We start from the raw sequence: 57028 nt of genomic DNA, 5'->3' as shown, positions 1-57028 counted from the left end.
TAAATGCAGAGAGAAAGGAAACAGATGACATGATTTTAACGAGGATCAATGACAGGGATTTCGTTTTTCCCAACAGGTGTACCACCCAGCGGTACAACACACCGCTCTTATGAACGGCAGATCCGATAATGAATAAAAGTGCAACCGTTATGACGCCTGGATTGGAGAACCCTATAAAAGCCTCTTCAGGTGTCAGGATACCCAATAACACAAGCAATGCCAGGGAAATAAAAACCGTCAAATACGGAGCCAGCCATTCTTTCATTAACGTGACGCACATAAACACAATGATGATAGTTACTAAAACAATCTCTATATTCACAACGTCACCCCGTTGTTTTCTGTCCACATCTTGTTGTCGGTCGTTTATCGAAACTGACCTAAATGATGTTGATCATGATGAAAATCGGATCCCCCGGTCATCACCAGCTTGAATTCATGTGCCATGTTCTGATACCGCCTTTGATCTTCTGTACGATGCTCACGATGCCATACTTCAATCCCATCGAAGTTAAAGAGATGCAGCAGTTCCCGAACCAATTCATCGTTTCCGATGAAAACAGGATGAGCCAAAACAGCCTTTCCTCCTGCACGATGAATCAAGTCGATGCCTTGCTGGGGAGACAGCGTCACTTTATTGACCGCACAGGGCTTCCCGTCTGCCAAGTAATGATCGAATACCTCTTGATAATCGGACACATATCCTTTGTGGACAACCGCTCTGGCAATATGGGGCCGGCCAATGACACCGTCCTGACTGAACTTCTTTACATCATCCAGCGTGAGAGGCATCCCTAATTCATTGAACTGAGCAATGATTCGCAACGCTCTCTCATAGCGTCCTTCACGGAGCTTAGTTAAAGTTTCAGTCAATTCACCACAAGTTGATACATTGTAACCCAAAATATCAATGCTTTTTCCCTTATACTTCGTGCTCAGTTCTACCCCGGGAATCACTCGCACACCATAGCGTTTACCCGCTTTTTTTGCTTCTTCAATACCTGCCAGTGTATCATGATCTGTAATGGAGATGGTTTTCAAACCTGATTTCGCCGCTTTTTTAACCAGCTCTTCCGGTGTATACACGCCATCTGAAGCCGTTGAATGTATGTGCAAATCAAAATGTCCTTGCTTTATGATGTTATCCAGATCCATTCTGAATTTCCCTTTCATTGAGCACATGTTTATAATTTGAGCGAAAACCGTTCAATTGTTTCTGAACTCAAGTGTTTTTGTACTGTTTTTAGCGGAAGTAATCCCCTGGCCGTTTTATATTCCGACAACCCATGTTTTTTTAAAAACAGAGGCTTATAAATTTCCTTCGCACGTTTCCTGTATTTTTTATAACGATCATCCGTTCGATCTCTAAAATGATAGATGAATACTTCTGGATGAAGGGCGACTTTTATCTTTCCTTTGTAACTGAGGAAAAAGTCAATATGCTGCCCTCCTGTTTTAAATTGTTCATCCCACTTGTATTTGCGTAATGTTTCGGTCCTCGCCAGAAAAAAATTATTAATATAGTCATATAACCTACAGCCATACTGTTTTCCATTTGACTTACGAACTTTTCGAAGTTTAGTCCCTCTACGGATAAGCTTCCCATGAAAACTTCTTACATGATTTTTCTCCAAAAGCCGGCCACCCACGATATCGATATCAGAGTTCTCGAGTACATCAAGAAGCTTTTCAATCTTTGTTTCTTCAATAAAACAATAATCATCATCAAGGACCAACACGTAAGGGGTCTTCACTTGTTGGATTAGAAAATTGCGCCCTTTTGGTAATCCGCTATCAAACGGGAGAATATGGTACTCGACATCGCTACGTGGAACTGGCTTCAAACTATCGTCTGCTACGATAATAGGCAAATCAGGATAATATTTCTTAATGCTGTCAACTAGCCGATTCAGACAATGAGGTCGTTCAAATGTTTTAATAATGGCCGTTACTTTAGTGGCTAACTGAGATGTCAACCTCCTCACTCCTTTCAAAATACCTATCATACACAATTAAACCTATTATTAATCATCTAAAGAATACAACTCTAACGTATGAGGAGCATGCTGATACAGGCTTTCTTTAATGTTGTCGACAAGAGAATAATCATAATGGGGACTCCTTTTTTTGGTATTTATCTTGACCTTTTCTTCAAATTTCCGCTGAAACAGCTTTTCAAAGATTGATGGGCCTTTTATGATGTCTTCATATTTGATTATTCGAATGTGATGGCGATTGTTTAGATACATTTGGCAAAACAAATCATATATTTTGGCATTTTTAATTAATTGATCATCTTTTGTGGCGATGATCTTATTTAATTCTGGCCAATGAGCTGCAACCGCCTGCGGTTTATTTCTTCGATACCTGCCTACCGAATGCCAGGATAAAAGCGTTTGTACGGGATGCCTTGTGATGGCAATCATAGAGAATTCATTCGATTTGATCAATTGGGGTAAAAGGCCGGTATAGAGTGTACAATGTTTAATACCTAACAGGAAATCTTTACTATCAATGTTAAACACTGTTGGTTGTTGCTTAATACTCTTATCTTTTTTTCGTTTTTTGCTTTTATTTTGGTGAGCGTTACTGTAATAATTGGTTGGTGGAGAACCATCTTTTTTACGATGATCAAGGACAGGTTCCCCATTTATTATTTTTTTTCTGATCATGGCAAAATCGTTGATTAATCGTTCAACAAGTTGATCATGTTTTATGGTTTCACGTAACCATTTTTCCTGCCATTTAGGCTCATTTAAACATATGCTATTCGTTAAACTATCTATAAGGGCGGCCGTTAATGTTGTCCCCCCTCTTGGAATCCCAGTGACAATGACATTTTGTTTGAATGAATCCATCTTTACATCCTCCTTCAAAATCCGATAATATCAATTGCTTCACATCCCTAAAAATGTTTTTACATGCTGGACGAATTCATTGACCCGGATCTCCGTCGTGTGACGAGCCCTGACCATTTCATATCCTCTTCTTGAGATGTCGTTTCTTTCGTCCTCATGTTTAAGGTAATATTTCGCTTTCTTTAAAAAGTTATGCTTATCGATTTGTACAAACGTCTCCCCATCTATAAACCCCAGATCTTTTAACTCTTGTGATCCTGTTGCTAACAACAACGTGTTGCAGGCAGGCACTTCAAAATACTTACTAACCGGGTATTTGTATAAAGAGCCGTCCGTTAAAAATATTTTGGCCCGATTAATTTCTTGGGCATATTTCTTGCCAATAAAGACTTCGCCTTTTTCTCTGTTACTAAAATAGCGATAACCGGGATGTTCATGGTAAACAAACCCTTTTATGGATTTCATTTTGCGAACCATTTTGTGACGAAATGGATAAACATCTTTGTTGACCCGCCCCATCAGTAAATAATCAATATCTTTTTTTAAACCGTAATCTTTAAATATTCGCGGATTGACATGGCGCGGTAACCATATAAACCGATTAACATACTCAGGGAAATAACGTGCAAAAGCATCACGGTAAAACCCAAAAATGACGTCAATACATTTGTCATTCATTAAAGTCCGGAACCGTCTTGTTTTATGATGAAGAACATCCACCAATACGCCTTTCGGAACAGGAATGTTATTTAAGCCTGTAATGGGTTTCATTCTTGGAAGATTGTGATCAATGTATATAAAGTCAGGAGTTAAGTCTAATCTAGCTAGTAATTCCTTAATATCTCCCCCATCTTCAACAAAATGAACATCAACATCAGGATGCTTTACTAGTAAGGATTTAAAATATTCACTTTGTTCATGTAACCAATTCCTCCGGTTGACGGTGAAATATAATATTTTTACCTTTCGGGGCATAAGATTTTCCCCCTTGATCAGCCCTCCATTAACGTAATCTTTTTCTTTTGATTGTTTTATGTGGATTGATAGGTATTTGTAAGACATCCGGCCACATATGTTTGATCATTTGAATGTATAATGTATCATTGATCCGATCGGCTAATGGAACACTGAGTAATTTTTTTAATATGGATCGATTATTGTATAATATATAGGTGTTGTGTATAATATCCGTTTCAAGTAACACAAGACTTTGCCAATTTCCGATCCGATACTCCCAATAGACGATATCATATGGATCGTAGTTGAATATCTTTTGACTATTTAGTTCAGTTTGTTGAATATATTGTTTAAAAGCATTGCATATAAATGTGCGATCACCTTTAATGGGGTATAAACTGGCATATATATCGGCAGAGATCTTGTTGGGAAGATCATATTTTCTTCTATAAAACGCCCGGCCAATTTCAGATACATTCGATTTCACATGCAATAATCCTTTAGGATAGACGGAGTATAATCCCTTCCCAATCAATACCCGTTTCCACGAAGCCAAGTAAGCACTGTTCTTTACGTATAAGTTGAAAAATTCTTTGTCAGGTTGTTGATTACACTCGATTGCCTGGTGGTGAAGATTGAGAAGATGACACAATTTTTGAGCTGCCTGTGCGTCTTTTTCCAATGACTTTTTTATATCCGTTGTATAGGTGAAATAATGGATGCTGTTTTTGTGTTTTTTTGCTGCAGCTAAGCTTAGGCGGCTATCAACCCCTGCTGTTAATGAAAGAGACAACTTGTATTTTTTCCTTAATAAGTCCATTTGATTGGTAAACAAAGCCCCTAGTTCTTCTGCCAATTGATCGGTTACTTTCTGACCCAATAAAGGTTCTCGCGGAAAAAATCTTTTGACCTTATATTTGTTTAAATCTAACAACGTATTGGGAGTGAGCAAATCAATATTTTGATAAGGCGTTAAAACCCCTGGCAAATGACTGTCAAGATGATTTTTAAAATCAACACTTTCCATGAATTTCCTTATATCAGCATCTATTTTGTAGTGTTTGAGGTCTGCAATCAGTTGGGCATGGGATGAAACGAAAACGTGATTGGTGTCACTGATATCGTAAAAGACTGAGCGATTGCCCGCTGCATCATGAATAATGTAAGATTGGGCTTTCGAGCGTATAAATATGACAAACCTCCCACTTAACATGTCAAGATAGTCAAAAAACCTGTCATTTGAATAGGCGAATTTTTGACAAAGGTTGATTAAAATTTTTTTAGGATTACTTATCTTCGAAAACGGATTTAACACGATCCCGATAAGTACAATATCTACATCATTGTAACGACGATGATACACATCCACGGTCTCGTCTGTATAAATCGAATACCCTGCAACGTTTAATTCCTTCCAATGCAGAATGTCAGGTATTTTATTAGATAATGGTCGGTTTGTGATGAGAAACCCATTACGATACAAAAAGTGATAGGTCATATTTTCTCATGCCCTCCCGTAAATCAAAGCGCCTCTTATTCTTGCGCTTTGAACCACTCTACTGTCCGCTTCAGTCCCTCTTCTACAGAGATAATCGGTTGATAACCAATGATCTGATAGGCATGTTGATAATCCGCCAATGAATGCTTGACATCCCCTTGACGTTCTTCAGCATAGCGAGGTGTGATTTGTTTATTTAAAATCGTGTTGATCATGTGAACTAAGTGATTTAACGTTGTGCTTTCGCCGCAACCAATATTCACCGTTTCTCCTCGAAGCCGAGGCGCTTGTGAGGCTAAAAGATTAGCCAAAACAACATTATCTATATAGGTAAAGTCTCGAGACTGAGTGCCATCACCAAATATAGTCGGGGACCCGTTACGAATCATGGTTTGAATAAACTTAGGAATCACAGCTGCATACTCAGACTGAGGATCCTGCTTTGGTCCAAACACATTGAAGTAGCGAAGCGATATCGTTTCCAGACCATAAACGTCATGGAACACTTTACAATATAATTCACCTGCATATTTGCTTACAGCATAAGGAGATAATGGGTTTGCTGGCATATCTTCTCGTTTCGGTAATACATTTGAATTTCCGTAGACCGATGACGATGCAGCATAAATGACCCGTCCAACGCCATTGTTAACAGCAGCGTGTAACAGTTGGACTGTGCCGGATACATTGACATCATTGCTCAGCAGCGGATTTTTTATCGATTTTGGGACAGAAGGAACAGCTCCCTGATGAAAAATCACGTCTACGCCTTGTACGGCTTTGTTAACTGTCCGGGCATCAGTCAAATCGCCTTTAATCAGTTCAATATCACTCAGCACATCTTGCAGATTATGTTTATGTCCAGTCGATAAATCATCCAGTACACGTACCCTTTTTCCTCGTTGGACTAAGGCATGAACAATATGGGAGCCAATAAACCCTGCTCCACCGGTGACAAGATAAACCGTCACAATATCCCCTCCCTTCTTTTGTTTATTTATTCCACTTTCTCCAAACGTTTGATTTTCAAGTATCCATACTTCTTTGTATATACCGGTCTGTAGTGGTTTCCCCATTTTTTCAGATAATACTCAATGACCATTTTCCGCAATTCATTCCTTTGTTCTTTGGAATCCTTATTCGTAAGTCGGTCCCGATGTCTGCGGCAGTTATACAAATATTGATCAATCCAGTAAAACGGGTATCTTTCGATGAGTTTGAGGCATATGCGGCGATCAGACATGATTCTCCCTTCATAGGGATCATCGGTCTCCCATCCTCCTGTCTCACGCAAAGCCTCCGTTCTAAAACAGCGTGGTACCGGGGAATATGTTAAATATTGAAGAAAATCATATTTATCCGTAAATGAACGATGCCGAATATATTTCGTTACTTTCCACTTTCCATTTTTCTTTCGTCTAAATTTGCAGTTTCCGTAAAATAGTGCTGTTTGAGGATCTGCTTTTTTAATTGCTTTGGCCAATTCCTCCAGCGTACAGGGCTCCAACCAATCATCCGAGTCTAGTTGAACGAAATAAGGAGTGTCCACCTGTTCGAGAGCGATATTTAACACTTTGGCCAGACCGACATTTTCTTTTAATGAAATCACTTGAATTCGTTTATCATTCTGAAACGGTCTAATGCGCTGTATGGTTCTGTCCGTCGACGCATCATCGATAATAAGCAGCTTCCAATAAGGGTACGTTTGGCGAATCACACTTTTTATTGCCTTGCGGATCATCTTCTCTCGGTTGTATACGGGAATGACCACTGTAAAAAGGGCCTCATCAGCCATATTAATCCCTTCCTTCCGGTCACATTCGTTTACCCCGGTCTCTACAGCCGCATCACATGCGCATACGTTTCCTTGATCGCATTTCTTGTATCAAATACAAGCGGCGCAAATTGAATGATGTCATCATACGGCAGGAAACTGTGATCCGTTAAAATCACGACACAATCACTCTTCTTCAGTCGACCCCTTGTCAAGGCCACGCTGGTATACGTTTGATTGCCTACGTTCACATGCTTAACCAGTGGATCATGATAGGATACAATGATGTTTTGCTTGAGTAATTTTTCGAATATGGGAATCGAAACCGATTCACGGACATCAGTTACATCCTTTTTATAGGTCATGCCCACAAGCAACACATGCCTGTCACGCATGTCATTGTTCCGTTTTATCAACAGTTTCAAAATACGTTGAACGATATAGTCAGGCATTTTATCATTGACATCTTTTGCTGTTTCGATCATTTTGACATTTTGATGATGCTGACGTGCTTTCCATAAGAAATACAGGGGATCGACCGGTATGCAATGGCCGCCGATACCCGGGCCCGGATAATATGGGGTAAAACCGTACGGTTTCGTTTTTGCTGCCTCAATAACCTCCCATATATCGATTCCCATCTGCTCACAACAAATGGCGAGTTCATTCATCAGAGAAATATTGACAAACCGTTGTGCATTTTCTAAGATCTTTGTCATTTCTGCAATTGTTGGGGATGATACTTGTACCAATTTCGTAAATACTTGGCCATATAACTGAGTGACTCTCTCCTTACATTGATCAGTCACTCCACTAACCACCTTGGGGATGTCAGCGATATCATACTCCTTATTACCCGGATTAATACGTTCTGGTGAGTAACCGAGATAAATATCAACTCCTACTTTATGACCATTCTTTTCGAGTAAGGGACGTACAACATCTTCTGTCGTACCCGGGAACGTGGAACTTTCCAATACGATCAGCTGTCCGGGTGAAACATGGGCTGACATGTCCCGGATCGCACTTTGAACATAACTCAAATCCGGGGCTCTGTGTTCATTAAGTGGAGTTGGAAGACAAAGAATACATGCATTCACCTGACGGACTTTCTCATATTGTCCCGCTACCTCGAACGTCCCTTTATTGAGGTTATCGTGAACCTCGCTATCGGAAACATCATCTATATAACTTTTTCCTTGTCGTAAATAAGCGAGCTTTTGTAAATCGCGGTCAAAACCTATGACTTTGAATCCGTTCTTCGCAAATAACATGGCCAACGGCAAACCAACATAACCGAGTCCAATAACAGCAATTGTAGTACGATCTGAAAGATACATGTTATTCATCAAGACCCCTTCTTTGCCAACATCATTAATCTGTTGAAAATAATTTCACACGCTTAAACGTGTTAATCTATTTGTACGGTAATAAAAACGGACATGTTCTGGGCTCTAGCATGAGTTTCATAAAAAGAGGCATTTGATAGGATAATAGAAGTGAGATTTACATATAAAAAAAGCCTTATTGAAAGGCTCTTTTAATTATTTGATAAGTTTCCGGTACACGTTAACGTATGCTTTGGCTGTCTGTTCCCAAGTAAAATCCTTTACACGAGCCAGCCCATTTTCTCCAAAGCGCTTTCGTAACGTTTTAGACTGTAGCAGCTTATTGATCTTTTGAGGTAACTGTTCAGATATATTTTCTATGGGTACAACATACCCAGTTTCGTTATCTATCACGATTTCCGGTATCCCACCACTATCAGTTGTCACCACCGGCTTCTTTGAGGCCATGGCTTCCAAATTCACTCGACATAATGCCTCTTTTCCGGTCGATGGCGTCACCACCACATCGGCTAACTGATACATATAAGGCATGTCTTCCGGTTTTATAAATTGGGTGAATATGATACAATCTTTTAATCGTTTCGCTTCCTTTTTAATCCTGCGGAAATAACGTGTGGATGTGTTACGCCCATACCTGGGGCTGCCGACAACAAGTAACTTTACACTTTCATGCCGATTCCGTATTTGATGCATGGCGTTAATCAGATGGTGAAGACCTTTCCCTTTGATGATACGCCCAACAAAAAGTAGCACTCTATCGCCTTGTTGTATCCCATATATGTTTTTTAGGTTGCGTAATTTCTGTTTAGCCTTTTCTGCAGCACGGTAATGTTCTGGGGCGATTCCTAAATGAATGCCGTATGTCTTTCCTTCTACTTGTGGAAATCGTTCCTCATATTCTCTTTGAAGAAAGCGGCTATTTGTAATCAATGCGTCCACCTGACCCATGGCATGATTGGCCTCTTCTGTTGAAATCAGTCTGGAAGATATGAAGGTAAGCGAGTGCATATTGAGAACGACAGGTGTATGAGGAAAATGGTTTTTAATGATTGAAATATATTGAGGACGGTTTTCCACCTGGATAATATCTGGGTGAAATCTCTTTAAATCTTCAAGCACTAATTGTAAATAATCTCGCCAATGATGGTAAGTGAAACGGCGGTATTCAACATGCCCCTCCTGAGTAGACACCGGATATTCTTCACACTTACGTGTATAAATCACAACATGATGGGGATATAAAGACTTACCCACCATTTCAATATCATGTTCCACAGATGTACCGATGACTGGTGGAACAGAAAATTTCCCAGGGCTAACAAAGACGATCTTCATCTTTTTTTCTTGATGGTTAAGAATTTTTTATCTACACCTCCGTATTGAAGCTTGTTAAATGCAGAAATTTTGCATATTCCAACGGATTGATAAAAGCTTTTTTGATTGTAGGATTGTCATATGACTGAATTAACGATTGTTTGGCGGATCTGGCATTGACTTCGATCAGAAACATCTTCCCGTTAGGATCGATCACAAAATCGATGCCCAATTCCCCAAATTTTCCGTATAAACGTTCAATATGGTAAAAAACATTGATTAAAAAATCATCTATCTTCTTCTCCAAAAAGAATCTATCTTGTTTCGAATATTGAAGGCATTCTGTTAAGAACGTTTGCAGCGAGTATACACTGGTATTAGCTCTTGTACTGGTTATAGGTACACACTTGTCCGCTTCACGTACAGACGTAGCGACGACCTCCACCTCACCGTTCCCATTGCGTTGAACTTCGGACCTGAAGTCCACGATCCGATCATCATGCCTCCATTGACTTTCTATCGCTTGCTGAATGAGCAGTTTTTTGTTACCACATATTTGATGTAATTTTTGATCCAACTCTTCTAATGTTTTTGCAGAACCTCCCTTCAAGCTATTACCATAGTAACTATACTTAAACCCCTCTCCTGTATTATTTTCCACAAGAATGACTTTTCTACTGTATCTTCCTACATGTGGTTTAACATATACCCTATCGAAATGCTCAAACATATACATTAAATCATTTATCCCTGTAAATGAGACAGTGGTAGGTAAATATTCTTTCATATCTTCGTTTTTACTTAATTTTTGATAGACATCCCATTTGTTAAAATCGCCCTGTGCATTTAAAAAGATGACGCCATTTTCTCTTAACCTCCGAAAAAATGCTTGAACCTGCTTCTTACCGTTTGACCGACGTTGATATAAAACAACTGGAAAAGGGAATACCTTTTGTTTCCACATTTTACATTGATCATCATAATATGTTCCCTTGATCTGTTTATTTAATAAATCTACATCGGGCATCGCAAAAAAGTATAAGTTGGTCCTTACTTGCTGGTTTGCCTGACGAAGAAAGTCAATCCGTTCCTTTACACGCTGATCATTCAGTGCCTTAATGACTGAGGATTTAACGAATACAGCTACGGTCGTTTGATTGGGAGGATGATATGGAAAGGAATGAAACACAGTTGCACCTCCTTAATGAGACTACCTTCCATTTAAGAGAATCTTTAAATTTTCTTAACACTTAATTTGGATAAGCAGCAAATTGACCATTCTCTTTTCATTCATACTATGAAAAAAGATAGATTTTGATTGATCATTTCCCTTACTTTTATTAATAAAGGCATATGGACAATACCACCCTCTTCCTCTTTAAACGGGCTCAGGCTTCCAGGCCCGCTTACCTGCTCCTTGTTCAGCTTTTAACTGTCGGATTTCTTTCATAATCGCTTCAGCCAATACTTGGTAATCCCGTGTGTCAAACCGGCTGATGTCAATCGGCGGACCGATCCTCAAAGTCAGATGCCTTCTCAGACGCCTTTTTCCTCTTATAATGGCAACAGGAAGGACAGGCGCTCCCGTTTTACAGGAAAAAAAAGCCACTCCTTTTTTGGGCCTGACCTCTTCCCCTTCCTTACACCGGGTGCCTTCCGGAAAAATGCCAAAGACTTCGGCACGCTCAAGCACAGCCAGAGCACGGCGAACAGCCCTAATCACCGAGCCGCCTTGACGGTCAACAGGGATGGCATGCAACTTGTGAAAGAGCCAGGCCGACCACTGAAAGCGAAACAACTCTTTCTTAGCCAGAAAATGAATGGGACGTTCCAAAGCATAACCGATGACAATAGGATCATGATTGCTGATATGATTGGCCGCCACAATCACTGCCCCTTTTTCCGGCACATGTTCCAGACCTACGATGTCCAGCTTAAACAGAAGAGCCAAATACCACTTGGCCATTCTTTTCAAATAAGCATACACCCTGCCTCACCACCAACCTATTAGTGTCTTTTTTAGTTTGGATAAAAACACAGCAAAACATTCTTGGCAATAAAATTGGCGGCCATTTAGTGGCCGCCTTACTTTTTCCGTTTTCCATTCACCGGTTTCCGTTTAGCTAAAATGAAAATGGGTTCCATCTGACCGTCTTTATACTGAAAAGGAAGCATCGTGATTGGCATATCCCCCTGCCTGTAAAAAGCAAGTGTCAACTGCTGCAAAATGTCATAACCGTCATCATTGCGGATATCAGCCATCACCAACACATCCTGATGGGGAATAGCCAGGCAAAATTCCCCTTTGGCCTTCTGCGCATACATCTGGAGCAGGGAGTGGTTCAATATCCGGCTGGCACCATAACCGTCACCCGGGCTGATAAAGTAAAAATGGTTGCCGGCCACCACATCCAGCTTAGCCTCTTGTGTTAAACCGCGCAGATTAAATAACGCCTTTTCTTTTAGTTCCTGCTGGGACCACCCCGCCTCTTCGAGCAGTCCAGTATCAATTAACGTATAACTTTGACCCAAATCCAAGGCGTAAAAAATCCGCGATTCAGCCGTATGCTCAGCATAGACAAGCGCTTTTCCGTCCGATGTTTCCACTGGAAAAGAGGTGCTGCGCATCACAGGATAAACGTACTCATCTTTTCCTGTCAAAGACAAAGTTTCCCGTTGTTTGGCTGCTTCCACCACAATTTGAATCTGACGGATCATATCGTTCAACACTTGCTGTGGATCTGCTTTTTCCTGTCTGATACGACTGACCACCCTGGGGATGGAGACTTCAAAGGGAGCATGGGCTTCATCAAAGCGCACCTCCAGCTTTTCCTTGTCTCTGTCCCAGCGGGTTTGCCACCCCCGCTTTTGGCTTTCCTTCTCCAGGGCTTGGCGAATCTCTTGTGAGTTCATCCTTCCCCTCCTTATTGCTGCTCTGTTCCTTCTGCATCAGGAGCGACATATTCGGCGACCGTGCGGGTGCCTAATCCCCCGCGGGCATTCCAATGAGCTTCTACCTTCATCATCAGCGGGTCACATACGTTGACCAAATCGTGTAAAATGCGCTGAGTGGCATGCTCCTGGTAAATCCCCACATTGCGGTAAGAAGTGAGGTAATACTTCAGGGATTTCATTTCAATCAAGGTTTCTCTGGGAATGTACGTAATTTCAATTTCGGCAAAATCTGGCAACCCAGACCAAGGACAAACCGACGTGAATTCACTGGTTGGAATGGTCACCTCTGTCCGCTTGCCCACATATTCATAAGGAATCGTTTCCAAAATGTCAACCAGAATGACGCTCTCATCCTGTATATCAAAACGAATGTTTTCGTATTTTTTATGATTGACCTGCTCCTTACCCATTGACAATCATCCTTTCTCAGGTGCAAATCTATGTTTTGCAGTTATCTTTTTTCCTTTTACATTTTTATTATTATATAATAATAACCGACGACAGGAAAGATTGGATCTAAAACAATGGGATATCCCTTACATCATACCACTTCAAGCTGAAGGGGGATACTATGTTAACAACCACTCAACAACAACTGTTGCGCCAAATTCCTGCCATTCATGAACTGCTGAGCTTGCCTGATGTTCAGCGGCTAAATGAAGGTCAGGTGTTGGATCAAGAAACACTGACACAGCTTTGCCAGAAAAGTGTTGAACAGGTGCGGCAAAAAATCTTAACAGAGACACGACCAGCAGACTTTTCCGTAGAGCAAGAGATCATACAGACCTTGGCAATGAAAATCAAACAGTTGCTCCACTCTCCGTTAAAACCAGTGATCAACGGGACCGGGGTGGTACTGCATACCAATTTGGGGCGGGCAAAACTAAGCAAAGCAGCCCAGCGGGCTCTGACGGAAGTGGCCACCTATTATTCCAGCTTAGAGTTTAATTTAGTGGAAGGGACCCGGGGATCACGGCACGACATTGTGGAAAAATTGATCTGCCACTTAACTGGTGCAGAAGCGGCTCTGGTATGTAACAATAATGCAGCGGCTGTTTATTTGGTTTTAAAAGAGATGGCCACCAATAAAGAAGTCATTGTCTCCAGAGGAGAATTGGTTGAGATCGGAGGTTCCTTCCGGGTGTTTGAGATCATGCGTGAAAGCGGAGCCAATCTGGTAGAAGTGGGTACCACGAACAAAACTCACCTGTATGATTATGAACGGGCCATTAGTGAACGGACAGGCTTAATCATGAAAGTGCATACCAGCAATTTTGTCATTAAAGGCTTCACTGCATCTGTCCCGGGACACGAGCTGGTTCAACTGGCCCACCAACGCAACCTGCCGGTTTTTGAAGATTTGGGCAGCGGTGTACTCTTTGATCTCCGCCCGTACGGGATCGGCAACGAGCCGACGGTGCAGGATGTGCTCCGGGAAGGGATAGATCTTGTTTCCTTCAGTGGAGACAAGCTTTTGGGAGGGCCCCAGGCCGGGATTATCGCCGGCAAAGCCGAATACATTAAGCGCCTGAAAAAAAATCAGCTGATGCGCTCTCTGCGTGTGGACAAGTTTACTCTTGCAGCCCTGCATGCCACGCTGAAGGCATATCTCAACCCAGCACAGGCCAAGGAGGAAATTCCCACCTTGCGCATGATCTTGCAAGCTGAAGAGTCAATCAAAGCTAAAGCGGAGCAATTTATTAATCAAGTGGACAGTTCCATATTTACCGCCGAACTGATTCAAGTTGAATCTGAGGTAGGAGGCGGAACATTGCCAGAGGTCACACTCCCATCCTGGGGTGTCAAGTTAACGTCTTCTGTTGACCGTTCGATTTCCGCCTTTAGCAAACGGCTGCGTACATCCCCTTTTCCAGTGGTGGGCCGTATTATGGATGATCACCTGATTCTTGACTTCCGCACCATTGATGAAGAAGAGATCCCTATTGTGCTGAAAACACTACATGGACAAGCACAGGCTTAAAGAAAACTTGGCTAACGCCAAGCCGTTAGGCGCAGTGCGGTAGCCTTAGTTGCCCTTATCTATCTACGTCATCGTGTCCACTACGTCGATTCATACATCTGGCTGACACGATATAAATTCTGATACGGTAAAAAAATCCACCTTCTCCGGTTAGGATTAAACACAAGCTGTTTAACCGGAGCAAGGTGGATTTTAATGATAAAGCACAAGGGGCAAGAGGTTTCGTCTCTGGATCTCTTCCAACAGCAGGTGCAAAAAGTCTTCTGAGCATTTTATCTCTATGGCCTTTTTGTAGGCCTCAATCAGTCCCCGGTCACTTAAGCGATCCATCACTGGTTCACCTCAAAAAAAAGTTTACTTGATTATAGCATGCCTGCAGATATAGAACAAGCGTTCTACTTATCCACACTCCCTTGTGGTTAAGTTGTGTATAAATTGTGGTTAAATAATCAAGATACCGTAACGAAAAGGAAAAAGCTGTGAACAACATCATCCACAGCTTTTTGCACAGCGATTTTCAGCCACCCTTCTTACAAAAAAAGTTCTTAAGGCCTATTCTGTTGCTCATTTCAGTCCCGTTGTGCTGATCCCTCTGACAAAGTGGCGCTGGAAAAGCAAGAATATCACCAAAACAGGAACCATCATGATAATCGTTCCCACCAAAATGGGGCCCCACTCGGTATAAAAATTGTTGCGAAAGCTTTGTAATCCAACGGTTAAGACATGCATCTCCGGCTTTCTGGCCATGGTTAAGGGATACATAAAGTTGTTCCAGGCCCCCATAAAAGCAAAGATGGTGCATGCTGATAAGGCAGGTTTGGATAAGAGCAAAACAATCCGGAAAAAGATGCCAAACCGGTTCAACCCGTCAATCCGGGCCGCCTCCTCCAATTCTCGCGGAATGGACAGGAAATACTGGCGCATGACCAAATGTTCATGACCATAATTGAAGGTAAAGCAAAGGCCGGATCTTCAAACCAGACGCGTGGTTCTACACCAAACCAGCCCAGAAAAGTATTTAACATGCCATTGCGGGAATAGATGTATAAGAATATCAGCGACGCCACATCCGAAGCGGTGATGGAGGGAATAAAATAAGCCGCTCTGAAAAAGGTTTTACCCCGGATATTGGCATTTACAATCAGAGCCAGCAGGACCGCCATGGCCGTCTGTACCGGCACCACCCCGATGACATAGAAAAACGTATTGTACAGGGAACGGTGAAACACCCCATCGTCTAACAGACGCCTGAAATGATCTAATCCAATCCAGATGCCCTCATTGCGCAGCAAGTTATAGTCCTGAAAAGCCAAGGAAAAGACAAATAAAATCGGATAGAAAAAGAAAATGGCCAAGAGCAGCACGGCAGGCATCAACATGACATAGCCTGTTAAAAATTCACCCATCCGTTCGGAACTCAGTCTCTTGTATACCCGGACAAACACGTTTTGCTGTACAGGACCGGTTTGCATCATCATTTTTCACCTCATATGTCACTCAATGCGGAAAAGGTTATCATTCCCTCGCTCTTGCCCCAGGCCATAGATGAATGACCTGAAACAAAAGCCAGGGCCAACCTGCCTTTTACGCTGTTTTCCGGTAAATAAGCTTAATGCAAGCAAGCTCCGGATCTGTGGATATTTGGGGTGGGCAAGGGGAGAGACTCTCCCCTGTGCCACTGTCACTTTTCCACCTCAAGTTTAAGGATTCAGGGCATCAATCTCCTGCTGGGCCTCAGTCAATGCTTCTTCAGCCGTTTTTTGGCCCAAAAAGACAGCTTCTACAGCGTTATCAAAGATTTGATTCTTACGGCCAAAGTTGGGTCCCAAGGTATAAGGCCGTGCGTAATCCCCACCAAGCACCCAAGCTTTACGCTCAGGATATTTCTCAATAAAGTCTTCAGCCAGAGACATGCGGGAAGGCAGAGCCAGTCCTCCCTCAACAGTAATGTGTTGCGCTTCAGGACCGGTTAAGAACTCAATCAGCTTAAAGGCTTCCTCTTTATGAGCAGAATTTTGTCCCATCACATATGCCACTGTAAAGGCGAATGTGGCTGGCGCTTTGGAGTAAGGCAGTTCCGCTACCTTGTAATCGAGATCCGGCGCTTCATCCTGTAAATAACCTACAATCCATGTTGGATGAGTCCCAAAGCTTCTCCCTGGTTTGCGATCAGATCATCACTTGCAAACCGGTTTCATTTTTTAACATTTTAACCGTCACTTCCCCTTCTTCATCTTTAAGCAACAGCACATCCAGTGTTCCCTGCCCCACACTTATATCTGTTACTTTTAAGCGGTTGATTGACGGAGGCAAGGAGGGCGAGAATCTGACCAGACCTCTGGGTACATCTGGCTGAATGCCCAACATGGTTTGCAACATCACAAAAACTGTTCCGGCAGCCCAAGCCTGTGGTGAACAAGCTACCGGATAATCAACAGGATATGGTTCTTCCTCCCTGTCATAGCCGCAGAAAAGCTCAGGCAAGCGATGATATTCGAAATGGCTGGCTGCCTCAAGAAGCGCTTCAACCACCTCCATCGCCTCCCGGGCATAGCCCAGCTGCTTCATGCCCAACATGATCAGAGAGTTGTCATGGGGCCAGATTGACCCGTCATGATAACTCATCGGATTGTAGCGGGTGCTCGTTGTGCTCATGGTGCGAATCCCATAGCCGCTGAACATGTCAGGGGCCAATAAACGCTTAACCACTTTTTCTTCCTGTTCCTTGGTTAACAGGCAGCTCCACAGACAATGTCCCGGATTGCTCGTCACACTTTCAACTTTATTCTTATCACCATCTAGTGCAACGGTGACAAATTGCTCCTCTTCCAGCCAAAACCGCTCAGCAAAGGCTTGTTTTAAAGCAGCTGCTTCCTGACGCAATTGGGCAGCCAATTCATGTTCTTCCAAATCATTCATCACATCAGCCAATTTCGTCTTGGCATCATAGACATACCCTTGAACTTCAGCCAATGCAATAGGTGCCCTGGCCAGTTCACCATTCTTATGCACAATGGAATCTGCAGAATCTTTCCAGCCTTGATTGGCAATTCCTTTGCCGGATTCTTGACAGTACTCCACAAAACCATCCTGATCCCGGTCTCCATACTGATTTATCCAGCTGATGCCCGCTTTTAAATGGGACAACAGTTCTCTCATCAACTCAATATCTCCTGTCCAGCGGTAGTATTCCGCCGCTAAAACCAGGAACAACGGAGTGGCATCAATGGTGCCGTAATAGGGGGTATGGGGAATATCGTGGTTATTGGCCGGTTCCCCGAAACGAAGTTCGTGCAAAATCTTTCCAGGTTGCTCATCTCTCCAAGCATTGACTTCCCGCCCCTGATATTTGGCCAACGTTTTTAACGTTCCCTTCGCAATATCAGGATTGACAGACAGCAGTTGAATTGCCGCAATCAAACTGTCCCGTCCGAAGGGCACTGCATACCAGGGAATGCCGGCGACAGGAAACCGGCCTTCGCCCAGATCAGTCAACAACGCTCTCATATCCAGCAAGCTGCGCTCATACACCTTATTAAACAGCTCCGAATCGGAAAAGGCTTTGGTGCTGGCCTGTCTCCACTCCCCATAGCTGGCTTCCAGAGCGTCCAGAGCTTGTTCAAAAGTGACTCGCTCAGGCACTTGGTTTGCAATGACTGGACAGATGACAACATTGACTGAGGCCGTTGACTCAGGCCTGACATGAACTTCCAAAGATAACGTCCCTTGCTCTGAAGCAGACTTGGGAGAGGGCTCAACTTGAATAACTGTCTGTCTTGATATACCGTCACTGCCCTCATACCCCAAAATCAGACCATCATTCGTCACGGCGGGGGCCTGCAACACACCTCGTCGCCCTTCCAAATAACCACGCACCGCAAACATATGATTATAATCCGCTCCGAATCTTAGTTTGGGCCGGACGGTGAGCGGGAAGTTGTTATAATTCTCAAAAGTGATTTTTTCATAAAACACACCATTGTATATAAAACGTTTTCGGTGAACACCTAAAGACTCACGCCACAATACAATTTCATTACCGCTTCTTGTCTCAGCGTTGGTCAATCTTACCGTGCCAAGATAATTTTGTTCTGAGCGGGAGGAGAGCAAAATTAAGTCAATCCCCTCCAGCTCCAGCTGGTACATGCTCAAAAAGCGGGTATCCTGGTAATATAATCCTTTTTCTGTTCTATCCTTATTCGGGATGTTGCCATCTTTGTCAGTCAGAATGAACAGATCGTTCTCTTTCAAGACGCGATAATCCATCATACTTCGCCCTTTCTTTGTACAGCAAATTTTTTCAACAACTTTTGATGCGATGAGATATATTCGAAAACGTTTTTGAGATCCCTAAAAAATATAAAGCACTGTGAGCCAGATTCTATACATGACCATCCGGATTAAGCAGATCTGCCGTACTTTCACGCTGAATGAGAGTAGGAGCCAAAACTCTGGAATATCCTTCGTTTCCCTCTAGTAATTCCATCAACATATTAACCGCGGAGGCTCCCATCAGATACCGGTTTTGATAGATTGTGCTCAAGGCTGGGGTCATAATTTCTCCCAACTCAATCCCGTCAAAGCCAATGACGGATATATCTTCAGGTACCCGCCATCCCATTTCCAACAACCTGGTGATGGCGCCATAAGCAATAAGATCACTGGCACAAAATATGGCCGTTGCTTGCCGGTGCTTTTGCAACAGTGTGGCAGCTGCCTGTCCCCCGCTAGCGCTTTCAAAATCGGTATAGGCAACATAATCTTCACGGTAAGAGAGGCCATTCGCTTCCAGCGCTTTCTTATATCCTTCCTCCCGCTGCAGACTGACAAAAGCCTGCCGGTGGCCATTAATCATCAAAATTTGTCGGTGCCCCAAATCTAACAGATGCTGAACAGCCATTTCCGCTCCTTTGACATTATCAGTCGTCACGTAACCGCAGGTCGAGCTGACAATCGGCACATCTATCAAAACCGTGGGGATGTCGGCTTCAACCACTTCCCGGACATAGGGATCATCTGTTTTGACACCCATCAGGATCACACCGTCAAAATTGCGTTGCAAACACAAATCCAGGTACGACATCTTTTTCTGGCTTTCAGAGTTGGTCCCATACAAAAGGACATCATACTGTTTGGCATAGGCCTGGTCATTAATGCCGCAGATCACATCAAATAGAAAATGGTGAGCCGAACGCGAGGTGCTAAGTCCTGATATGATCAAGCCAATGGTATTGGTCTTTCTTAAAACCAGGTTTCTGGCCGTTGTATTGGGTTGGTAGTTTAACTCTCTGGCAATTTTAAGTATTTTTTTACGGGTTTCCGGCTTAATGTCCTGATAGTTATTCAGGGCTTTGGAAACCGTTGTGACTGATACACCCGCTTTTCTGGCGATATCTTTGATTGTCGTGGGCATAGAGGTTTCCTCCTACAAACCAAACAGCATCTAAGAAAATGTTGGTTTCGAAAACGTTTTCTTTTCAATCAATTACAGATCATGTTACCACATTTGACGACGTTCGACAATATAGAAGTTCATGCAAAACAAGATTTATATTTTTTGAACCTCAGGTCCTTTTCTGCTTTTCAATTTGAAATTTTTCCGGTGTTTGAGAAGAATAAGCAGGCAAATCAGGAAAGAGATGAACAGGGCTAAAAGATCATAGGTTAGCTTATAATAAGTAAAAGGCACAATCATCGTGCCCATCATGGCAAACAGAAACATATATTTAGCAAACACCAGGCCGGCACCCCAACATAACACCAGCACAAACCCAACCAGTGGTTCGGTAGCCAAAAACACTCCCAGGCTGGTGGCAATGCCTTTGCCCCCTGAGAAACGGAGAAATAAGGATTTCATATTGCCCAAAATCAGGAACAGACCGACAATAGACGTTTCCCCGAAAGACAAGTAACGCAGTGCCAGATCAACCAGGAGGTAAGCCTTGCCAAAGTCCCCTAACAAGACGAGTAAACCGGCTTTTTTCCCCATCGTTAAGTAAGCGTTACTAGCGCCTATGTTGCCTGTTCCCACCTGTTGAATATCAATGCCTTTCAGGCTGGCAACGATCTTACCAGTCGGAATGGAACCTATCAAATAGGCCAGCAGACAAAACAACAGCAGTGTATTCATCCCATATTCCCCTTAGTCCAAAGTCTAACTTAATTCTAATAATTTACGAATATAATTTACGAAGTCCTATATGAAGTTCTATTATATTTTACGTAATTAGGTCCAAAATAGAAAGAAAAAACTCCAAAATCCCGTGCTGATTATATAAAATGTTAATGTGTCCAAAGTTATTCAGTCTAAAAGTAAAGGGGAATCTACATGCTGACAGTTAAGGATGTGGTGGAACTTTCCGGGAGCCAGTTGCTACAGGGGGATCCGGAAGCCATGGTTGAGTTTGTCCATTTCGATTCCAGACAATTGGAAGACCACTCCCTGTTTGTGGCTCTGACAGGAGGCGCCCGGGACGGACATCAATTTATTGATGACGCGATTGAAAAAGGCGCCGCCTCAGTCCTCGTTTCCCAGGACGATCCCCAGCTTCGCCAGACACACCAAGGGGTTAGCTTTATCTTTAACGAAGATACCCGGTCTGCCTTCCAGGCATTGGCTACCGGGTACCGGAAACGCTTAAGCCTCCCAGTCGTTGCCGTGACCGGCAGTAACGGCAAAACAACAACCAAAGATATGATTGCCCATCTGTTATCCGCCAAGTTTAAGGTATATAAAACCTATAAGAATTTTAACAATGATTTGGGGGTTCCTTTATCTCTGCTGCATATTAAAAAACACCATGAGCTAGCGGTGCTGGAACTGGGGATGAACAAGGCTGGAGAAATCGATTTTTTAGCCCGTATGGCCCAACCGAACATCAGTGTGATTACCAATGTTGGGGACGCCCACATTCAATTTTTTGGCCTGCGTGAAAAAATTGCTGAAGCCAAAGGAGAATTGTTGCCCCATACGGATCCGGACGGGTTTGTGATCCTCAACGGTGACGACCCGCTGGTTCTGAGCCAAGCCCCCCGGTATCCGGGCAAGGTGTATACCTACAGCATCAGGAAAGAAGCAGATATCTATGCCACTAACATCACCTTTTCAGAACATGGCAGCTTCTTCGATTTGCATGTCGATGGCCAGTCGGTTTCCTGTTTCATGCCCATGTTTGGCGAACACAATATTTCCAACCTGCTGCCCGCCGCCTTCATCGCCTACCGGTCGGGCATTAACCTGGAGACATTGCAACAAACCATGATGTCCATTTCTATTTCGGACATGCGCTTTCAAACGATGGCTGGGCCTAACGGCAGCATCCTGATCAATGATGCTTATAACGCCAGCCCCACGTCTATGAAAGTGGCCATTGACACTTTTGAGCATATTTATCCCGGCCGGAAAAAAGTCGTTGTGCTCGGAGACATTTTTGAGCTGGGAGAACAATCTGACAAGCTGCATACAGAAGTTGGCCAATATATTAAAGACAAACGGCTTACTGTGATTACGGTAGGTGATAAATCGTCACTCATCTCCAAAGCAGCGGGCGGAACCCATGTGTCTACCCATGAGGAAGCCATTGAGGTTCTCAAACCTTATCTGACACCGGAGCATGTCATCCTGCTTAAAGCATCCCGGGGCATGAAACTTGAAAAAATCATCGAGTCACTGACCCCATAGCACCAAGAAAGCCGACTCCCCTCCCTATGTTCTGCCGTTTTGAACAGGGACAGGAATCGGCTTTTTTGTTATGTTTTCAGCGTGACGGTGAACACTAGGCCGTGCCGCAAGCACTGAGCAAAGCCGCAATCAGTTCGGGCTAATCCAAGCTTTGGGCGATCACCCGGATCTTCTTTTTTTCCCTAAAGCGCTCAATCCCCAGTTGGATCAATGTTTCAATCAACTCCGGGTAGGAGAGGCCTGCCTCCTTGAACAGCAGCGGATACATGCTGTACTCGGTGAATCCTGGCAGTGTGTTAATTTCGTTCAGATATAACTGATCTTCTTTCTCATTCCAAAAGAAGTCAACCCGGGCCAGACCGGTGCAATCTAAAGCCAGGAATGCTTCTTTGGCCAACTGGGCCATTTCGCTGGCCACCCGCTCAGGGATCCGGGCGGGAATAAACAGTTCAGCTCCGCCATCCTTATACTTGGATTCATAATCGTAAAACTCTGCCGAGCTGACAATCTCACCCACTACCGATGTTTGCAAATTGCCAGCATGATTGCCCAATACGCCAATCTCCACTTCCCGGCCATCAATAAACGCTTCGACAACCACTTTTTGATCAAATGCGGCTGCCTCAGCCAGAGCTTTCACCAGCTGCTTCTCGTTTTTGGCCTTATTGATGCCAACACTGGAACCCAGATTCGCCGGTTTAACAAAGACGGGGTATCCCAGCTGAGCTTCAATTTCTGTACAGACTGACTCCAATCTGTTGTCAATCTCTTGACGGGTATAGGCTAAATATTCTCCTTGCGGCAGATTGTGCAAAGCAAACATTCTTTTCATCATCACTTTATCCATACCCAAACTGGAACCCAGGACACCTGACCCTACATAAGGGACGTCGATCATCTCCAACAAGCCCTGCAAAGTACCGTCTTCCCCATACGGACCGTGAACGACCGGGAATACTATATCCACAGTTTCCTTCAGCTTTAACAGGTCCGGATGGCGGTTGGTGGCCAATCTGAGCTCGGCAACGGTGGAAGGCGGCTGTTGCAAACTCCCCCCTTCCACCCATAAGCCATCCAATTGGATATAGAGGGGAACCACTCTCCATTTATCATAATCAATAGCATGCAAAATAGAGAAAGCGGTGCGCAATGAAACTTCATGTTCACTTGACTTTCCTCCGTAAATCAAACCCAGTACCTGTTTGTCACTCATGTAGAATAACTCTCCTTTAGGCGGATTTATCTTATGTATATGCCTATGATTATATCATGTTTACTCTAAGGAGAGCATTCGTTTCTTACTGGTTATTTTCGTCGACCAGATTGACATAGATCTCCTCAACAGATGGGACCGCCTCTATCAAGCCACCCTCCAGCAACCAGTCAGCCGTCTCTTGCCAAGTCTCTTCTATTTGACTGCCGAAGGCTTCATCCCCCATTTCCATCTCTTGCTGAACATGGTCCGCATGCTTATTCATCAGTCGGCCACATCTTTCTGTAATAGGACATCTCCCAAAACAGATACTCGAAACGGGTCGTGTTTAAGAAGATTTCTTCCAGACGCTCCAGCTCCCTCTCTGGTTTGCCCTCTGCTTGCTCATCCAATAAATCGATGGTCCATTGAGCCAGTTCCCCAAACTCCTCACTGGCGTACATCTTGATCCAATCTCCGTAAAATTCATGCTCGCTGGCGCCAGGAATCCGATTGAGAGCCGGCCTATTTCATGGTAGCTCCACATGCAAGGCAACAGGCTGGCCACCAGTTCAGCCAGTGTCCCGTTTTGAGCCACATGAAGCATATAGTGGGTATAAGCCAGCGTCGTTGGGGCAGGCTGCGCCTGTTCCAGCTCTTGTTCGGAGATGCCGAACTTCTTGGCATACTGGCGATGTAAGTCCATTTCCACATTTAAGGTGGCATCCAGTAAACGGGCAAAGCGGCCCATGGTTGCCACATCATGAGCTTTGACCCAGGGCAAACAACTTGGCATAGTCAATCAGATAAAGATAATCTTGAATCATATAAAAACGGACTCCTTTCATGAGAGAAATAAAAAACCACTCCCAGGTAGGAGTGGTCAGTCAACATTCAAACAATAACACCGGCTTTTAGTAGAGCGGTTACAGGAACCATCAGCCATCGGGAAGGAACATCAAACAGCAAAGGACTGTTTTGGGCCATGTCTCCTCCCAGACAATATGTACGCCGGGCAACGCGATGCTGACGTGACTCCACTTCCCTACGCTAGTATTATCTAGGTCAGGTTCAAGGGTTGAGGCGGAAACCTCTCTCAGCCATTCAGCACCCCTAGTGGAGTAAAAACTATACTGTTATTAAGCTGTGGGTTTTTCGGTCATAACACATTTTGACCAGGGACTGTTCCCGTTGATTGTGGTACGATATGCCATTAATTTCAATGGTGACATCCGGATATAAGTACTCAGCTGACACCTGCCCATCCTCTTGATTCACCCGAACGTAAGTTTTGACATTGGCCGGGGCCCCCAGTCTTTTCACTTTAATCCGGTGTCCGGCTTCCAGTCTTCCCCCTCGAGCCACCCCGGTTCCGTCGATAATCAATATATCATGGGCGGCAAACAATGTAGAGTTGTAAACGCCCAACCCTTGGACACATATATTGCCGCTGGCCCGGACAGCAGAGTTATGGATATAGCGCGCACTGACGTGGTAAGCGCCCTGGCCCTGTCCGGCGATGTCCTCCATCAAAGCTTTTCCAGTACGGTATAAGTGCTCTATTTCATCCTTAGATTGTATTTTAAGCGGTCCCAGACCTGTCAGCTTTTCAATCAGAGAAGCAGCCCAGTGGGTGAGTTCCTGACTCGGATCGTTCCAATGCTTACATTCCTGCTCAAAGCGTTTAAGATAGGTTTCTAAATGCTTCAGCTTGGATTCAATTAACAACTTGACTACCCTGCCCAAACCGTTAGTTGTCTCAACCTGGTGCTTCACATCCAGGTGGGCACTTATTTGCTGCAGGCCTTTCCGGATGGTGTCCACTTGATCCACAATGGTTTTCATCCGCTCCAAAATGAGCTGCGCTTGGGATGCCTGTCCACCCGCTGTCACTTCGCTGCCAATGATGTTTTTTCTCACAGCGACATGTTGCCCAGCCACAATTTTTCCGTGGGTAACCGAGCCTTTAACCTCCACATTGCCAGTCGCCTCTATCATTAAACCCTCCAGCACATCCCCATGCACTGTTACGTCACCGTTAAACCGAATACTACCCTCTTCCAAAGTCAAATCTCCCTTAATCTCAAAAAGAGGATTTATTCTCACTTGCCCTTTGTTCAATTCCACTCTCCCATCCATCGTAGCCACAACAAAGCGGCCGTCCTCACTCAGCTTCACGCCCTGTCCCAGCCGGATGGGGATCTCTTTCCCATCGATGGCCGGGATCTCTTGTCCGAACACATTGATCCCGTTCGTTCCTTTTGATGGCGGCACAATTTCTATTACTTTATCTCCGATTTGAACACTTTCCACCTCATGCACGCCAAACCAATTAATACTCTCCTTTTCCTGCACTTCCACCCCTTCATTTGGGAGCGTCGTATAAAGTTTTTTAAATTGGGTTGGTTGACCGTCCTGCCTTTGCTTTCCTGTGGCTATGATGTAAGGCTCTGACCAGTAGGTTTCCTGTCTCAGCCAGTCATCGATACGCTGGGAACTGACGCCATACACAACTCCTTTCTGCTTCAGCCAGGTCACAAGCTCCTCCGTGGTGAAAGGCAACTGCTGACGGCGCTGCTCCTTAAAGCGGATCTCGCACCCATTGTGTCCAGAGCTGACCACCGGAATTAGCTCATAAGCCACGTCTTCAATTAACTGCAAGCTGGCCTCGAGGCCATTCTTGGAAATGTTCAGGTACACCCAATCGTCTAACTGTTGTGGATCATAAGGCAGCGTGACAACATCATCAGCAGTTAAAACACATCTTGCTTGTATCTTTGCTCCGTTTACCCGTAAGGCGACGTGGCTGGGCGGAAACAGGGTGACAGGTTGTTCGAAAAGACAGGGATCAATCCACAGGCAGTTCTCCTTCCAATGCACACTCTCTGTATTTTTATGATCAGTGTGAGCAAGCATCTCATACTCCCCCCCTCTGGTCAGAATAAACGGGCAGCCAGTCTTTGTTGAAGACATTACTTCAAGCTGTTAATTGACAGGTATGAAGTTTTGGCAAGCAAAAGTCATCCTTTAGGTTATTGTACCTACGCCTATTTTACCATGTTCACTTCCTTTTGCCCACTCTTCCAAACGATATAATCTATCAGCAGCCTGATAGCCACACCAATCGCTTCTTCTTTGGGTTCGAGCTGGGCATGGTGTAAACCAAAGGGACTGTCAACCCCCAGCCAAAACATAAACCCGGGGACCTCTTGCAAAAAGTAGCCGAAGTCCTCACCTGTCATCGCCTCTTTACATTCGATTAAACGCACTTGTTCCAGGGTGCGGGCCCAGCTCATAAATTGACGTGTGAGTGAAGGATCATTGTACACCTGGCAATAGTTGGCCCCGTAATCGAGAGCCGTTGTACATTCAAACCCGGCTTCGATGCCTTTAAGCAGCGCTTCGATGCGTCCTTTCACCTTAGCCATTGAGTCCATGGAAAGGGTGCGAATCGTTCCTTCCACCCGTGCTGTCTCAGCAATAATGTTTTGTTTGTCTCCGCCTGTAATTTTGCCAATGGTAATAACCGCTGAATCAAGGGGATCAATATTGCGGGAGACGACCGACTGCAACTGGGTCACAAAATGACTGGCCGCCACCACCATATCATTGGCCAGATGGGGATAAGCAGCATGGCCTCCCCGTCCGGTAAAATCAATAAACAATTCTGACGTATTGGCAAACAGGATCCCTTCTTTGGTGGCAATGGTGCCCACCGGATATTCAGGGGCGATATGCAAGGCGATCATCAGGTCCGGTTTCCAGGCCTGAAACGCCTGACTCTCCAGCATGGGCCGGGCTCCCCCCGGTCCCTCTTCAGCGGGCTGGAAGATCACCAACACATCATCATCAATGGGTTGATGGGCAAAATGGGTCACCAAACCGAGGGCAATGGCCATGTGCAGATCATGACCGCAAGCGTGCATATAGCCCGGGTGTTGCGACTGAAACGGATATGTGGTCTGTTCCTTAATCGGCAGACCGTCCATATCTGTTCGATAGCCAATGATTCGGCGGGGCTGTTTACCCTTGATTTTGACCAGAATACCTGTTCTCCACGTTTTGATTTCCAAATGTTCACCAGGCAACTGGTTCAAGTAATCCAGCACGTATCGCTGGGTTTTAAACTCTTGAAAGCCTGGTTCCGGAATTTGATGCAGATCACGCCGTATCTGAATAAATTTAGTGAAATCCATCTTTACCTGCTCCTTTGCGGTTCTCAAACTTATATAAAGAGGGCCTTTCCCTTTTTCAATCTCAAGGGAAAGGCGGCGGAAAGCGATACGATCATTTTATTTTTCTTCTGTTGTCTATTCTTCTTTCAGTTGTCTTAATTCCTGTTTAATTTCAGTTTTGGCTTTTGTCTGCTCATCAATTTGTTTAATGATACGGGCCGGTGTGCCAGCCACAACAACATTTTCAGGAACATCCTCGGTCACAACAGCTCCGGCTGCCACCACGGAACCTTTGCCTACACGCACCCCTTCAAGAATAACGGCATTGGCTCCAACGACCACATCATCTTCGATGACGACTGGCTTAGCCGAAGGAGGCTCAATCACACCTGCAATGACGGCACCAGCCCCAATGTGACAATTTTTTCCGATGGTTCCGCGGCCTCCGATTACCGCGTTCATGTCCACCATTGTGCCCTCTCCGATGACGGCGCCAATGTTAATCGTGGCCCCCATCATGATCACAGCATTTTTACCGATTTCAACCTGGTCCCGGATAATGGCACCAGGCTCAATACGGGCGTGAATATGCTTGAGATCCAAAAGCGGAATGGCCGAGTTGCGGCGGTCATTTTCAACAACAAAGTCTTCAATTTTGTCTTCATTGGCCTGGATGGCAGCTTGAATCTCTTTCCACTCCCCAAATAAGACACCTACATTGCCAGTAATGAACGCTTTTGTTTTCTCCCCAAAATTAATGCCTTCCAGATCTCCCTTAATATGTACCTTAACAGGTGTTGTTTTTTCACTGTTTTGGATATAGCTAATAATTTCATTCGCATCCATCATTTTCATGGTTATGGCCTCCTTGCTTGGTCTTGTCACAGAATCTCTCTTCCATTATAGAGTTTAACAAACGAATTGACAAAGGATATTATTAATATTGCTTCGGCATGTACACAATTTTTAAAATTAACGTTATAATCTCTCGTATGTTTAAACCCTCATCAACCATTGCTTTATGCACAGAAACCCCTCCTGTTAGATGAATAAAACAGCCTCTCTTTAATGTCATCGTCATCTTAACAGGAGGGGGCCTGTTTGCGATATGAACTTAGTTACATCCGCTTAATGGTTGATGCGGCTAACGCCCCTTAAATTGCGGCTTACGCTTTTCACTGAATGCCCGTAAGGCTTCCAGCCGGTCTTCTGTCGGTATAAGCACTTCATACGCCTTGGATTCAATAGCCATGCCGGTGGCACGGTCTACATCGAACCCATGATCAATGGCATGTTTTGCTTGAATGACAGCAAGTGGTGCCATGTCTTCCAGCTGTGACGCTTGTTCCAAAGCCAGGCTCCACACATCGTCACTGACCCCATTTAACAGGCCGATCCGTTCCCCTTCTCTAGCATCAAACCGCTTGGCCATCAGAATCAGTTCTTTGGCTTTTGCTTTCCCGATCAGTTTAGGCAAGCGAATGGTTCCTCCAGCTCCAGGAATAATGCCTAGACTAACTTCTGTTAATCCCAGTTTCGTTTCGGTTTGGGCATATCGGAAGTCACAAGCGAGTGACAATTCAAGTCCCCCGCCGAATGCATAACCGTGAAGCACCGCCAGTGTCGGCTGCGGCAGTGCTTCCAACTGGTCGCACACAGTACGGATTTTATACACATTTCGCCGGACTTCGTCCTCAGTCAAACTTTTGCGCTCTTTAAGATCAGCTCCGACGCAAAATGCCTTTCCTTCCCCACGCAGCAGAACACAGCGGACACTGCGATCGGTGTGAAGCTGTTCCAGTACCTCTCCCAGCTCGCATAAAGTTTGATAATTTAAGGCATTTAGTTGGTCTGGCCGGTTTAAATTGATAACCGCTTTGGCCCCCTCTTTTTCCACTCTGATACATTCCATACGTTTCTCTCCTTTCCCGTGATCATACAACAACTATTAATAATTCTATTCTAAGTATTCTATCTCTTATATCTTAATTCCTGCCCGATCATTTTCTAGGGAGGAGCAAAAAGCCACCCTTGAGACGGACTAACGTAAATGGGCAATTAACTGGACAGGATCTTCAATCAGCTGTTTCATGCGGTTCGTAAATTGCACCGCTGTGACACCATCGGCCACCCGATGGTCAAACGACATAGAAAAGTTCATCATGGAGCGAATCACAATCTCCTTGTTACGGACAACGGGCATGTCTTCCAGCTGGTGAAAGGCGATCAGCGCCACTTCCGGGTGGTTGATGATCGGTGTAGCCAGCATGCCTCCAATAGGGCCGACATTGCTGATGGTAAAGGTTCCGTCCTTGATATCTTGTGCTGTTAATTGATTGTGTTGGGCTTTCCGTGTCAGTTCTTTCATGCGTGTGTTAATCTCGACGATGCTGAGCCGGTCCGCATGCTTCAAGACGGGGACAATTAATCCTTCCTCGGTATGAACAGCCACACCGATGTTAATGTCAGACTCTAGGATGATCTCCTCCTTCGGCTCGTCAAGTTTGGCGTTAAAAATTGGGAATTCTCTCAAACTGACGGCCAAGGCCTTAATGACAAAAGCCATAATGGAGAGACGAGGTGCTTGTTCATTACCCTGTTCAGTGAGTGTCTGTTGCATCCGTTCTCTCAAATCAAGGAGCTGGGTCATATCCAGCTTATCAAAATGGGTCACATGGGGGATAGTGAACATGGATTGCACCATTTTCTGCCCGATCTGCTTGCGCCGCCCCCGGTAGGGGAGACGGCGGGGTTCACCTGCTTGATTTATGACAGGTTGTTCAACCTTTTGCTCTTCAATGGATGATACCGCCGCCGTGGCTGTGTCCATGGCTGCTGTGTCTTGTGTCCCCATCTCCCCCCCAGACTCTCTTCTGACATAATTCAGCACATCCTCTACAGTGATGCGCCCATCTTTCCCTGTACCAGGGACACGCTCAATTTGCACGCCGTGATCGCGGGCCACTTTGCGAGTATAAGGCGCAGCCATCACATTGCGCAATTTGCGCACCTGTGTCTGATAAGAGTAGGCTTGACTGCCTTGTTTATTTTCCTTTCCTGCTTTGCTAGGGTGACCCGCCTCGATAAAAGGTTCAGTTGAAGATGTTTCTCCTTGCTCCGTGCTTGTATCCTGATCATCAATTTTTAATATGACACTGCCCACTTCCACGACTTGCCCTTCCTCGACTAAAATTTCCGCCACCTTGCCCCTGACAGGCGCTGGCAGTTCAGCGGTGACTTTATCCGTCTGAACCTCTAAAACAGGCTTGTCAACCTCAACCGTCTCTCCCACTTTGACTAGAATTTGGACGATTTCACCCTCGGTCATGCCTTCTCCAATGTCAGCTAATTTCATTTCATACATTGTTCATCACCTCTAACAAAAGGTCCCAATCTTTTGGCAGCTGCCTGAACCGGTATAGGATCTTTCATCCGTTGATTCATTGATTTAAAACCCCATCACACGTTCTATACCATCAGCAATGCGTGCAACACTTGGCAAATAATCGTCTTCAAGACTGAACAGCGGAACAGGAACATCGTAGCCTGTCACCCGTTCAATCGGCGCACGCAGGTAAAGCAGTGCTTCGTCATTAATCAGTGAGATCAGCTCGGTACCGACGCCGCCTGTGCGCTGGGCTTCATGGACAATCACCACTCTGCCTGTTTTTTGCACAGATTGGACGATCGTCTCCCTGTCTAAGGGATACAGGGTGCGTAAATCGATCACATCCGCTGTATATCTTTTTTCCTTTTCCATTTTCTGTGCTGCTTCCAGTGTGGGCTTGACCATATTGCCCCAGGCGATCAGGGTGATATCCTCTCCCTCTTGGACGAGATTGGCCTTTCCGAGTGCAACCGTATATTTTCCGGTAGGCACCTCACGGCGTTCAGACCGGTAGCTTTTCATGGGCTCGAGAAATATGACTGGATCAGGGTCCTCAATACTGGCTATTAAGAGTCCCTTGGCGTCATAAGGATTGGATGGCACGACGACCTTGATCCCTGGTGTGTGAAAGAAATACGCCTCCACACTATCCGAATGAAGTTCAGGTGCGCGAATCCCGGCTCCGTACGGGGCACGGATGACCAGGGGGACGGTATACCTTCCACTGGTACGGGTCCGAATGCGAGCCGCATGAGCGACAATTTGTTCAAATCCAGGGTAAATAAAACCTAAGAATTGAATTTCAGCAACGGGCCGAAATCCGTTAAGGGCCAGGCCGATACTGGTTCCGATAATCCCCGCTTCAGCAAGGGGCGTGTCAATGACACGCTGGTCACCAAACTCGGCCAGAAGACCATCGGTGGCGCGAAAAACACCGCCGTTTTTTCCGACATCCTCACCTAAGACGATCACAGATGGGTCTTCATTCATCATTGTTTTGAGGCCATCCGTCACGGCTTGAACCAAGGTGAGTTTCGTGCTTTTTTCAATCCTGTCCCGTAATGGTTTATCATGCTGCAAGAGGTTCATGCCCATGCTCCAATACCCCCCGTTATTTGAGTAATGATTGACAATACTGCCTTTGCTCACGGATGTTCCAAGTGGGGACGGCAAAGACATGATCAAACATGTGGGTCACATCCGCTTTGGGATAACTCTCTATCTCCCGGACTGCTTGCTCGATTTCCTGTTGCAACGTCTGATGTAGTGATTCGGCCCATGTGTCGTCCCAGTCTCCTTGTCCCCTCAACAATTTCTCAAGGCGGAGCAGTGGATCATACTTTCTTCTTTCCTCACTCTGTTTTTGATCCCGGTATTTCGTTGGATCATCGGCAGTGGTATGGGCCCCGTATCGCCATGTCACAGCTTCAATCAAAGTGGGTTCTTGCTCATCTCTTGCTCTTTGAGCAGCCATTTTGGTCGCATGATAGACGGCGAGACAGTCATTTCCGTCCACACGTACCCCGGCCATATCATACGCCAAAGCCTTCTGCGCAATCGTTTTGCTCCGCATCTGGCGTTCAACTGGCACACTAATGGCATAGCCGTTATTTTGACAGAAGAAAATCACCGGGACATCAAAGACACTGGCAAAGTTAAGTCCTTCATGAAAATCACCTTCACTCGTCGCTCCGTCCCCAAAGTAAGCCAGAGCCACTTGAGCCGTTCCCTTCATTTTTTCCGCCCAAGCTGCTCCCACTGCATGAAGAATTTGAGTGGCAATCGGAACAGCCGGAGGAAAAATATGCTTTCCTTGTGGAGGAATGCAACCTTCAAAACGACCAGCCCAGTACAACAAGACGTGAACCATGGAATGGCCGAAGGTCAGGGTGGCGGCATGATCACGATAGGTAGGAAAGATCCAGTCTTTTTCATCGAGTGCCATGGCACTGCCAATTTGAGCCGCTTCTTGCCCTTCAAAAGGGGCATATGTGCCAATCCTGCCCTGACGTTGAAGATTAACCGCTTTACGGTCAAATAAACGCGCCCGGAGAACATGCTTATACATGCGTCTGACAAGTTCAGCATTATAAATGCGCTCGCCATCATCTGTTAATTCCCCTTCCGGCGTGACCAGCTGATATATGGGGAAGTTTTCCTCTTGACGCTTGGCCTCTAGCGATAGCTGCTGAGTGATAAACCCTTCCATCTTAGCGTCTCACCTTCCATTTTGGTCTTTGTTGATGAGTGTAAAAGCTATTGAAACGCGCACGTTTTTGTAACCGTTCCTCAACAAATTGATTGGCGGCGCTCACAGTTGAAAACGCTTTCTTTTCAGAGTTTTTAAAAATTTGGAAAAGAGTATCATAAATAGCTTTGGTCTTTTGCATCACCCGTTCTTTGTTCGGTCCGTATAATTCATCCGACACCTGGATTAATCCGCCAGCATTGACAATATAATCAGGAGCATAAAGGATCGATTTTTCATGTAATATCTGCCCATGCCGGTCCTCCAACAACTGATTATTTGCTGCTCCACATACTGCTTTAACCTTTAACTGTTCAATGGTCGTATCATTTATAATGCCGCCGATGGCACAAGGAACGAAAATATCAGCCTGGACAGCGTATATATCATCACCAGCCACCACTTCCATTGTTCCAGGTAAATCCTGTGCTTTTTCCCGCAAGAGAGCGGTCACCTCTTCCGATATATCCGTCACCACGACTTGGGCTCCAATTTTTAATAGATGTTCAGCCACTTTAAAGCCTACTTTGCCTAATCCTTGAATGGCAAAGATGCGCTGACTTAAGTCCTCTGTCCCCCATAAAAACTGACAGACGGCTTTTAATCCTTGAACAACGCCCAATGCAGTCGGTATAGAAGAATCCCCATGACCCCCATACGCTTCCGGTAAACCGACAATATAGTCGGTTTCTTTATAGGCATGGACAAAATCATCGGGGGTGGTACCCATATCTGTGCCGGTATAGAATCGTCCATTCAAGCTATGGACAAATTGACCGAAAGCACGGAACAACTCGGGTGACTTATCTTTCAGAGGATCTCCGATGATGACCGCTTTGCCACCTCCAAAGTCGACATCAGCAGCCGCACATTTGTAGGTCATCCCCTTGGCCAGGCGCAAGACATCTACCAAGGCCTCTTCCTCATTTTTATAAGGCAACATGCGACAGCCGCCTAAAGCGGGACCAAGCGTGGTGTTATGAATAGCAATAATCGCTTTTAACCCGCTATGAGGGTCCTGACAAAAGACGACCTGTTCATGTTCTTTCATAAGTTCAAAGGTCAACATGCTCATGCTCCTCCTTTAAAGAGCCGCTCCAATGCGATTTGTGCTTCGTCCATCATTCGCTCTAAGAGTTCCGCCACTGAGACAATGTCGTTAATGGCGCCGCTAATCTGTCCCGCATTCACATGTCCTTTCTCCAGCAACCCTTCGATTGCGCCACGATGATGACTGTCCTCATCGGTTTTGGACAGAAAAGCTTCCAAGGACAGCCCTTTGTTCTCCTGTTCATGTAAGACCCGGGCATAGGGGGTGTTGAGCAAGCGGGTCACCAAACCATACCGTCTTCCAACCACAATGGTATCTTCGTCAGTAGCAGAAAGGATCGCCTGTTGATAATTCACATGAACATAAGCTTCCTTTGTGGCTATCAGCCGTGTTCCCAGCTGGACACCTTTGGCTCCCAAGGCCAAAGATGCCAATAAGCCCCGTCCATCGCCAATCCCCCCAGCCGCAATGACCGGACATTGAACGTGCTGTGTGATTTGGGGAATAAGGGTCATTGTCGTTAATTCTCGAGAGGAGTTTTTACCAGCCGCTTCAAAACCCTCTGCCACGATAAGATCTGCTCCGGCTGCTTCAGCCTTTTGCGCTTGTTTAACCGTAGCCACAACAACCAAGACCTTGATCCCTGCCTCTTTCAATTTTGGTATCCAAGGTTTCGGGTTGCCGGCAGAAAGAGACACCACGGGGACCTGATAGTCAATTAACAGATCCATGAGTTTTTCCAAGTCCGGTTGGACGCTGAGAGGGACATTGACACCAAAGTCAATGCCCTCATCCAGTTCCTCTTTAACCTTTTGCAGCTTCTGCTCCACTTCTGTGGATGATAAGGATCCTGCTCCAATCTGCCCTAACCCACCCGCTCTGGATACGGCAACACAAAGCTCAGGCGGAGAAATATTTCCCATTCCCCCCTGAATGATCGGGTATTTTAATGTCAGTGGTTTAAGTTGTGCTGCTAGTTTAGCTGTCCAGTTCATAATCATAAAACCCCCTACCAGCTGAAATGCCCCAATGACCTGCCAGCACTTTCTTGCGAAGAAGTGGTGCCGGACGGTAGCGGTCATCACCCAGGTCCCGCTGAAGACCTTCCAGTATCCAGAGTATATGTGGGAGTCCGATCCGATCGGCCCATTCCAGAGGGCCAAATGGATAATTGGTCCCTTTCTTCATCGCTACATCAATATCAGATGCCGTGGCCACTTCTTCCCCCAGTGCATGTGCGGCTTCATTGATAATCAAAGCCAGCGTCCGTGGAAAAACACCCCCGACCTCATCATTGACCGGTTCCACTTGTTTCCCAAATCGTTGTAATTGCTCCAGCACCTGATCAAAGGTGTCGCTGTCGGTTTGCAGCGCTTTAGACACTTCCATGACTGCCATCTCATCAAACTGAAGCGGATGAAAGCCGATGATACGCTCAGGTGCCTGTACCCAGTTGGCCAATTCCGTGGCACTGTGCAGAAGGATGGAGCTAAAGATTGGAACAAAAGCAGGAAACAATTGATCTATATCACGGATCAGAGATTGTTTTCGTTCTGTGGGCCCCGTTAATGTATCAAAGACAAACAGCACCCCCTCATGGTCAACAGCCTCGGATGGTGATTCCTGCCCACATGCTTCCTGTGTCATGAGGCAAACTTCAACTCCCCGTTTTTCCCACCATTTTTGGAGCAAATCATTAAATCTCTGCTCGCCGACGATGACAACTTTCTTCTTACTCATAATGATAGAACCCCTTTCCTGTCTTCCGTCCCAGGCGGTTACTCTTGACCATTTGCTCCTGGATCGGCGAGGGACGAAAACGAGGGTCTTGGTGGAATGCTTCATATAACGAACATGTCGTGGCAAAGTTGATATCAATCCCAATTAAATCTTGCAGTTCAAACGGACCCATCTTAAATCCCGCTCCTCTTAAGATGCGGTCAATTTGTTCAAAAGAGGCCACCTTTTCCCCGTAGATTTTCAATGCTTCATTATAGTAAGGACGGGCCACACGGTTGACGATAAACCCTGGTGTATCTATGGCGCGCACCGGTGTTTTACCCAAATCGGCAAGGAGCTGGATCACTTGTTCCACAATCCCCCCGTCCGTTTCCATTCCCTCAATCACTTCAACCAGGGGCATGATCGGTGCAGGATTAAAGAAATGCATTCCTAACAACCGTTCGGGGAAAGGGATGGTACTGGCCATCTCCGATATGGACAACGAGGAAGTATTGGAGGCAAAGATGGTTGAGTGATCATACGCCTCTGCTAATTGACGGAAAAGCTTTTTTTTGACCTCCATGTTTTCCACGACGGCTTCGATCACCAGCTTCCCCCGGTGTCCGGTGAGAGAAGATGAACAAGTTAACTGTCTCAGTTGTTGATTTGTAAATCCCTCAGGCAGTTTCCCCTTCTCTTCAAGGCGAAAAAGCCGTTTTTCTATCTCTTCGCTGGCTTGTGCCAGTATATCTTTAGAAAGATCAATGAGTGTAACAGGGATGGCAGACTGCAAAAAGAACTGAGCAATCCCCCTGCCCATCGTTCCGGCTCCGACAACGATCAATCCTTCTTTCATGAGTCTGTCTTTTAAGTTCATCATGCTTACTTCCCTTCGAAGCGAGGTTGTCGCTTTTCTATAAAGGCTTTAACGCCTTCTTGATGATCCGCCGTTTGGCCCGCGATCCTTTGGGCATACGCTTCGTATTCCAACGCTTGCTCCAGTGTGCTGGTTAACCCCTGATACATGGTTCGCTTGATCAGCCCAATGGCCTTCGTGGGCATTTGGGCCAGACGTTGGGCAAAGGCCAGAGCCTCAGCTTGCAATTGGTCCGGCTCGGTCACTAGACGGACCAATCCCAGTTCCAATGCTTCCTGGGCCGTTACCTTTTCACCAAGGATGGCCAGCTCCAGTGCTTTCCCTAAGCCAACGAGACGGGGAAGGAAATAGCAGCTTCCCGAGTCAGGCACCAGGCCAATATGGATAAAAGCCTCAATAAAACTGGCCTTACTAGAGGCGATGCGAAAATCACAAGCGAGGGCAAGACTGCATCCTGCACCAGCTGCAGCACCGTTCACTGCGGCAATCACCGGCTTCTCTGACTGATGGATAGCCATGATCATCGGATTATACCGTTTGCGAAGAAACTCACCATGATCAACCGCTTGATCTCCACTGACACTTGCCAAATCTTCACCAGCACAAAACGCCCGTCCGGCCCCAGTAATGATTAAAGCGCGGATGGATGGATCTTGGCCTGCCTGCTGGCAAGCCTTCATGATTTCTTCATTCATCTGTTCCGTAAATGCATTTAATTTATCGGGACGGTTGAGCGTCAGGATGGCAACGTTCTCCTGTACCTCGAATATGATTGTTTCAAACACCGCTTTCACCTATCTTCCCTTAAAAGATGGTTTGCGTTTTTCCTGAAAGGCTTTCATACCCTCTCTGCAATCCTCAGTTCCAAAGCACATATAGAAGGCATTACGTTCAAAATCCATGCCGACTTGTGTAGGCGTGTCCAATGCCTTATATACGGCTTCTTTAATCAACGTGGCTGCCACCGGCGCTTTATGGGCAATCTCTAAAGCCAGCTTTTTTGCTTCCTCTAAAACAAGCTCATCCGGGACCACCTTGGTGACCAAACCACACTCATACGCCTCCTGGGCGGTAAAAGAACGCCCCGTTAATAAATACGCCATCGCTCGGGCTTTGCCCATTGCTTTTACCAGACGCTGAGCTCCTCCTGCTCCGGGCATGGCTCCCAGATTAATTTCCGGTTGCCCAAAAACCGCTTTTTCCGAGGCAATAATCAGATCACAGCTCATGGCTAATTCACAGCCTCCACCCAATGCATAACCTTGTACTGCTGCAATCAGCGGTTTGGTGAATCGGGGAATCAGATCCCATAACATAAACTGATTTCTCATCTTCATCTCAGCTAGTGATACACCGGCCATTTCATCTATATCTGCTCCTGCGGCAAAGGCTTTGTGATTCCCGGTCAAAATAATGCACCGCACATCCTGATCTGCCTGCAATTGTTTCAGCTGCTCAACCAATTCATCCATTAAAGCCAAGTTAAGCGCGTTAAGGACATGCGGCCGGTTAAGTTGCAACACGGCCACAGGTCCTTCCATTTTCTTCACAATGAGGGGCTCGCTCATCACTATCCTCCTATTCTTCTGTCACTTCACCCAGCATCATCGTCACGAGATTGCCGGCAAAACCCATCAAATCTTTTGCCGCTGCTTTGCCTTCAGCAGATGCCATGGCTGCATTTAACGCTTCCTTTGATTCAAAATACATCTCAGCCAGCAGATAGTAAGGGCTTTCTCCCATTGGAGCACCATAAATCTTTGTCACTTCTAGCTTTTTAAGGCCAGGCATCTTTCTAGCCAGGGGAGCATGAACATTCCCATAATGCTCATCAAACGCTTGTGGGTTTTCAGGTTTCTTATACAGGGCAATTAACTTAACCATTTTTTATACCTCCTGATTTTTATATAAAATTTTTGATATAAAAGATTCACGTTAACCTCTCTCCACAATGGTGGCAATTCCCTGCCCAACCCCAATACACATGGTTGCCAGTCCACGCTTCACCCCACTACGGTTCATCTCATAGAGGAGGGTCGTCAAGATACGCGCCCCGCTGGCCCCTAGGGGATGTCCCAAAGCAATGGCGCCCCCATTCACGTTGACGATTTCCTGGTCCACTTCCAACTGACGAATACAAGCCAAGGCCTGGGCAGCAAACGCTTCATTCAATTCGATCAGCTCTATATCTTCAATATTAAACCCGGCGCGTTTTAATGCTTTTTGAGTGGCAGGAACGGGACCAATACCCATAATATTGGGTTCAACACCCGCAACAGCAGAAGTAACATAGCGTGCCAAAGGCTTATACCCTAACTCTTCTGCTTTTTCAGCATCCATCAGAATCAGAGCCGCGGCCCCGTCATTGATGCCTGAGGCATTACCCGCTGTCACGGTTCCATTGGGGAACAACGGTTTGAGACCCGCCAGCTTTTCTAGGGTGGTGGTGGGACGGGGATGTTCATCTTCAGCCACCACAGTTTGGTTTCCCTTCCGGTCGGTTAGCGTGATCGGAACAAGTTCATCTTTAAATTTTCCTGCTTCATGAGCCTGTCTATAGCGCATCTGACTCCGGAAGGCAAAGGCATCCTGATCCTCCCGGCTGATCCCAAAGCGCTTGGCAACCTCTTCTGCTGTCTCAGGCATAGAGAGTGTGCCATATTGTTCGTCCATGAGCGGATTGATAAACCGCCAACCGATTGTCGTGTCAAATAATTCATGATTGCCGCGGGGAAACTCCGTATCCGGTTTAGCCATGACCAGCGGGGCCCGCGTCATACTTTCAACCCCGCCGGCAATATAGATCTCTCCCTCACCTGCTTTGATGGCCCGGGCCGCTTGGTTAACGGCATCCAAACCCGATCCGCATAAACGGTTCACGGTGCTGCCGCCCACTTCTTGGGGAAGACCGGCCAATAAGAGTGCCATGCGGGCCACGTTACGGTTATCTTCTCCCGCCTGGTTGGCACAGCCCATGATGACATCATCAATTTCCTCGGTCGGCAACTGTGGATTACGATCGATCAAGGCCTTGATCACGTGTGCAGCCAAATCGTCGGGGCGCACTGATTTAAGTGCCCCCTTATAACGTCCAATTGGCGTTCTCACCGCATCGACAATGACAACCTCTTTCACAATCGATAGCCCCCTATTTATACTCCAAAAGGATTAAGTGGTTTGGGTCCCACGTAAGAGAGAACACTTTTTGTTTCAGAATAGAGATCAAGCGTTTCCAAAGCGAGTTCACGACCGAAACCAGATTGTTTGTACCCACCAAACGGTAATCCGGGGAAAACAGAGAATGGACAGTTAACCATGATAATACCCGCGCGGATGCCACTGGCGACGCGGTGTGCCCGAGCATGATCTTTGGTCCATACCGCGCCAGCCAAGCCGTATTTGGTATCATTGGCTAGTTGAATCACTTCTTTTTCATCCTTAAACGGCATGATCACGACCACTGGTCCAAAGATTTCTTCCTGGGCCACTTTCATGTCATTGGTGACATGAGTAAGCACCGTTGGCATATACCAATGCCCGTTTTCAAAACCCTCAATGGTCGGTGAGTAACCGCCAAAGGCAATTTCAGCACCTTCTTGAACAGCCTCTTGAACATAGCTGTCGATCGTTTCTAATTGTCCTCGTGATATCACGGCACCTACGTGTGTGTCAGTAGAGAACGGATCCCCTACTTTCAGTTTTTTGGCTTTTTCTATAAAAAGGTTTAAGAATTGATCGTAAACCGATTCATGCACAAAGAGGCGGGAGCGGGCTTCGCAAGATTGACCAGTATTATAATAAATGCCAAATAAAGAGCCATTAACGGCCGCTTCAAGATCAGCGTCTTCAAAGACGATGTTGGCTGATTTCCCACCTAATTCCAGCGTGACACGTTTTAAAGTGTCCGAAGCTTTAGCCATGATGTCCTTCCCGGTTAAGGTCTCACCGGTAAAGGCCACTTTATCCACATCAGGATGTTCAACCAAATACGAACCAATCTCCCCGCCCGGTCCAGTGATCACGTTGAGAACCCCTTCCGGTACACCAGCTTCATGGCAAATTTCAGCCATCACTAACGCGGTAAGCGGTGTTAAGCTTGCCGGTTTAAGTACAATGGTACATCCTGCAGCTAAAGCAGGCGCCACTTTCCACGCTGCCATCATAAAAGGATAATTCCAGGGAATGATCTGGGCACAAACACCGACTGGTTCTTTTTGGGTATAGTTAAAGAAGCCTGGAGGAACCGGTTTCGTTTCTCCTGTGTGCGCAACAATCGCACCAGCAAAGAATTCAAAGTCCTCAATGGCCTGCATCACTTGACCTTGGGCAGTCCCGATGGTTTTACCGGTGTTTAAAACCTCTATTTGAACCAGCTCATCAAACCGCTTTCTCATGATGCCGGCAATCTTGTTTAACAAACGTGCTCTTTTACTGAAGGGCATGGAGGGCCAACGGCTGTGGTCGAAGGCTTTGCGGGCCGCAGCAACGGCGGCATCAACATCGGCCTTCGTTCCTTTGGCCACTTGGGTAAGGGGTTGGCCTGTTGCCGGATTGTAGACTGTAAACGTTTCACCTGATTCACTTGTAACAAACTGACCGTTAATGAACATGGGGTACATCTCTTTAACATGAACCGTTGTTTGCGTAGTCATCATTTGATTCCTCCCTGTTTATGTTCGGATCGACATCCGGTCATTAAATCGGCTTAATCGCTTCAAACGGGTTTTTACAATGGGTGCAATAGAGAATGCTTCGACAAGCGGTGGGCCCAAAAAGGTTATCCATAACCGTTTTTGGGGAGCCACAGTATGGACATTCAGCCACCCAAGGTTCTCCTATATTAAAGTGTTTTGGCGGCGGAGCGATGCCCATCTTTTTCAGATTCTCACGCCCCTCATCATTAATGCGATCGGATGTCCAGGGAATATCCAGCACAAATTTAATCTTGATCTCCCCTTCAAATTCTGGCTGAAGTTGCTTAAGTACCTCCTGTTTAATGATCTCCAAAGCTGGACATCCGACAAAAGTAGGAATGAGTTGAATCTCCATTTGTTTCTCTCTCACCGAGACATCCTTAACCATACCCATGTCCACAATACTGACGGTAGGCAGCTCAGGATCTTTGACTTGTTTTAACTTCTCCCAAACGGCTGAGGTATTCATATGGATCACCCATTTACCAGTTAGCTGCCGGGTCTTGACGATAAACTTCGGAAAGGATATCGAGTGCCTGAGCTAATTCATCCGTATGCTCACCTAACCGCCCATTTAGCTCCATCTGTTTGGGGAGTTCCCCTGGCCAGTTGATGTTATACGTGTCAAAAACTTTTCTTAATCGGTCTACAAACCGTTGCCGTAAAAAATCCTCACTTTCAGTCAAGCCATATTCAACCATTTTCTCTCCCATCTCCCCCAGGCTAAACAGATCCCCCAGATCGTGCCATACGTTAGTCAAGGCCTTTTTTAACCTGACCTGCCCCTCTTCCGTTTTGATCATTTGACCGAGCCAGCTTTCTCCATGCAGAACATGATAAGGCTTTTCTCTGGCTACTTTGGCTGCAGCCTGTGCTAATGGAAGATAGGAGGATTGCTGCAGGGATGTCATGCGAACGCTTTCAAACAAATCAAAGATAAATTGTCGCACAACAGCATAAGCCCAGTCATATTGCGGGTTGACAATATAGTCGCCAGGACCGTTTGACCGTTCAGTAAGGATGGCATTACGCATCTCATGCGGGGTGCGGAGATGGGCCAGGTCATCTGCCCTACCTTCACCAAGCTCTTCGAGCATACGGTAAAATAATGCGGCATGCCCCATGTGATCCTGCCAGATTGAGCTAAACGCAACATCTGATTCTAACTGGGGGGCAAGCCCCAGCCACTCTGAGCCTCTGAAGCTGAGAATAAAATTGTCATCGGCCAGCTGATAGAGAAGAGAAACAAGTGCTTCTCGAAAAGCAGGATGTTGTTTTACTTCTTCTGCGGTAGATATCTTGTTTACCATTGTGATGCCCCCTCTTCATGACAGTAAGTGCCTCTTCGTTAATTGCACTTGATCATACTTGCGCCATCTCTTTTTCAAGTAACCATATCCCTTGGTTTCACGATAGTCTTTGTTATCCATGCGGTTGAGACTCTCTCTTTCCTCAGAAGGGAGCTGACCAATATCTTCGCGATTAACCACCCAAATGTTATAGCAAGGAATGCGGCGAGCAAAGTTTTCTTTGGCCAAAAACAGGGCCACTTCTTGATTAGGAGCGAGCAGACTACCCTGATAAACAAAGGGGGTATTTGCATCGCGCTGAATAAACACTTCGTAGATAGGATAGTGTGTCTCTTTGGTTTGTTGGTTGCTCATGATCTCCCCTCCTTACCCTGTAGCCAATGTGCGAACGGCAAGAATGTCGCGTACCCATCCAGCATTTTCAAATACGGATTTACGCAATCTTAAACGTTCTTGGGACTTAGGACCATTGTTGTTGACGATGGCCCGGAACTCATCCCAGTCAGGCTGCTGATAGATCCATTTCTGCTGTTTTTCATCATAGTGAATCGTCTCATCCGGAACGGTTAAGCCTAACGCCCAAATGCGAGGCACATATTTATCTAAAAACTCTTGTCTCAGTCCTTCATTGGTTTTGGTACGAATCTTATATCTGAGATTTTTTTCTTGGTGTTTAGTCAGCTGATTCCCTTCAGGTGGACCGAAGAACATCAACAAGGCCGGCCACCAGCGGTTAACCGCTTCCTGGAGGGCTTGCCGCTGTGCTTCAGTTCCTTCAGCCAGCTCTAAAATAATACTTTCTCCATGCTGCATGTGGAAAACTTCTTCTGCACAGATCCGTTGCAACACACGGCCATAAGGCCCATAAGAGGTATCAAGCAACGATTTCTGAGTCACGATGGCAGCACCGTCAACCAACCAAGCAATCACACCTGCATCGGCCCAGGTTGGTGCGGTCATATGAAAGACATTATGAAATTTCAAGCGGCCGCTGAACAGATCTTGGTAAATATCATCGCGATCCTTGCCATAATAAGCCATGAGATCCTCAGCTACACGTAACAGTAATTGGCCGTGTCCCATCTCATCCTGCACTTTGGCCATAATTGCCATCTTACGATGCAGTGTTGGTGCTTTCGGTACCCATTCTTTTTCAGGCAGAGCACCCATAATCTCACTGATGCCATGCATAGCGATCAAGCGAATCAGTGCCTGACGATAATCATCGGGCATCCAATCATCGACCTCGATTTTCTCACCCCGATCCAAACGCTCCAGGAAAGCCTGGTATTTTTCCTGTTCGGTTAGCGATTCGAACCCAACCTGAGTTGTCATACCCTTCCCTCCCACATTATATATAAATAAAACAGTATAACGTTTTATTAACGTTATTATATAATATCATCATATCGTTTGCAATAATTTTTATAAAATTAATGCTGTTGGCGAAGCATTTAATATTAAATATATACCCAAGATAGCAAGACGACCTCGCAAGAAACCGCTCCATCTGGCGATAGAGCGGTTTGAACTACATCTGTTATGCCGAACAGGATTGGTGTTTGCGTCCATCGATGATCCGCACGGCTTTGCCTTCTGAGCGGGGAATCGTTTTCGGCTTCTGGACTTGCACATCAATGTTAACCAGGCACTCTTGTTTGATCAAGCTTTGCACCCTTGCCTTTATCTTCTTCACGAAATCATGCTGCAGATCTTGATTCACTTGCTGATATACGTGTTCATCCAGCTCCACAAGTAATTCAACAGCATCCAAATGACCTTGCTTTTTGATATAGACCTGATAATGCGGTGCTAATTCTTTCACTTGCAACAGACAGCGCTCCATTTCCGAAGGGAAAACATTAACGCCTCGAATGATGAGCATATCGTCAATGCGTCCTTTGACACGGGACATCCTTGTGGTTGTGCGTCCACAGATGCACCTTTCCCGGGTAATCGAGGCAATATCACCTGTCCGATAACGGATCACTGGGAAGGCTTCTTTTGTTAAACTGGTGAAGACAAGCTCACCTTCTTCTCCTTCCGGGACGGGTTCAAGTGTCTTCGGATCGATCACTTCCACCAAGAAATGATCCTCGGCCAGATGCAAACCATCTTGGGCCTCATGACACTCAATCCCTACACCAGGTCCAATCACTTCACTTAATCCGTAGATATCAACCGCTTTAATACCAAATTTCTCTTCTAAGGTGCGACGCATTTCTTCAGACCAAGGTTCTGCCCCGAAGATCCCATATTTGAGACTGGTTTGGCGCGGGTCTTTGCCCATCTCTTCCATGGTTTCCGCTATTCTTAAGACATAAGATGGGGTTCCACAGATCACTTTTGGCTGAAAGTCTTCAATCAACATGATTTGGCGCGCCGTATTTCCTCCTGAGATGGGCACGGTGGCCACACCCAGTTTCTCTCCACCGTAATGCAAGCCCAATCCTCCTGTAAACAAACCATATCCATAGGCATTGTGCATCACATCACCCGGTTGTCCACCGGCTGCGGCTATACATCTGGCCACAATTTCGGCCCAGTTTTCTATGTCATGGCGTGTATAACCCACAACAGTTGGTTTCCCGCTGGTTCCAGAGGAGGCGTGCAAACGCACTACGTCCTTCAGCTCAGCGGCAAACAACCCGAAAGGATAATGGTCACGCAGGTCTTTCTTAACGGTGAAAGGGAGTTTTTGAATGTCATCCAGTGATTTAATATCCTCCGGCTTCACGCCTTTCTCGTCAAACTTCTGTTTATAGAAGGGAACACGATGATAGACGAGCTCAACTGTCTTTGTGAGCCGCTCTAATTGTATTTTTTCCAGTTCCTTACGCTGGTTCGTTTCCATCTCAGGATTGAAAATCATGATGCTTCTCTCCTCCCTCATGTTAGCTGAAATTCTGCAACTTATTTTTAATGATCAAGTAACTTCCATTCCCCATTCTCCACAACAGCCATAACCAAGCTGTCAGCGGTTAAACCATTATGATCCTCAGGTGAGAAATTGAAGATACCGGTAGTACCAACCCAGTCATTAATGTTGTTTTCCAGATAGTCTCGAATGTCTTCCCGGGTGGTGGCCCCATTTTGAAGCGCTTCCACAATTAACATCAGGTTATCATGGCCATAAGAGCCGAAGTTGGTGGGCTCACTGCCGTACTTTTCTACGTATGCATCATAGAACGTGTTAAGAACGTTATACTGTTGATCATCTGCGGGAATCTCATCCGGGAATAACAGTCGGCCTGTAGGAATAATCACACCTTCGGCTGCATCTTCAGCCAGGCCAATAAAGCTTTGGTTGGCGATCCCGTGGCTGCCTATGAACGGGATATCCATGCCCAGCTCTTTCATGTTGCGGGCAATCACAGCTGGTCCAGGGTTGGTACCCCATACAACAACTGCTTCCGCACCAGAGCTGTTGATGCGTGTCAATTGACTTCTCATGTCAGGATCCTGAGTATTGTATTGTTGCTTGCTGACGATCTCGATATCGTATTCGTCCGCCCATTTTTCAAGTTGTTGAAGGCCACTCTCTCCAAACGCATTGGAGTCTGTCAATGTCCCAATTTTACTAATGCCCTCTTGATTTAAATACATATAAATACGCTGCACGGCATGAACATCAGATTGGGGAGTTTTAAACACCCAGTACGACTCTTCCACCGGCTCAACGATGCGTACACTCGCCCCTGCGGAAATCATGGGCACTTCATTTTGCATGGCGATCCCTTTCATGGCCAGACTCTCACCACTCCCCGAAGAACCTAAGACAGCCAACACCTTCTCATCATGGATGAGACGATTCATTTCCTGAGTCGCTTTTTCCTGCGATGACTCATCATCAGCCAAAATCACTTTAATCGGAACCCCATTGATGCCACCCGCTTCGTTGATCATCTCTTCCAATAGTTTAGTTGCGTTCCATTCCGGTTCCCCAAGAGGACTGTTGGGTCCTGTCTTGGAGTAGATCGCTCCGATTTTATAAACGTCTTGTTCATCCCCTCCAGTATCTCCCCCACAGCCCGACACAACCAAAACAAGCGTTAGAAGCATTAACTTTAACAATCCCTTTTTCATCATTGAAAACCCTCCTTACGTGTTTCACTTTGCATGACGCCTTGACCTTTTTTAACCCACAGATTGACCTAAATATGCTTCCCGTACCTGATGGTCATGAAGCAATTCTTGAGCAAGCCCCTCTTTAACGATCGCTCCATGCGCAATAACATATGCCCGATGAGCGATTTTCAATGAGGACACCACATTTTGTTCAATCAGCAAAACAGTGGTTCCCAATGTTTGGTTGAGCTCCCTGATCAGTTCAAGCACTTCCTTGGCCACGATTGGGGCTAACCCTAGCGTTGGCTCATCCAAAAGCAAGACCTCAGGTTTAGCCATCACTCCCCTCGCGATTGCTAACATTTGTTGCTGTCCGCCGGATAGCGTCCCGGCAAGCTGATATTTTCTCTCTTCCAAAATAGGAAATAATGAAAATACCCGTTTGAGATCTTCTTCAATCTGCCTTTTTCCCGTTGTTCGATAATGATGGTAAGCTCCCAAGTACAAGTTATCGATAACTGTTAGCGTGCCAAAAACTTGTCTGTGTTCGGGTACATGGATAACCTTGCGCTTAACAATACTTGCCGGATCTTTTCCTGTTATCTCCTCTTCCTTGAAGAAAATCTGGCCATCGCTTGGCTGAAGCAAGCCAGAGATCGATTGAAGCAAGGTGGTTTTTCCTGCTCCATTGGCACCTAACAGGGCAACAATTTCTCCTTTTTTAACATTTAGATCAAGCCCCTTGAGCGCTCTGATCGGCCCGTAACTGACATGAAGATTGTGCACAGTTAACAACACATCACCCATGGTTTTCCCCCCTGTTCAAGCCGCTTAGACGGCTTCCTCGTCAATCTCTGCTCCTAGATAGGCGCGAACGACACGTTCGTTGGTCTGCACTTCCCGAGGGATGCCTTCCGCTATTTTCTCCCCTTGGTCCAACACGATAATCCGATCACAAATACTCATCACCAGATCCATATCGTGCTCAACCACAAAGACAGAGATCCCCATGTCCCGGATTTTGCTGATCAACTGCGCCATTTCTTTTGTTTCCTTATGGTTCAAACCAGCAGCAATTTCGTCTAACAAAAGCAGCTCAGGTTCAGTGGCCAGCGCACGAGCCAGCTCGAGCAAGCGTAACTGACCAAGAGCCAGATGACCCGCACGCACTTCACACACGTCCTCCAGCCCGACGAAAGCCAAATACTCCATTGCTTTTTCATGAAGACGTTGTTCTTCTTTTTTCGCTGAAGGTAGACGTAAAGCAGCTGAAAGCATTCCTGCCTTTCCCTGTGTGTGTTGTCCCACCATGACGTTTTCAATGACAGTCATGTTTTTAAACACTTGCAAATTTTGGAATGTTCTAGAAATGCCTAATTTAGCGATTTCTGGCGGTGTTAAGTGGCTAATTTTCCGTCCTTTAAAGAAAATTTGACCACTGGAAGGCGGGAATATGGCTGAAATCATGTTGAACAAGGTGCTTTTTCCTGCTCCGTTCGGCCCGATCAAACCCATGATTTGCCCTTCCGCAAACGTGAAGGAAATATCTCTATTAGCCACCACACCACCGAATTTTTTCGTGACTCGCTGTACCTCTAATAACGTCAAAGCGAACGCTCCTCTCTTCATGACTTAGGATTGCACTTTGTCGGCCCTGGAACTGACTTTTGTCGTCCAACCTTTCGTCTTCAACCAATCTACCAAAGTCGGGAATAATCCACGCGGCATAAAAATAATCACAAGCATCAGAATCAAGCCATAAAGGACGTGTTCAAAGTCACTTGATATAAAGGAGAAACGCAAGCCCAAGTTGTGAACCAGCACACTGATTGATGTAATCAGGAGGGCACCAATCACTGCCCCCCAAACACTAGTGCTTCCTCCCAGCACGACCATAACCAAAAACAAGATCGAGGCATCCAACCCGAATGAGGAGGGTGAAATGCTGTAGCTCATATGAGCAAACAACCAGCCTGCCAGTCCGGCAAACATGGCACTCAGAATAAAGATCTGCATTTTATACTTCCCTGTGTCTACCCCCATCGCGCCAGAGGCGATTTCGCTATCATGAATGGACCGGAGCGCTCGCCCTATCCGTGAATGAACAATGTTGAGCGAAACGGCAAGGACCAGAAGACCGATGGTCCAAACAAAATAATAGTAGGTCGTTCCCTGGGTCAGACGCAGGCCAAATAGCTCAATGTTGGGGATGCCATAAAATCCCGAAGCCCCGTATGTCACAGAACGCCACTCCACCAGTAACACATTAACGATGATTCCAAAGGCTAAGGTGGCCATGGCCAAATAATACCCACTTAGGCGAGACATGGTGTGGCCCATAACCCAAGCCAACAGAGCAGGGATCAGCAAGGCGAATAACAAACTTAACCAAGGACTAACTCCCATGGTGGCTGTTAACACTGCTGTGGTATAGGCCCCCACTCCATAAAATGCAGCTTGTCCCAGTGAGATCTGACCGGCATAGCCCATTAAGAGGCCAAGGCCGATCGCCACAATGGTATAGATGCCAGCAAAGGTGGCCTGGGTAATGTAAAACGATTTGCTGATGAGCAAGGGGAAGATTAGAACAAGAGCGGTAAAAATGAAAAAACCTCGCCAGTTGGTCTGCTGTACACCTTTCACTTATAGTCCTCCTTTTCCAACACTTCGTTCACCCAGGATTCCGCTCGGACGAATCAGTAGAATAAGCAATACAAACGTAAACGCGATGGCATCTTTTAAGCCAGAGCTGATATAACCAGCCCCGAATGCTTCGACCAGCCCAATTACAATCCCTCCCAGAACAGCGCCTGGTGCACTCCCCAATCCGCCAAGTATCGCGGCAGAGAATCCTTTCACTCCAAGCATGATACCCACATCGTATGAGGGGAACATAATCGGTGCAATGGCCAGTCCTGCCAGGGCACCCAATCCCGCACTCAATGTAAATGATAAGGATGACATCTTCTTAGGATTGATTCCCATGAGCCGAGCAGCCTTTGGATTAACCGAACAAGCTTGAAACGCCTTTCCTAATATGGTTCGTTCGATCAAGATATACAAACTGATTACTATGAAGAACATAATCAGCATAATCCAAATGCTTTGGGGACTGATCGAAGCACCGGCGAACTGAAAGGATTGATTACTGGTAAAAGGATCGATTCTCACTGAACCTTTCCCCCAGATCATACTGGCCACACCACGAATAAAAATGGCAGCTCCGATGGTTAAGATAATTAAGCTTACCGGATCTGCTCCCCCAGCCCGGCGGATGACCGTGGATTCCATTAACATTCCAAAAAGACTGACAACGATGAGGGTCAAAAGAAAGCTAAGCCAATAGGGTATGCCCGCAGCGGTAAACGTAAACATCAGCATGCCACCCAACATGACAAATTCTCCCTGAGCCAGGTTAATCACCTTGGTCACACTATAAATGGTGACAAACCCCAAGGCCACAATGGCATAAATACTTCCTATCGTCATACCGGTCACAATAAATTGCAAAAAATCACCCATCACATCACCCTCCACCTTGCAAAATAAAACATTTTTAAATATAACGTTAAAAATTCGTTAAATATGTTGTTAGTAAAATGATAACGCTTCCAGCCCAACCTGTCAATAAAATTACGAAAATTGATCTTGCCAATAATTTTCTCAAGAATATAAGGACATATAATTTTAATAATGAAGCTTAACTTCTTGTCTTTAGAAAAAAGAAAAAAGTGCGTTACAAATCTGAACGCACTCTTTTTTACCATATTTAGCTTTTCGTAACGCATAACGTAAAAAAAGTGTTACTACTTTAATCATACACTGCTCTTGCACTTCACGTTTCAGACTGTTTGAATCATTACCGATGAGACAGCAGATGCCACTTTTTTCCCGTTTTGCTCCAGATCAGCCACAAGATAAGCCACTTGTTTGCCTAAGCGTTCCACTCGTGCTTCAATATGTACCTCACCAGGCAATGTTGGTCGGTGATAGGTGGTATGAAGATCGATAGAGGCAAAACTTTGCTCATCGGCTAGAACAGATGAAATAGCATAGGCCATCATAATGTCAGCGGCAGCCGAAAGAAATCCTCCCATCACCACCCCAAGACCATTGACGAAGGAAGAATCAACCTGCCATACCCCTTTTGCTACTCCATCATGAGCAGCTGAGACCCTCACTCCCAATGTTGTATCGCATGGCGGGGGATCTAGCTTTTGCTTGGCCACCTGTTGCAGAGCTGACATGGTATATTTTCGGTTCATCATGATATCTCCTCTTCTTATGGAAGTTTAAGTCATTAGTGGGTGTTTAAGAATATTAAACGATCGATCCTTATTTAACTCCTGTCCCTCTTGAAACACGCTTTCAAAGAAACGACTGGCCGGTTTTGCTAATATTTGGTAATAATCACGAAACAGAGCCGCCGCATGCTCCCCTAACCAGTTATCAGGCAACAACTCATGAGGAAGTCCGGGATCAATGAATAAAAATTTTCGATACTCATGAACGAGGCGTGTACGTTCCACAAAGCACTCCCCGTCAGAAATCGTTTGCTTTTCAATTTTGTTCCTATCGATGACAAAACGCTTACTATAATGATCGATGAATTCCTGATATCGCTGATTAATGTCGTCCAAGTCCCAACAACGTTCTACCAAATTTCTATTTTCATGGGGTCCCTGGTATTGTGCTTGAAAAAAATCAACATATTCCCTGATCTCATATCGGTCTATCATCTCTTCCACTTGCTCTTCCAGTGGATTAGGAGAGATCCAGCAACTATGCGTCAGAGAACCAAACCCGCTCCAGATCAATTCTTGTCTTAGCTCGTCACGTACATGACGCATGGTTTCCGGTATGGTATAGATTAGTATGCGCCATTTACCATCCCACTCCTCAGCTTTCAGTTTATAAATCCGTTTAGCTGCGTCTTCCATACGTTTTTTTCCTCGTTCAGTCAAATAATAGTAACTTTTATTTCCTTCTTTTCTCGCTTTTACCCATCCTTGCTTTTGCATACGGGACATGGCTGCACGTACTGACTGTGCATTATGGCCAAATTCCTCCAATAGGCGAATGAGGCTGCCAATCCAAATTTCACCACCATAATATTGAATATAATCTCCGTACAGCGTAAAAATCATAGACCGTGTATTGATTGTATTAGACATCATCCCCATCCCCTTTTTAAACCTTCTATTTGTACAAATGTGACGTCTTTTTCTCGAACTCAAACAAACGCGTATAATTAATTAACATGCAGTTATATGTTACTGGTGTATGATAAATATGTCAATTCATAAGGCAAAGCTGACATGCTCTGATATGTTCTCCTATATTTTAATACATTTTTGTTTTTACTACAATATAAAATATTACGATAATATTCGTAATAAAAATCCGTGCAGAAAAAGTATCTACACGGTTAAGAAGCAAGTGGATTCATTTTAAAAGCCCAAATGTTTGAAGCTATTATTGAGCTAAATCTGTTTGCAGCTTAGGTTCCTTGCGTACCATATATGTCATGCAAATAGGTTAATCCTTTCTCCGTCAGAGCGACGTTATCTTTCTGCCGCACATACCCGAGTCTGACCAGTTCACGTACCGTACTGCGCACTTTAAACAGCGGCTGCTGAATCTGCTTGGATAATTCGGCTTCAGTCAAGGGCTGATCGGCAAGAGTTCCCAAATAGGACTTAATTTCGGCAGGAGACAAAAAACTATCAGGCTGTATGCAAGGCATCACCATGCCTCCTTACAGCTCTTTTTTGGACAAATACCAGTCGGTCACTTCAAGATTAGGATCTTTGGCTCTCTCTTCAGCCGCTTGCTGTGTTTGCGGCGGTGGCACAACCACTTTGTCACCTTTTTTCCAGTTAGCAGGAGTAGACACCTGGTGTTTGTCTGTTGTTTGCAAAGCTTCCACCAGTCTGACAATTTCTTCTATGTTGCGGCCGGTGGTCAACGGATAATAGATCAGTGCGCGAATTTTTTGTTTGTCATCAATGACAAATACCGCTCTGTTTGTTTCTGTTGTGCTTTCATTGGGATGGATCATGCCGTATTTGGTCGCCACCTCTCGGCTCAAATCGGCAATGACCGGGAATTCAATCTTTACGCCTGTTTTTTCCTCAATATTTCTCATCCAGGCAATGTGAGCCGGCAAGCTGTCGACACTTAAACCGAGCAACTCAGTGTTTAGTTCTTTTAGCCGGGGATAAATCTCTTGGAAGGCAATAAATTCTGTCGTGCACACCGGTGTAAAATCTGCCGGATGGGAGAACAAGACCAGCCAAGAGCCTTTGTAATCCTCCAATTTAACAGGACCATGGGTCGTTGGCGCTTCAAACTGAGGTGCAGGATCGCCGATACGAGGCAAACTTGGTGCTGTTTGAGCCGTTTCAAGCGTTTGATTGGACATGCATATTCCTCCTTTTCCTATTAAACAACTATGTTTTATGTTCTATATCTTATTTTAGTCAAAAGAGGTCAGAAAAACAAGTTTTTTTTAATTTTTATTCCGTTTAGGCAATTTATCCAGGCTGGTCAGAGGATGGAGTGGGCCAGGAATCTGTTCATCAGGAAAAAATAAATACAAATTAACAAACTAAACTAGAACGGTCTCTCTAAGTGATGGCATCTCTCCTTTCTGTGCATAGAATGTAGTATCTAGGCCTAACTGACAATCTCGCCAAAAACCGGGGGAATTGGCTCCCGGTCTTTTAATCCATTTCATGTTTTTCCATGAAATGTAAGAAGAGAAAAGAACTCACGCGTCATACCCTTAAACATACAATAAAACAAACATGCCAAAAAAGGTGATTCGGGTGATTCCAGTGACACACATTAACAATATATTTGGGATCAGAATCAACAACATTTCCAGTAACGGATCAGTCAACTTTGGTAATGTCATCCACAAGGGGCATTCGGCCAACTCCAAATCAGTCGGCGGGCAGACGGTTATCGGGGATGCTGTGAATGGGCCGGCCACCAACTTTGATAAAAATCTGGTCAAAGATCCTGACCTGATCGATCAGCCTCAAAAACAATTGTAAACCCATGAACAGAGAACCCTTAACGAAAGGACTGTCGCTGATGCACATCAGGATTACGAATATCAGAGTGAACGCGATTACGAATATTGGTTCGCTTAACATTGGTAAAACGATTATTTGCCATAACCGAGCCACTGCCACCACCTATTTTCCACAGCTTGAGGAGAGAGAGGAAGAAGCAGTGTCCGCGGATGAGGAGGTGGCTCTGGGAGAAATCCCTGACCCCGGACAGGTGGCAGTCCCGCGTCCGGCTGTAGATGATGAAGATCTATCCCCTGGGGCAGCATCCGAATCAGATGGGTTGCCTTAGTCCTCTGTCCTATTTCATCCAGCACAAGGAGGGATAAAGAGTTGTTCACCCATTTTAACCGCATCTGCTTTATAAGCGTTCTCAATGTATCCTTTAACGGAACCGTCAACTTTGGCGATGCTATCCACAAAGGATATGCCGGTAACGATCAATCGGTTGGCGGACAGGAAATTTTTGGTGACGCTTTTAACAGACCTGTCACAAAGTTTGATTTAAATGTAGTCAAGGATCCTGATCTTGTTGATCAGCCTCAAGTCCAATTATAGCTAAAATCCCACACCTGGTGGGATTTTTTTACGACATGTGTAAATTATCAAAAATAATAGCCGTATATTAAATGTCTTCAATGTTAACAGCTTTTCCCTCTCCTCTTAACTTAGGGAACAGCTGTACTTTCAATATTCCCCGTTGATACTGGGCATTCACTCTTTTAGTATTGACCAGAGCAGGCAGTGAGATGGTTTTTTCAAAACTGCCCGAAAAGATCTGGTTTTGAACCGTTTCCATGTGCTCATAACCCAAATCAATTTTTCCTTTAATAAAGAGTTCCTGTTCCCGGACATTTAATTTGATTTGAGAGAGATCCCGGACGTAAGGAAGGTTAATTAATACAATGATCTCGGAGGCACTTCGATAGATATTATATTTTGGTTCCGTATTGTGCATATCAAAATCAGCGGCAAAATCGGCAAAAAAATCCCTGCCCAGCAGTCTTTGGGCATAAGTCTTCCATTGATTGAGATCCATGTCATTCGGAATCATGGCGATGAACCCTCCTCACACGGTCTTCATATCTTATCATATGAGCCCGTATTCAATTGGTGAGCAAAGATGGAAGGTGAAAGAATGAAAGTGGAGTATTGCATTCGCTGTGGGCGTCAACCGGATGAGAAAGACCAGTATTGTACTCATTGCGGGGCTCCTCTGCAAAACAAATGTACCAATGACGGCGGACCTATGGGAGATCCCTGCAAAAAGATGAACCATCCCCAGGCTGCTTTTTGCGCCCAGTGTGGCTCCCCTACTGTATTTAAAAAAGCAGGACTGATTATGTCCCCCTATGAGCAAGGCACCAAGGTAGAGATTGACGACTTAGATGAGCTGAAACATTTTTCTCACCGCTTCTTCAAAGACGCCTGATGATCTCATGGTGAAACACCACTGTACAGAGCCACAAAAAAAGACCTCCCGTAAAAGAGGTCTTTTCAAGCATTAAAACGCTGAGCTAACAAGGGGCTAGGCGTTAATCCTTAACAGTATGTTTATCATAGGGCCCTTTAAAACGGCCCTCCCCAAAACGGTGCTGTGCCTACAATCGTTAAACCCATAATTGCGATTAAGGGGACAATAATCCGGCCACCAAAAAACCATATTTCGGTTCCCCGTTGCAGCATATGATCCGCTAGGGCGTGCTGAACCGTAACCTTTTCATTCTCCTGATTAACCGGTCTCCCAACAGGAATGAGGTGAACATGGGATGGCGTCACCCAACAAATACGCCCCGTCAATACCCGACCGTCTCGAGTCCGTATCCTTGCCGTTTTTCCGATGCAGGAGCAACACAACCGATACAGATGTTGCGGCACAATTTATCCTCCTCACAAAACCTTATTTAATTTCTCGACCAATTTTTTCACTTGCGTCATATATCTTATGACACAAATTCACCATGGGATTGTACACATGCATATAATGAAGAAATTGGTTGAGTGCCTTGCCTTTTACCTTATGCAACACAAAGGAGGAAGCCTCATGTATCCATATTGGTCCCATGTTTCACATGCCCACATTTATACACCCAGCTGGCCAGCAGGGGATGATCTTACTCACCCCCTGGAGTGGGGCATGGTGTATCACCCATCCATAAACCCTGTGTCACCCCATCCGCTTTTTCCCCATCCCGTTATTCCTGTGCATCCTGTACCGTTTCCTGCTTACCCCTATACCATGTTTCGCTCTGAATAACCTTACCAGGCCCCTTCCGTTCAAGGGGCTTTTTACTTACCACCAGAATGGGAAAAGGAAAAAGGGAAGAAAGGCTAGAGAAGAAATAGCCAAAAACGGGAGCCACCATCCCCACAAGATTTCGGTACCTTCCGGCTGGCGGTTGTCTGTTTTTGCAGTTTGAGCTTCATAGCGTACCCCTTCAGCCGTTTTTCCCGACACCCTTCTGCTCATAGGCGTTAACAGAACGTGTGTCGGTGTCACACGGGAAATAATTCCGCGGAACTCCCTGCCGTCTCTGGTTCGAATTATTGCCCCCCGGCCAATGTTCCTTCTGCACAGATGGTAATAATAGGACATGCACCGATCCCTCCTCTCGATAAACTTCCTTTTTGTGTTAATCATAAAAAACAAATTTAGCCCAGTTATATCGACGTTCGTCTGTGTCTAAGGCTTACTATATAGATATGTCAGGGGATTTCATCTGGACGAGGCACCTGCCTTGCACGTTCATAATTGGTCAAATGGCTCAATCATGTGGCAATCGCCCACACACTTTGTCATACACTATAGTATGAGCCTAAGGTTATAAGCTGGCCTCTGTCACATGGACTGTGGCTG

At 45.4% G+C, this 57028-nt stretch carries 62 protein-coding genes, 2 pseudogenes and 1 riboswitch (1 of these 65 cut by a window edge); of the genes and pseudogenes, 7 read left to right on the top strand and 57 right to left on the bottom strand.

Annotated features, from left to right (window positions below):
• The 14 genes from J2S00_RS08815 to queF all read right to left on the bottom strand — a co-directional run.
• On the bottom strand, positions 1-265 hold the 5' portion of the coding sequence (locus tag J2S00_RS08815; protein ID WP_307338296.1) for an SLC13 family permease. It extends 1457 nt beyond the left edge of the window; only the first 265 of its 1722 coding nucleotides appear in the window; the start codon lies at positions 263-265; the stop codon falls past the left edge of the window.
• A gap of 101 nt (positions 266-366) precedes the next feature.
• Positions 367-1155: a PHP domain-containing protein gene (locus tag J2S00_RS08810; RefSeq protein ID WP_307338292.1), complete on the bottom strand. Its 789-nt coding sequence runs from the start codon at positions 1153-1155 to the stop codon at positions 367-369.
• Positions 1156-1184: 29 nt separating this feature from the next.
• Complete coding sequence (locus J2S00_RS08805; protein WP_307338289.1) at positions 1185-1976, bottom strand: glycosyltransferase family 2 protein; 792 nt, start codon at positions 1974-1976, stop codon at positions 1185-1187.
• Positions 1977-2024: 48 nt separating this feature from the next.
• Complete coding sequence (locus J2S00_RS08800) at positions 2025-2858, bottom strand: sulfotransferase domain-containing protein (protein ID WP_307338286.1); 834 nt, start codon at positions 2856-2858, stop codon at positions 2025-2027.
• 39 nt (positions 2859-2897) lie between these two features.
• Complete coding sequence (locus J2S00_RS08795) at positions 2898-3833, bottom strand: glycosyltransferase (protein WP_307338283.1); 936 nt, start codon at positions 3831-3833, stop codon at positions 2898-2900.
• A 28-nt stretch (positions 3834-3861) separates the two neighbouring features.
• Positions 3862-5313, bottom strand: a complete 1452-nt coding sequence (locus tag J2S00_RS08790) for a hypothetical protein (protein ID WP_307338280.1) — start codon at positions 5311-5313, stop codon at positions 3862-3864.
• Positions 5314-5348: 35 nt separating this feature from the next.
• Positions 5349-6284, bottom strand: coding sequence for an SDR family oxidoreductase (locus J2S00_RS08785; RefSeq protein ID WP_307338278.1), 936 nt, complete (start codon positions 6282-6284; stop codon positions 5349-5351).
• Positions 6285-6310: 26 nt separating this feature from the next.
• On the bottom strand, positions 6311-7108 hold the full coding sequence (locus J2S00_RS08780; RefSeq protein WP_307338275.1) for a glycosyltransferase family 2 protein: 798 nt from the start codon (positions 7106-7108) through the stop codon (positions 6311-6313).
• Between the two features lie 41 nt (positions 7109-7149).
• Positions 7150-8436, bottom strand: coding sequence for a nucleotide sugar dehydrogenase (locus J2S00_RS08775; protein WP_307338272.1), 1287 nt, complete (start codon positions 8434-8436; stop codon positions 7150-7152).
• Positions 8437-8631: 195 nt separating this feature from the next.
• Positions 8632-9771, bottom strand: coding sequence for a glycosyltransferase family 4 protein (locus J2S00_RS08770; protein WP_307338269.1), 1140 nt, complete (start codon positions 9769-9771; stop codon positions 8632-8634).
• 31 nt (positions 9772-9802) lie between these two features.
• Positions 9803-10939 carry a YheC/YheD family protein gene (locus J2S00_RS08765; protein ID WP_307338266.1) on the bottom strand — a complete coding sequence of 379 codons (1137 nt, stop codon included), beginning with the start codon at positions 10937-10939 and terminating at the stop codon, positions 9803-9805.
• Between the two features lie 189 nt (positions 10940-11128).
• Complete coding sequence (locus J2S00_RS08760; RefSeq protein WP_307338263.1) at positions 11129-11716, bottom strand: lysophospholipid acyltransferase family protein; 588 nt, start codon at positions 11714-11716, stop codon at positions 11129-11131.
• 119 nt (positions 11717-11835) lie between these two features.
• The gene (locus J2S00_RS08755; RefSeq protein ID WP_307338260.1) at positions 11836-12663 is read right to left on the bottom strand and encodes a DUF1444 family protein; all 828 of its coding nucleotides are present in this window, start codon (positions 12661-12663) and stop codon (positions 11836-11838) included.
• Between the two features lie 11 nt (positions 12664-12674).
• The gene (gene queF / locus J2S00_RS08750) at positions 12675-13115 is read right to left on the bottom strand and encodes a preQ(1) synthase (RefSeq protein ID WP_307338257.1); all 441 of its coding nucleotides are present in this window, start codon (positions 13113-13115) and stop codon (positions 12675-12677) included.
• A gap of 161 nt (positions 13116-13276) precedes the next feature.
• Between queF and selA the strand changes: the two genes are divergently transcribed.
• Positions 13277-14686, top strand: coding sequence for an L-seryl-tRNA(Sec) selenium transferase (gene selA / locus J2S00_RS08745; protein ID WP_307338254.1), 1410 nt, complete (start codon positions 13277-13279; stop codon positions 14684-14686).
• A gap of 192 nt (positions 14687-14878) precedes the next feature.
• Here selA and J2S00_RS08740 read toward each other — a convergent pair whose 3' ends face one another.
• From J2S00_RS08740 to J2S00_RS08710, 7 genes and pseudogenes are all read right to left on the bottom strand, one after another.
• Positions 14879-15016, bottom strand: coding sequence for a sporulation histidine kinase inhibitor Sda (locus tag J2S00_RS08740; RefSeq protein ID WP_307338251.1), 138 nt, complete (start codon positions 15014-15016; stop codon positions 14879-14881).
• Positions 15017-15250: 234 nt separating this feature from the next.
• On the bottom strand, positions 15251-15610 hold the full coding sequence (locus tag J2S00_RS08735; RefSeq protein WP_307338249.1) for a carbohydrate ABC transporter permease: 360 nt from the start codon (positions 15608-15610) through the stop codon (positions 15251-15253).
• Positions 15547-16161, bottom strand: a complete 615-nt coding sequence (locus tag J2S00_RS08730) for a carbohydrate ABC transporter permease (protein WP_307338246.1) — start codon at positions 16159-16161, stop codon at positions 15547-15549. Before J2S00_RS08730 ends, J2S00_RS08735 begins: the two co-directional genes overlap by 64 nt.
• Before the next feature lie 225 nt (positions 16162-16386).
• A pseudogene (locus J2S00_RS08725) lies at positions 16387-16818 on the bottom strand (type 2 periplasmic-binding domain-containing protein); the annotation flags it as partial.
• 37 nt (positions 16819-16855) lie between these two features.
• Positions 16856-18952 (bottom strand): amylo-alpha-1,6-glucosidase, encoded by a 2097-nt coding sequence (locus J2S00_RS08720; protein ID WP_307338240.1) that lies wholly within the window; start codon positions 18950-18952, stop codon positions 16856-16858.
• A gap of 115 nt (positions 18953-19067) precedes the next feature.
• Positions 19068-20099 carry a LacI family DNA-binding transcriptional regulator gene (locus tag J2S00_RS08715; RefSeq protein WP_307338237.1) on the bottom strand — a complete coding sequence of 344 codons (1032 nt, stop codon included), beginning with the start codon at positions 20097-20099 and terminating at the stop codon, positions 19068-19070.
• 135 nt (positions 20100-20234) lie between these two features.
• A complete protein-coding gene (locus tag J2S00_RS08710; RefSeq protein ID WP_307338234.1) occupies positions 20235-20816 on the bottom strand; it encodes a glycerol-3-phosphate acyltransferase in 582 nt (193 codons plus the stop codon).
• A gap of 198 nt (positions 20817-21014) precedes the next feature.
• Here J2S00_RS08710 and J2S00_RS08705 point away from each other — a divergent pair, with 198 nt between their 5' ends.
• Positions 21015-22367: a UDP-N-acetylmuramoyl-tripeptide--D-alanyl-D-alanine ligase gene (locus J2S00_RS08705; RefSeq protein ID WP_307338232.1), complete on the top strand. Its 1353-nt coding sequence runs from the start codon at positions 21015-21017 to the stop codon at positions 22365-22367.
• A gap of 139 nt (positions 22368-22506) precedes the next feature.
• Here the strand turns inward: J2S00_RS08705 and J2S00_RS08700 are convergent, their stop codons facing one another.
• The 33 genes and pseudogenes from J2S00_RS08700 to J2S00_RS08540 form a co-directional block, all read right to left on the bottom strand.
• Positions 22507-23580: a D-alanine--D-alanine ligase family protein gene (locus tag J2S00_RS08700; RefSeq protein ID WP_307338229.1), complete on the bottom strand. Its 1074-nt coding sequence runs from the start codon at positions 23578-23580 to the stop codon at positions 22507-22509.
• Positions 23581-23665: 85 nt separating this feature from the next.
• The gene (locus J2S00_RS08695; protein WP_307338224.1) at positions 23666-23845 is read right to left on the bottom strand and encodes a hypothetical protein; all 180 of its coding nucleotides are present in this window, start codon (positions 23843-23845) and stop codon (positions 23666-23668) included.
• Positions 23838-24395: pseudogene (gene tenA / locus J2S00_RS08690) on the bottom strand (thiaminase II); the annotation flags it as partial. The gene J2S00_RS08695 and the pseudogene tenA, both read right to left, overlap by 8 nt.
• A gap of 189 nt (positions 24396-24584) precedes the next feature.
• Positions 24585-24684, bottom strand: a riboswitch (TPP riboswitch).
• A gap of 3 nt (positions 24685-24687) precedes the next feature.
• Complete coding sequence (locus J2S00_RS08685) at positions 24688-26475, bottom strand: flagellar assembly protein A (protein ID WP_307338222.1); 1788 nt, start codon at positions 26473-26475, stop codon at positions 24688-24690.
• Between the two features lie 131 nt (positions 26476-26606).
• Entirely contained in the window at positions 26607-27755 is a 1149-nt protein-coding gene (locus J2S00_RS08680) for an N-acetyldiaminopimelate deacetylase (protein WP_307338219.1), read from the bottom strand.
• Positions 27756-27869: 114 nt separating this feature from the next.
• The gene (gene dapD, locus J2S00_RS08675) at positions 27870-28589 is read right to left on the bottom strand and encodes a 2,3,4,5-tetrahydropyridine-2,6-dicarboxylate N-acetyltransferase (protein WP_307338216.1); all 720 of its coding nucleotides are present in this window, start codon (positions 28587-28589) and stop codon (positions 27870-27872) included.
• A 289-nt stretch (positions 28590-28878) separates the two neighbouring features.
• Positions 28879-29646: an enoyl-CoA hydratase-related protein gene (locus J2S00_RS08670; protein ID WP_307338213.1), complete on the bottom strand. Its 768-nt coding sequence runs from the start codon at positions 29644-29646 to the stop codon at positions 28879-28881.
• Positions 29647-29775: 129 nt separating this feature from the next.
• On the bottom strand, positions 29776-31098 hold the full coding sequence (locus J2S00_RS08665) for a dihydrolipoamide acetyltransferase family protein (protein WP_307338210.1): 1323 nt from the start codon (positions 31096-31098) through the stop codon (positions 29776-29778).
• A gap of 84 nt (positions 31099-31182) precedes the next feature.
• Positions 31183-32217, bottom strand: a complete 1035-nt coding sequence (locus J2S00_RS08660) for an alpha-ketoacid dehydrogenase subunit beta (protein WP_370875853.1) — start codon at positions 32215-32217, stop codon at positions 31183-31185.
• A gap of 16 nt (positions 32218-32233) precedes the next feature.
• Positions 32234-33331: a pyruvate dehydrogenase (acetyl-transferring) E1 component subunit alpha gene (gene pdhA / locus J2S00_RS08655; protein ID WP_307338207.1), complete on the bottom strand. Its 1098-nt coding sequence runs from the start codon at positions 33329-33331 to the stop codon at positions 32234-32236.
• Between the two features lies 1 nt (position 33332).
• Complete coding sequence (locus J2S00_RS08650; RefSeq protein WP_370875852.1) at positions 33333-34445, bottom strand: Leu/Phe/Val dehydrogenase; 1113 nt, start codon at positions 34443-34445, stop codon at positions 33333-33335.
• A complete protein-coding gene (locus tag J2S00_RS08645) occupies positions 34442-35416 on the bottom strand; it encodes an NAD(P)H-dependent flavin oxidoreductase (protein WP_307338201.1) in 975 nt (324 codons plus the stop codon). Before J2S00_RS08645 ends, J2S00_RS08650 begins: the two co-directional genes overlap by 4 nt.
• Positions 35400-36161, bottom strand: coding sequence for a 3-hydroxyacyl-CoA dehydrogenase family protein (locus J2S00_RS08640; protein ID WP_307338198.1), 762 nt, complete (start codon positions 36159-36161; stop codon positions 35400-35402). Before J2S00_RS08640 ends, J2S00_RS08645 begins: the two co-directional genes overlap by 17 nt.
• Positions 36154-37020: a 3-hydroxyacyl-CoA dehydrogenase NAD-binding domain-containing protein gene (locus J2S00_RS08635; protein ID WP_307338195.1), complete on the bottom strand. Its 867-nt coding sequence runs from the start codon at positions 37018-37020 to the stop codon at positions 36154-36156. The genes J2S00_RS08640 and J2S00_RS08635 overlap by 8 nt, the downstream gene beginning before the upstream one ends.
• A 5-nt stretch (positions 37021-37025) precedes the next feature.
• Positions 37026-37805 carry an enoyl-CoA hydratase-related protein gene (locus J2S00_RS08630; RefSeq protein WP_307338385.1) on the bottom strand — a complete coding sequence of 260 codons (780 nt, stop codon included), beginning with the start codon at positions 37803-37805 and terminating at the stop codon, positions 37026-37028.
• A 9-nt stretch (positions 37806-37814) separates the two neighbouring features.
• Complete coding sequence (locus J2S00_RS08625) at positions 37815-38588, bottom strand: enoyl-CoA hydratase-related protein (protein WP_307338192.1); 774 nt, start codon at positions 38586-38588, stop codon at positions 37815-37817.
• Positions 38589-38598: 10 nt separating this feature from the next.
• Positions 38599-38904, bottom strand: coding sequence for an EthD family reductase (locus J2S00_RS08620; protein ID WP_307338188.1), 306 nt, complete (start codon positions 38902-38904; stop codon positions 38599-38601).
• A gap of 51 nt (positions 38905-38955) precedes the next feature.
• On the bottom strand, positions 38956-40158 hold the full coding sequence (pcaF, locus tag J2S00_RS08615; RefSeq protein WP_307338380.1) for a 3-oxoadipyl-CoA thiolase: 1203 nt from the start codon (positions 40156-40158) through the stop codon (positions 38956-38958).
• Between the two features lie 14 nt (positions 40159-40172).
• The gene (locus J2S00_RS08610) at positions 40173-41672 is read right to left on the bottom strand and encodes an aldehyde dehydrogenase family protein (RefSeq protein WP_307338185.1); all 1500 of its coding nucleotides are present in this window, start codon (positions 41670-41672) and stop codon (positions 40173-40175) included.
• 43 nt (positions 41673-41715) lie between these two features.
• The gene (paaD, locus tag J2S00_RS08605) at positions 41716-42183 is read right to left on the bottom strand and encodes a 1,2-phenylacetyl-CoA epoxidase subunit PaaD (protein ID WP_307338182.1); all 468 of its coding nucleotides are present in this window, start codon (positions 42181-42183) and stop codon (positions 41716-41718) included.
• A 13-nt stretch (positions 42184-42196) separates the two neighbouring features.
• Positions 42197-43024, bottom strand: coding sequence for a 1,2-phenylacetyl-CoA epoxidase subunit PaaC (paaC, locus tag J2S00_RS08600; RefSeq protein ID WP_307338178.1), 828 nt, complete (start codon positions 43022-43024; stop codon positions 42197-42199).
• Between the two features lie 15 nt (positions 43025-43039).
• A complete protein-coding gene (gene paaB / locus J2S00_RS08595) occupies positions 43040-43378 on the bottom strand; it encodes a 1,2-phenylacetyl-CoA epoxidase subunit PaaB (RefSeq protein WP_307338175.1) in 339 nt (112 codons plus the stop codon).
• A gap of 12 nt (positions 43379-43390) precedes the next feature.
• Positions 43391-44359: a 1,2-phenylacetyl-CoA epoxidase subunit PaaA gene (gene paaA / locus J2S00_RS08590; protein WP_307338172.1), complete on the bottom strand. Its 969-nt coding sequence runs from the start codon at positions 44357-44359 to the stop codon at positions 43391-43393.
• A 205-nt stretch (positions 44360-44564) separates the two neighbouring features.
• Positions 44565-45896: a phenylacetate--CoA ligase PaaK gene (gene paaK / locus J2S00_RS08585; protein ID WP_307338169.1), complete on the bottom strand. Its 1332-nt coding sequence runs from the start codon at positions 45894-45896 to the stop codon at positions 44565-44567.
• Positions 45897-45943: 47 nt separating this feature from the next.
• Positions 45944-47113, bottom strand: a complete 1170-nt coding sequence (locus J2S00_RS08580) for an ABC transporter substrate-binding protein (RefSeq protein ID WP_307338166.1) — start codon at positions 47111-47113, stop codon at positions 45944-45946.
• A gap of 48 nt (positions 47114-47161) precedes the next feature.
• Positions 47162-47899, bottom strand: a complete 738-nt coding sequence (locus tag J2S00_RS08575; RefSeq protein ID WP_307338163.1) for an ABC transporter ATP-binding protein — start codon at positions 47897-47899, stop codon at positions 47162-47164.
• Between the two features lie 24 nt (positions 47900-47923).
• Complete coding sequence (locus J2S00_RS08570) at positions 47924-48700, bottom strand: ABC transporter ATP-binding protein (RefSeq protein WP_307338161.1); 777 nt, start codon at positions 48698-48700, stop codon at positions 47924-47926.
• A gap of 24 nt (positions 48701-48724) precedes the next feature.
• Positions 48725-49735, bottom strand: coding sequence for a branched-chain amino acid ABC transporter permease (locus tag J2S00_RS08565; RefSeq protein ID WP_307338159.1), 1011 nt, complete (start codon positions 49733-49735; stop codon positions 48725-48727).
• Positions 49736-50614: a branched-chain amino acid ABC transporter permease gene (locus tag J2S00_RS08560; RefSeq protein WP_307338156.1), complete on the bottom strand. Its 879-nt coding sequence runs from the start codon at positions 50612-50614 to the stop codon at positions 49736-49738.
• 320 nt (positions 50615-50934) lie between these two features.
• Positions 50935-51357, bottom strand: a complete 423-nt coding sequence (locus tag J2S00_RS08555; protein ID WP_307338153.1) for a PaaI family thioesterase — start codon at positions 51355-51357, stop codon at positions 50935-50937.
• Between the two features lie 27 nt (positions 51358-51384).
• Complete coding sequence (gene paaX, locus J2S00_RS08550; protein WP_307338378.1) at positions 51385-52254, bottom strand: phenylacetic acid degradation operon negative regulatory protein PaaX; 870 nt, start codon at positions 52252-52254, stop codon at positions 51385-51387.
• 338 nt (positions 52255-52592) lie between these two features.
• Positions 52593-52838 (bottom strand): helix-turn-helix domain-containing protein, encoded by a 246-nt coding sequence (locus J2S00_RS08545; protein WP_307338151.1) that lies wholly within the window; start codon positions 52836-52838, stop codon positions 52593-52595.
• 12 nt (positions 52839-52850) lie between these two features.
• Positions 52851-53516 carry a peroxiredoxin gene (locus J2S00_RS08540; protein WP_307338147.1) on the bottom strand — a complete coding sequence of 222 codons (666 nt, stop codon included), beginning with the start codon at positions 53514-53516 and terminating at the stop codon, positions 52851-52853.
• Positions 53517-53901: 385 nt separating this feature from the next.
• Here J2S00_RS08540 and J2S00_RS08535 point away from each other — a divergent pair, with 385 nt between their 5' ends.
• From J2S00_RS08535 to J2S00_RS08525, 3 genes are all read left to right on the top strand, one after another.
• Positions 53902-54153 carry a spore germination protein gene (locus J2S00_RS08535; RefSeq protein WP_307338144.1) on the top strand — a complete coding sequence of 84 codons (252 nt, stop codon included), beginning with the start codon at positions 53902-53904 and terminating at the stop codon, positions 54151-54153.
• 67 nt (positions 54154-54220) lie between these two features.
• The gene (locus tag J2S00_RS08530) at positions 54221-54463 is read left to right on the top strand and encodes a hypothetical protein (RefSeq protein ID WP_307338142.1); all 243 of its coding nucleotides are present in this window, start codon (positions 54221-54223) and stop codon (positions 54461-54463) included.
• Positions 54464-54504: 41 nt separating this feature from the next.
• Complete coding sequence (locus J2S00_RS08525; protein ID WP_307338139.1) at positions 54505-54729, top strand: spore germination protein; 225 nt, start codon at positions 54505-54507, stop codon at positions 54727-54729.
• A 67-nt stretch (positions 54730-54796) separates the two neighbouring features.
• On the opposite strand, the gene J2S00_RS08520 is transcribed toward J2S00_RS08525, so the two are convergent.
• Complete coding sequence (locus tag J2S00_RS08520; protein WP_307338137.1) at positions 54797-55225, bottom strand: Hsp20/alpha crystallin family protein; 429 nt, start codon at positions 55223-55225, stop codon at positions 54797-54799.
• Between the two features lie 69 nt (positions 55226-55294).
• On the opposite strand from J2S00_RS08520, the gene J2S00_RS08515 reads away from it, so the two are divergent.
• Positions 55295-55603: a double zinc ribbon domain-containing protein gene (locus J2S00_RS08515; RefSeq protein WP_307338134.1), complete on the top strand. Its 309-nt coding sequence runs from the start codon at positions 55295-55297 to the stop codon at positions 55601-55603.
• Between the two features lie 137 nt (positions 55604-55740).
• On the opposite strand, the gene J2S00_RS08510 is transcribed toward J2S00_RS08515, so the two are convergent.
• A complete protein-coding gene (locus tag J2S00_RS08510) occupies positions 55741-56049 on the bottom strand; it encodes a hypothetical protein (protein WP_307338132.1) in 309 nt (102 codons plus the stop codon).
• Between the two features lie 166 nt (positions 56050-56215).
• Here J2S00_RS08510 and J2S00_RS08505 point away from each other — a divergent pair, with 166 nt between their 5' ends.
• Positions 56216-56428 (top strand): hypothetical protein, encoded by a 213-nt coding sequence (locus J2S00_RS08505; RefSeq protein ID WP_307338129.1) that lies wholly within the window; start codon positions 56216-56218, stop codon positions 56426-56428.
• 36 nt (positions 56429-56464) lie between these two features.
• Here the strand turns inward: J2S00_RS08505 and J2S00_RS08500 are convergent, their stop codons facing one another.
• The gene (locus tag J2S00_RS08500) at positions 56465-56767 is read right to left on the bottom strand and encodes a hypothetical protein (RefSeq protein ID WP_307338127.1); all 303 of its coding nucleotides are present in this window, start codon (positions 56765-56767) and stop codon (positions 56465-56467) included.
• Between the last annotated feature and the right edge of the window lie 261 nt (positions 56768-57028).

This window comes from Caldalkalibacillus uzonensis (assembly GCF_030814135.1).
GTDB lineage: Bacteria > Bacillota > Bacilli > Caldalkalibacillales > Caldalkalibacillaceae > Caldalkalibacillus > Caldalkalibacillus uzonensis.
Note: the sequence above shows the minus strand (reverse complement) of the source record. Positions and strands in the feature narration are given on the sequence as shown.

Coding starts and splice junctions, on each gene's coding strand:
- J2S00_RS08810 (WP_307338292.1), bottom strand. CDS start 1,155: ATGGATCTGGATAACATCATAAAGCAAGGACATTTTGATTTGCACATA.
- J2S00_RS08800 (WP_307338286.1), bottom strand. CDS start 2,858: ATGGATTCATTCAAACAAAATGTCATTGTCACTGGGATTCCAAGAGGG.
- J2S00_RS08795 (WP_307338283.1), bottom strand. CDS start 3,833: ATGCCCCGAAAGGTAAAAATATTATATTTCACCGTCAACCGGAGGAAT.
- J2S00_RS08790 (WP_307338280.1), bottom strand. CDS start 5,313: ATGACCTATCACTTTTTGTATCGTAATGGGTTTCTCATCACAAACCGA.
- J2S00_RS08780 (WP_307338275.1), bottom strand. CDS start 7,108: ATGGCTGATGAGGCCCTTTTTACAGTGGTCATTCCCGTATACAACCGA.
- J2S00_RS08775 (WP_307338272.1), bottom strand. CDS start 8,436: ATGAATAACATGTATCTTTCAGATCGTACTACAATTGCTGTTATTGGA.
- J2S00_RS08770 (WP_307338269.1), bottom strand. CDS start 9,771: ATGAAGATCGTCTTTGTTAGCCCTGGGAAATTTTCTGTTCCACCAGTC.
- J2S00_RS08760 (WP_307338263.1), bottom strand. CDS start 11,716: ATGGCCAAGTGGTATTTGGCTCTTCTGTTTAAGCTGGACATCGTAGGT.
- J2S00_RS08755 (WP_307338260.1), bottom strand. CDS start 12,663: ATGAACTCACAAGAGATTCGCCAAGCCCTGGAGAAGGAAAGCCAAAAG.
- queF (WP_307338257.1), bottom strand. CDS start 13,115: ATGGGTAAGGAGCAGGTCAATCATAAAAAATACGAAAACATTCGTTTT.
- selA (WP_307338254.1), top strand. CDS start 13,277: ATGTTAACAACCACTCAACAACAACTGTTGCGCCAAATTCCTGCCATT.
- J2S00_RS08740 (WP_307338251.1), bottom strand. CDS start 15,016: ATGGATCGCTTAAGTGACCGGGGACTGATTGAGGCCTACAAAAAGGCC.
- J2S00_RS08735 (WP_307338249.1), bottom strand. CDS start 15,610: ATGCGCCAGTATTTCCTGTCCATTCCGCGAGAATTGGAGGAGGCGGCC.
- J2S00_RS08730 (WP_307338246.1), bottom strand. CDS start 16,161: ATGATGCAAACCGGTCCTGTACAGCAAAACGTGTTTGTCCGGGTATAC.
- J2S00_RS08720 (WP_307338240.1), bottom strand. CDS start 18,952: ATGGATTATCGCGTCTTGAAAGAGAACGATCTGTTCATTCTGACTGAC.
- J2S00_RS08715 (WP_307338237.1), bottom strand. CDS start 20,099: ATGCCCACGACAATCAAAGATATCGCCAGAAAAGCGGGTGTATCAGTC.
- J2S00_RS08710 (WP_307338234.1), bottom strand. CDS start 20,816: ATGAATACACTGCTGTTGTTTTGTCTGCTGGCCTATTTGATAGGTTCC.
- J2S00_RS08705 (WP_307338232.1), top strand. CDS start 21,015: ATGCTGACAGTTAAGGATGTGGTGGAACTTTCCGGGAGCCAGTTGCTA.
- J2S00_RS08700 (WP_307338229.1), bottom strand. CDS start 23,580: ATGAGTGACAAACAGGTACTGGGTTTGATTTACGGAGGAAAGTCAAGT.
- J2S00_RS08695 (WP_307338224.1), bottom strand. CDS start 23,845: ATGAATAAGCATGCGGACCATGTTCAGCAAGAGATGGAAATGGGGGAT.
- J2S00_RS08685 (WP_307338222.1), bottom strand. CDS start 26,475: ATGCTTGCTCACACTGATCATAAAAATACAGAGAGTGTGCATTGGAAG.
- J2S00_RS08680 (WP_307338219.1), bottom strand. CDS start 27,755: ATGGATTTCACTAAATTTATTCAGATACGGCGTGATCTGCATCAAATT.
- dapD (WP_307338216.1), bottom strand. CDS start 28,589: ATGAAAATGATGGATGCGAATGAAATTATTAGCTATATCCAAAACAGT.
- J2S00_RS08670 (WP_307338213.1), bottom strand. CDS start 29,646: ATGGAATGTATCAGAGTGGAAAAAGAGGGGGCCAAAGCGGTTATCAAT.
- J2S00_RS08665 (WP_307338210.1), bottom strand. CDS start 31,098: ATGTATGAAATGAAATTAGCTGACATTGGAGAAGGCATGACCGAGGGT.
- J2S00_RS08660 (WP_370875853.1), bottom strand. CDS start 32,217: ATGGGCATGAACCTCTTGCAGCATGATAAACCATTACGGGACAGGATT.
- pdhA (WP_307338207.1), bottom strand. CDS start 33,331: ATGGAAGGGTTTATCACTCAGCAGCTATCGCTAGAGGCCAAGCGTCAA.
- J2S00_RS08650 (WP_370875852.1), bottom strand. CDS start 34,445: ATGAGCATGTTGACCTTTGAACTTATGAAAGAACATGAACAGGTCGTC.
- J2S00_RS08645 (WP_307338201.1), bottom strand. CDS start 35,416: ATGAACTGGACAGCTAAACTAGCAGCACAACTTAAACCACTGACATTA.
- J2S00_RS08640 (WP_307338198.1), bottom strand. CDS start 36,161: ATGAGTAAGAAGAAAGTTGTCATCGTCGGCGAGCAGAGATTTAATGAT.
- J2S00_RS08635 (WP_307338195.1), bottom strand. CDS start 37,020: ATGAACTTAAAAGACAGACTCATGAAAGAAGGATTGATCGTTGTCGGA.
- J2S00_RS08625 (WP_307338192.1), bottom strand. CDS start 38,588: ATGAGCGAGCCCCTCATTGTGAAGAAAATGGAAGGACCTGTGGCCGTG.
- J2S00_RS08620 (WP_307338188.1), bottom strand. CDS start 38,904: ATGGTTAAGTTAATTGCCCTGTATAAGAAACCTGAAAACCCACAAGCG.
- J2S00_RS08610 (WP_307338185.1), bottom strand. CDS start 41,672: ATGACTACGCAAACAACGGTTCATGTTAAAGAGATGTACCCCATGTTC.
- paaD (WP_307338182.1), bottom strand. CDS start 42,183: ATGAATACCTCAGCCGTTTGGGAGAAGTTAAAACAAGTCAAAGATCCT.
- paaC (WP_307338178.1), bottom strand. CDS start 43,024: ATGGTAAACAAGATATCTACCGCAGAAGAAGTAAAACAACATCCTGCT.
- paaB (WP_307338175.1), bottom strand. CDS start 43,378: ATGAGCAACCAACAAACCAAAGAGACACACTATCCTATCTACGAAGTG.
- paaA (WP_307338172.1), bottom strand. CDS start 44,359: ATGACAACTCAGGTTGGGTTCGAATCGCTAACCGAACAGGAAAAATAC.
- paaK (WP_307338169.1), bottom strand. CDS start 45,896: ATGATTTTCAATCCTGAGATGGAAACGAACCAGCGTAAGGAACTGGAA.
- J2S00_RS08580 (WP_307338166.1), bottom strand. CDS start 47,113: ATGATGAAAAAGGGATTGTTAAAGTTAATGCTTCTAACGCTTGTTTTG.
- J2S00_RS08575 (WP_307338163.1), bottom strand. CDS start 47,899: ATGGGTGATGTGTTGTTAACTGTGCACAATCTTCATGTCAGTTACGGG.
- J2S00_RS08560 (WP_307338156.1), bottom strand. CDS start 50,614: ATGGGTGATTTTTTGCAATTTATTGTGACCGGTATGACGATAGGAAGT.
- J2S00_RS08555 (WP_307338153.1), bottom strand. CDS start 51,357: ATGAACCGAAAATATACCATGTCAGCTCTGCAACAGGTGGCCAAGCAA.
- J2S00_RS08545 (WP_307338151.1), bottom strand. CDS start 52,838: ATGCCTTGCATACAGCCTGATAGTTTTTTGTCTCCTGCCGAAATTAAG.
- J2S00_RS08540 (WP_307338147.1), bottom strand. CDS start 53,516: ATGTCCAATCAAACGCTTGAAACGGCTCAAACAGCACCAAGTTTGCCT.
- J2S00_RS08535 (WP_307338144.1), top strand. CDS start 53,902: ATGCCAAAAAAGGTGATTCGGGTGATTCCAGTGACACACATTAACAAT.
- J2S00_RS08520 (WP_307338137.1), bottom strand. CDS start 55,225: ATGATTCCGAATGACATGGATCTCAATCAATGGAAGACTTATGCCCAA.
- J2S00_RS08515 (WP_307338134.1), top strand. CDS start 55,295: ATGGAAGGTGAAAGAATGAAAGTGGAGTATTGCATTCGCTGTGGGCGT.
- J2S00_RS08505 (WP_307338129.1), top strand. CDS start 56,216: ATGTATCCATATTGGTCCCATGTTTCACATGCCCACATTTATACACCC.
- J2S00_RS08500 (WP_307338127.1), bottom strand. CDS start 56,767: ATGTCCTATTATTACCATCTGTGCAGAAGGAACATTGGCCGGGGGGCA.